A 57,671-nucleotide genomic window follows, 5' to 3' on the forward strand; every position below is an offset into this window, starting at 1 on the left:
AATAATGTGCAAATGTTCGGAAATAATCTGCAAAACCTGGAATAATTCGCAAAGATTTTGCACATTATTTCCGAATCCGTCCGAAATAATTTGAAAAAGGGATTCTGAAATAATGTGCTAATTTACACAGACATGCTCAATGTCATTGAGAGGTATAGGAGGCTACATGACATTAGCGGCATTGCGATCAGCTTGCTAGGTTATATAAATTCATACTGTCTATTCGGAACAAGCAGGGTCTATAGCAGCATTGGATCATCAAAACTTGAAGAAACGGCTCGAAAAAGGATTCAACTGAGTGGGGAGGTTGAAAATGATGGTAATTGTGCGGCATTAACAGATATCCAAAGAACGGAGAAAAAGCATTGATTTCCGATAAAGCGAGTACCTGATGCCGTAACAAAAATTAAGTCGGTTAAACGAAATCCGACGCCATACAAAAAGCAGAAAGGGGAAACTACATGAATTTTTTGAAAGTCTGTGATACAAAATGTGAATATAAAACCAATCCTCTAGGAATTGATGTTCTGCGCCCGCGCCTTAGCTGGGTGATCGAATCCGATCGGCGTGGAACTGTGCAACAAGCATATCAAATTCAAGTCTGGACGGAAGAACAGAGGAAAAAAATAATGGTCTGGGATACCGGACGAGTCGAATCAGATCAGTCAATTCATGTCGAATATGCTGGACCAAGACTTCGATCCCGAACACGATATTTCTATCAAGTGAAAGTGTGGGACAACTTTGGACGCGAGTCGGATTGGAGTGAACCTGCTTGGTGGGAAACAGCTTTTCTTGATTCAACAGAATGGAAAGCGAAGTGGATTACTCCCGATCCAAATGAAATTGATCCGCTCGCGGAGCCTGCTTTTTTGCTGCGGAAACGGTTTGAGCTGAAAAAACGAATCGCTGTAGGGCGCGTGTATGTGACAGGCATTGGGTTGTATGAACTGTATATCAATGGACAACGAGTCGGGGAAGATGTGCTCACGCCGGGTTGGACGAGTTACAATAAACGTCTCCAATATCAAACGTACGATGTCACGGATCAACTGCGTGAAGGAGCTAATGGTATTGGCGTTATGCTGGCCGATGGCTGGTATAAGGGAACGTTAGGATGGGAAGGAAAGCGCCACATTTATGGTGATCGCCGGGCCGCCCTCATACAACTTCATATTTCTTATGACGATGGAACCGAAGACATCATTGTCAGCGATACGACGTGGAAAGCGGCGACAGGACCGATTTTATACTCGGAAATTTACCATGGGGAAGTGTATGATGCCCGCCTTGAGCAGCCAGGGTGGAGTGAAGGGGATTTTGATGATGCAGACTGGAAACAAACTGTGACTTATAATTTGGCGCTAACCCATTTAGTGGCGCAAGAAAACTGGCCGACACGTGTTACGGAAACGATCCGACCTATCGCTTCATTTGTGACGCCAGCTGGGGACATGGTGCTCGATATGGGGCAAAATATGGTCGGTCGCATCCGGATGACGGTCAATGCGCCGCGAGGCACGACGATTACGCTCCAACACGCTGAAGTGTTGGATAAAGAGGGGAATTTTTATACAGGAAATTTGCGCAAGGCAAAGCAAATGGTTACCTACATTGCAAAAGGAGAAGGGAACGAAGTGTATGCCCCTCATTTTACATTCCAAGGATTTCGCTATGTCAAAGTCGAAGGATACCCGGGGCAAGAAAATGGGTTGCCGTTGGATCACTTTGTTGGTGAAGTCATTCACTCCGATATGGAACCGACTGGGCAATTTGAATGTTCTCATCCGCTTGTCAACAAGCTTCAACAAAACATTCGTTGGGGGCAGCGTGGCAACTTTGTCGATGTGCCGACTGATTGTCCTCAACGAGATGAACGGCTTGGATGGACGGGCGATGCTCAAGTATTCATTCGCACTGCTCTGTTTAACTATCAAGGGGCGCCGTTTTTTACAAAATGGTTGCGCGATTTAAAAGCAGACCAATTGCCGGACGGCGGTGTTCCATTTGTCATCCCGAATATACTGGGAGCAGAAGGGGCGTCATCTTCAGCCGCATGGGGAGATGCCGCAGTTATTTGTCCATGGACAGTGTATCTCGTTTATGGAGACAAACGATTGCTGGCCGAGCAATACGACAGCATGAAAGCATGGGTCGAATATATACGCCGCCAGGGAGAAAACGAGCATCTCTGGAATACTGGCTTTCATTTCGGTGATTGGCTGGCGCTTGATGCCAAGGAAAACAGCTATGTAGGTGCTACGCCTACCGATTTGATTGCGACAGCCTTTTATGCTTACTCGACCCGCCTTGTCCGCGATGCGGCTGTCGTATTAAACAAAGCAGAAGATGTCCGGGATTATACGGAGTTGCTCGACCGTATTATTACGGCGTTCCGCCAGGAATTCGTCACCCCATCGGGACGGCTTGCTTCTCCGACGCAGACGGCGCATGTATTGGCGCTCATGTTTGATTTGGTAGAAGGGGAAACGAAACAGCGAATCGCACGCGAATTGAATGAGATGGTGATTGAAAATGACTACCATCTAACAACCGGTTTTGTCGGTACCCCTTATTTATGTTTCGTTCTGTCTGAAAACGGCTATCATGACACCGCAGTAAGATTGCTGTTGCAAGACACGTACCCATCATGGTTGTACAGTGTGAAAAAAGGGGCCACAACGATTTGGGAGCATTGGGATAGCATCAAGCCGGACGGTTCATTTTGGAGCGATGATATGAATTCCTTCAACCATTACGCATACGGAGCCATTGGCGATTGGCTGTACCGCGTTGTCGCTGGACTGGATGTTGATAAGTCCGCCCCGGCTTATCGATGCATCCGCATTCATCCGCGCTGGAGCGGCTCGAGCTTAACACATGCGAAAGCGACGTACAAATCCATGTACGGATGGATTGAATCATCTTGGGTATTGCAGGAGAACCATATTCGAGTCTATGTGCGCATTCCAGCCAATACGACGGCGAAAATCATTTTGCCTGAAGCGAGCGCGAGCGAAGTGAGGGAACACGGGCAAACCCTAGATAAAATCGATGGCATCCATTCGATCACGGAGACGGAATACGGAGTGGAACTGATTGCTGGGTCTGGGGAATACAGTTTTATTTACCCAAACAAGCGGGGATTTACGCTCACATTTTCCGAACATGCAAGACTCGATGATCTTCTTTCCTATGAAGAAGTTGTAAAAGTGTTGGAAACATACGCTCCGGAAGTGATCAATGTATCAATGTTTGGGCATTTAAGAACGTTGACATTGCGGCAAATTGCGAATGTTGTGTCCTTGCCATCTAATCGATTGAAAACAGTGATTGAACAATTGAACCAACTTCATTTACAACAACTGACAACGATAGAATAATAACGAACAAGGAAGACATGGCTTGACATAAAGCCAAGATCGCACAACGATCTCTATTTGCCTCTAGGAGGCTGGTGATTTAATCGTGGATACGGCTTTACGATGTTATTTCTCAATTAGAAAAACCTTGTTGCATCGGTCCTGTTTTTCACTCATTCTCCCATTGATTAAGGGAATCAGCCGTTTTTCACCAGCCTTCTAGGGGATTTTCTGCCTGTCCACTTTTTATACGCTAAGGATACCAAAACTCGAGTAGGAGAAAATTCATCTTTCATTCAAAGCAGGCGTGCGTGTTTGCACCGCCTGCTTTTATTCTTAAGATTGTTTTTAAGATTGTTTGAGATTGTCGTCTGCTGAAGCAAAGCAGCACTCCTTCTTATCTTTCCGCCTTTCCTACATACCTGTTGGCCTCGACTAAAGTTGGTCGATGTTCCGCTCTGTTTGCGCGATCGTCAGCGCAATTTTTCGTTCCTGCAATTTATGCATCGATTCATGATCGATTTGATCGTCTGTAATGAGGTGATTGACACTGTCAAGATCGGTCATATGAACAAACGTACGCACCCCGAACTTGCTCGAATCAGCCATTAAGATAACTTGATCGGCGATCGACATCATTTTTTTCTTCAACAACGCCTGCCATTCGTTCGATTCACTTAACCCGCTTTCCAAATGAATCCCTTTGCATGACAAAAACGCTTTGTCGACATGATACGATTCCAAAGATCGCTCTGCCAACGGTCCTACATAGGAGAGTGAGCGCGATGATAACATACCGCCTGTTGAAATGACTTGAATTTTTTCTTTTTTGCTTAACTCAATAGCGACTTTAATCGAATTGGTCAAGACAGTCAAAGGGATATCAGGCAGTGCTTTAGCTAAATACCAGGCAGTCGTGCTGGCATCTAAAATGATGCGGTCGCCGCTGTTGATGAATTTGACTGCTTCTTGGGCGATCGCTTTTTTTTCTGTTGTGTTCGTGATCTCGCGTTCGGAAAAGTCGATTTCCGATTCATTGCGAATGCTGATGGCGCCCCCATGGCTTCGTTTTAATTTGTTTTCCTTTTCTAATTTTTCAAGGTCGCGCCGGATGGTTTCCTCAGTAACGGAAAACAGTTTGCTTAGTTCAGAAACGCGGACGCTTAACCGTTCATTGACGATCTCAACAATTTTTTGCTGCCGTTCTGCTGCTAACATGAGGAACTCCTTTCTCGATTGTTGTTTTTTGACTGTTTGTTTCCGTTTATATCTATATCATAACATATTTTTGATGTATGTCATGGACTGACTTTCCGTTGCAAATTAACAAATGAAGCGGAGACTAAGAAAGTATTACTCCCATTCAGCTGGTTGCAGGAATCATTTCCTTCCCCATTGCGCACCGTATCCAATAGGACCATCATAATGGAAAATTGCAGAGATAGGAGCGTGATGCCGATGGCCGCACAAAGCGAACAGCGATGGATCCTTTTCGCGCTTGGTGTCATCGCCCTTTATGTGTCCCCACTGTTTATCCTTGGCGAGAATGCGCACATTCGCGTCCACGATAATTTGGATTCCAACATCGCCTGGTATAAAGTGCTCGCCGAAAGCGGGCAAATCACCGGGCCGCTTGATGCGAACATTCCGCAAATCGCTAACGGCCAGCTGTCAAGAAACGCCCTTGGCTCGGAGTTGACCGGCATCGTCTGGCTGCACGCTCTGTTTCCCACGATGACCGCCTATGCGCTCAGCCAGACGATCATAAGAGTGGTGGCGTTTTTAGGCATGTATTTGTTGTTGAAAACTCATTTCCTGCCTGAGCGGCGGTGGATGGCTGTTCGCATCGGTGTGGCGCTCGCCTTTGCGCTGACGCTGTTTTGGCCATCAGGGATGTTAAGCACGTTAGGCATGCCGCTTGCGCTTTGGGCGTTTTTGAACATCCGGAAGGGAGAGCGGTCGTGGAAAAATGTCGCCGTGCTGACGCTTCTTCCGTTTTATTCGAGTTTTGTGCTCGGTTTCTTTTTCTTTCTTTCCGCTATGGGTGCGCTTTGGCTTTTGGATGTGCTGCGCGGAAAGGGATGGAACATCCGTTTTTTCCTTTCCATCGCGTATATGACGCTGCTTTATTTGCTGGTTGAGTACCGGCTTGTGTACTCGTTTTTATGGGAAGACGAGCCGACGAGCCGGGATGAGTACTTTCACGCGCGCCTGACGTTTTGGCATTGTGTCCGTTTAACGTGGAAAAACTTTCTTCTCGGCCATCATCATGTCATGACCGAGCATACGTTGTTTATTTTACCGGCCTGGTTCATCGCGTTGTTCCTCATTTTCGCTAACCAACGATGGAAAGAGGAACGAGTGTTTCTTTTCTTGTTTGGGCTGAATTTCGCGCTGTCGGCCTGGTACGCCTTTTGGTTTTATAAAGGGTGGCTGCCATTGACCGAGCGGTTTCATTTTTTAGATACGTTTAACTTCGCCCGCTTCCATTTTTTGCGTCCGCTCATCATATATGTGCAGTTTGCGCTGGCGTTGAAAATCATCTGGCAATCGAGCGAAAAGGGGAAAATGTGGGCGAAACGGTTGCTGGCAGCGCAAATCATCCTCGTGTTTTTGCTTAACGAGGAACTCGTCTTCCGTTATGAACCGACGGTGAAACAATTTTATGCGGAAAAACAGTTCCAAGAAATCAAACAATACATCGGGCTTCCCGTATCCGAGTACCGCGTCGTCAGCATCGGCCTTCATCCGGCCATCGCCCAATACAACGGGTTTTACACGCTTGATACGTACAACAACTTTTACCCATTGTCCTACAAATACGAGTTCCGCCAAATCATTGAACGTGAACTGGCGAAAAGCAAAACGATCCGCACGTATTTTGACGAATGGGGCGGGCGCTGCTACGTCTTTACGGCGGAACTTGGAAAACGGTACATGTTCACGAAACACGCGAAACAGCGGCTGAAGAATTTGCAGCTGAATACGGAACAGTTGAAAAACATGGGCGGCCGCTATATTTTTTCGGCCGTTCCGATCGACAACGCCGCTGAGAACGGGCTGGCGCTTGAGCGCGTATTCACCTCCGATGAATCGGCATGGACGATTTATTTGTATAAAGTGCAATAAAAAACAGCGGCTTCCTCATTGGCAGTGGAAGCCGCTAGATGACGAGCCTAGCTGCGGGACTGATCCAACCGCGCAAGCTGCCGGTCGTGCCACTTTGAGAGCAGCCATAGAGCCATCAGCGTCCCGCCCAATGTACATAGCATATCCCATTGCGTGTCCCAAATATCGCCTTGCGTGCCCAAAAAGTCTTTTGATGCCTTTCCTCCTTTGGAGATGAGGGAGACGAGCCATTCGATGATTTCATACAGGGAGGCGATGGCGAGCGACATGCTTGTGACGATCGTGAAAAGCCAAGGTCCGCGCGGCAGCGGGGTTTTCCGCAGCACGATCTCCCTTAGGACGATGGCGAACGTCCCTTTGAGGAAATGGCCAAACCGATCGTAATGGTTGCGTTCGAAATGGAACGCCTCTTTGATCCAGTTGAAAAAGGGAACTTTGGAGTAAATGTAATGGCCGCCGATCAACATGAGGATCGCCAGCATGGCGATGATGACATATGACATCGTTGTCAGCGGAAAACGCCGGTATAGAGCGATCACAATCGCAAGCCCAATCAGCGCTGGGGCGACCTCAAGGGCCCACACCGCATAGCTGGCCGGACGAATGGCCGACCAGACGAACACGGCGGCTACAATCAGCAATAACAATCCATGCACGCGGGTCTGCCTTGCCTGCTCCACTTGTTTTCCTCCTTGGAACAGCGAGATTCATCTATGGTCATTATTCGAAAAAACGCGGATTTTATACAAATCATTTTTCGAGAGTCGGTGATTGAAGGGAGAACACCGCTTCATAGCACTATTTCTCAAATAGAAAAACCTTGCAGCATCCGTTCTGTTTTTCACACGTTCGCTCATCGATCAAGGGAAACAGTTGGTTTTCACCGACCTTTTCGAGCGCCTGATGAAAACAGCGGAGTTTTAAGGGTTATCAGAACTAGAAAGAAGGGGAGAAGAGGCCAGCGAGGTAAGACAGGAGGTTCAGGTAGGGAAACATTCCTAATTTTCATTGAGGATGCGAATGTATATTCGCATTTTCCGGATTTGATGGTATAATGAAACATGCACAGCCAGATGCAGGGTGGGCAGTGGCCACTCCCTGAATGAAAGGGGGTGGTGCTGATGGTGACGATTGCCGATGCGCTGACGCTCATGATTGCGTTTGCGTCGCTCGTCGTTGCGGTGATCGCCGTCGCAAAAGACAAAAAGTAACCCACCCTGCTAGGCCGAGGCGAGGGTAGGTTACGATGCCCGAGGCTTGGGCCACTGCGCTTCTTGCAGCGGCTGTGCATGCAGGGCATTGGTGGCCGCCAGTGCCCTGCTTTATTGTACGTTTCCGTTTCTTTTATTATACGCGCACAACGAAGGCGATGACAAGAACTTTCCAAAAAGAGACGGCGAATATCGAAAAGAGGAAAAATGGTGTTGACTCTTTCGGTTTTTTATAGTAAATTTCATATTGTCGTTCTGATGCTCAAAGCATGAAAGGAAAAAATGAGCAACAAAAAAACTTGACAAATATTTTGATTGGTTTATAATAAATATCGTCGCTATTGCCTAGTGGTGATAGCGGAGGGGAAACACCCGTTCCCATCCCGAACACGGAAGTTAAGCCCTCCAGCGCCGATGGTAGTTGGGGCCAGCGCCCCTGCAAGAGTAGGTCGCTGCTAGGCAATGCCGTGGAGTATTAGCTCAGCGGGAGAGCACCACGTTGACAGCGTGGGGGTCACTGGTTCGATCCCAGTATACTCCACCATCATGGGGCGTTAGTTCAGGGGGAGAACGCTTCGCTGGCAGCGAAGAGGTCAGGGGTTCAAATCCCCTACGCTCCATTTCCATGCGGTCGTGGCGGAATGGCAGACGCGCTAGGTTGAGGGCCTAGTGGGGGCGACCCCGTGGAGGTTCAAGTCCTCTCGACCGCATCGCTCCAAACAGTTACGGAGGAGTACCCAAGTCTGGCTGAAGGGGTCGGTTTCGAAAACCGATAGGGGTGTCACAGCCCGCGGGGGTTCGAATCCCTCCTCCTCCGCCATATAAAGTCGGAGTTTGATATTATGCCGACTTCGCTCAATTGGTAGAGACGAGCATCCGCTTCATCGAGTCAACTGCGAGTTGCCTCGACGCACTCGTCTTCCATGAATAAGCGAGTAGAGGAAGAGGCACAAAGCTTAACAACGAGTCAGGTTTTTGATCCGTATTATGCCGACTTAGCTCAATTGGTAGAGACGAGCATCGGCTTCTTCGAATCAACTGCGAGTTGCCTCGACGCACTCGTCTTCCATGAATAAGCGAGTAGAGGAAGAGGCACAAAGCTTAACAACGAGTCAGGTTTTTGATCCGTATTATGCCGACTTAGCTCAATTGGTAGAGCAACTGAATCGTAATCAGTAGGTTGCGGGTTCAAGTCCTGCAGTCGGCATCGTCATTATGGAGGGGTAGCGAAGTGGCTAAACGCGGCGGACTGTAAATCCGCTCCCTTTGGGTTCGGCGGTTCGAATCCGTCCCCCTCCATTGTTTATTTCCCATAAACGGGCCTATAGCTCAGCTGGTCAGAGCGCACGCCTGATAAGCGTGAGGTCGGTGGTTCAAGTCCACTTAGGCCCATCCGATATGAAAGACGGCAAAGGTGTTCCTTGCCGTCTTTTTTCGTGAAAATCCCGCGTCCGTGAGTAGAGATTTTCATGCCTGGTTGGACGGGAAAGCGTTGCCCATGAATCTTTCTGTGAAAATGCGCCGCCTTGCATCGTCATGTTCATGCCAGGAGAGCCAGGCTTGCTCATGAACGGTTGCGGTGAGTCATGCGCGGCAGCGGGGGGTTCATGGCTCGAGGGAGAGGAATATCTCTCTGCGGCTGTTTTCTGTAAGCGATTTGACCGTCTGTTGGCGGGAGAAATAGGGAAAACCTCCCCGCTTCTTTTTTGTTTGAAGCGGGGAAGCGCTCTTGGCATAGCCGTGCGTTTCTAATGAACGTATTTTCCGTAATCGGGAACAGCGACGCGGTCGAAATCGCGGGCGAGTGTTGTCAGCCCCACACGCAATTCGTCCCCGGATACCGGGGCGCCGTGCCCGGTGACGGCGACCGATGGAAAGAGGGCGGCCAATTTGCGCACCGACTCGCGGGCGGCATTCCAGTCTACGGTGTAGTAGCGCGGCGGGCCGCTGATTTCGATTTGTTGGGTCAACACTTTATATAGTGAATCTTGGCGGACGGTGACGAACGCGTCGCCGGCGATTAAAGCGGCGTCGCGCGGCCGGAATAACGAAATGTGGCCCGGCGTGTGCCCCGGGGTGTGGATCCAGCGAAATTCCGGCAAGTGCGGAACGGTGCCGTCCTCTGGCAGCGGATGAACGCGATCGCCCAGTTGAATCGGCTCATTTGGGAAAAACGGTGATATTTTGGCGATGAAGCCGCCTTCGACGGAAGCGTCCGGTTCAGGATAGCTCGCCTCTCCGGTTAAATACGGAAGTTCAGCCCGATGGGCATACACCGGGACATTCCAATGCTTGACAAGCTCAACAATCGCCCCAACGTGGTCAAAATGGCCGTGGGTTAAAACAATGGCTTGCGGGCGGCTGCCGCTGCCGAAGCGGTCTTCCACGACCGAAACAATGTCATCGGCCGCCCCCGGCATGCCGGCGTCGACCAAGACGAACGAACGGTCGCCCGGGCGGCCGACAAGACAAATGTTCACGATTTGAATCGTATAACAGTACAGGTCAGGCAGCACGCTGACGCCGAGGCCGCTCGCTGCTGACGTCGCAGGTATGAAATGATCGTCTTCTCCGTAGTGCAGCTGTTCCTCTGCCATGGAAACTCCCTCCTTGCACGAATGGATAGCCCATCGATAGGATTCCTTATCGAGCAGCGGGATATGCAGCGCTAGGTTCGAACGGAAAACTCCTTCCGCTTTTTCCTCTTTAGCCGCTTGCTCGACATGACCCGCCAAATAATGGTACTATAAGGGAAAGGATGAAAGGAGGAAAACGGAATGAGCATTTTGAAAAAAGGTTTGGCGTTCGGGCTTGGGCTTGCGATCGCTAGCAAAGAACAAGCGGAAAAGATCATTGATGAGCTGGTCAAAAAAGGGGAGTTATCGCTTGACGAATCGAAGGAAGTGATCGATCAATGGAAACAGCAGACGGAGGCGCGGAAAACGGAAGTGCAGCGGCTTGTGCGCGAGCAAATCAAGCAGGTCATCGATAAACTTGACTTGGCGACAAAAGAAGACGTGCGGCAGCTCGAGGAGCGAATCCGCCGTCTTGAAGAAAAGGAACAAAGCGGGCAGTAAACCGATGCGGCCTGTCCGCTCGTTTTTTGCCGCCTTGGGAGAGATGGCCGGATGATCGGAAAACGGATGCGCCATATCGGAAGGTATCACGAAATCGCCGTCGCCTTGCTTCGGCACGGATTCGGGATGGTCGTCGATGAACTCGGCTTTTCGTCGTTTCTTTCGTTGCCGCCGCGATGGAGAGCGGAGCAAGGAAAAAAGGAAGGAAAAACGGTCGGGGAGCGGCTCCGTCTTGTGCTTGAGGAGCTCGGACCGACGTTCGTGAAACTCGGGCAAATTGCCAGCACACGGCCGGATTTGATTCCCGCTCCGATCATCAGCGAGCTCGAAAAGCTGCAAGACCAAGTTCCGCCATTTCCGTTTACCGATGTCCGCCGGATTGTCGAAGCGGAGTTTGGAAGTTCGCTGGAAACACTCTTTCGTTCATTTGAGGAAATGCCGCTCGCTGCCGCTTCGCTTGGACAAGTGCACCGGGCGGTTCTGCCTTCCGGACAGGCCGTGGTGGTGAAAGTGCAGCGCCCGCACATTGCCGCGCGGGTGGAGACGGATCTCGAAATTTTGCAAGATTTGGCCGTGCTGGCGGAACGCCGTCTCGATTGGGCGGCAACCTACCAATTGTCTGAGATCATCGATGAATTGGTGCGCTCATTGCGGCAGGAGCTGGATTATACAGTCGAGGCGCGCCATGCGGAACGGTTTGCACGGCAGTTTGCCGGCGATTCGTCGGTGTATGTCCCGAGGGTGTTTTGGGATTATACGACGAAAACAGTGCTCACAATGGAATATGTCGAAGGGATCAAACTCGGGGAGATCGAGCGGTTGAAAGCGAACGGCCACTCCTTAAAAACGATCGCCGAGCGTTTGGCTGAGGCAACCTTTCAACAAATGTTTGAGCATGGATTTTTTCATGGCGACCCTCATCCCGGCAACGTATTCGTTCTTCACGATGGAACGCTTTCCTTCATTGATTTTGGGTTGATGGGCCGCCTTCGCCCTCATGTCAAACATCATCTTTCTTCACTCATCATCGCCTTGATGCGGCAAAACACGGATGGGGTGTTGAACGCGATTTATGGGCTGGGGCTTGTTCCGGATGAGGTGGATGAAGGAACATTGCGCGATGATATCGATGAGCTGCGGGAAAAGTATTATCGCGTGCCGCTTAGTGACATCAGCCTCGGAGAAGCCGTCGAGGATTTGCTTTCCGTGGCGTTTCGCCATGGCATTCGCATTCCAAGCGACTTGACGCTGTTAGGGAAAGCGCTGTTGACGGTCGAAGGGGTCGTGGAGATGCTGGACCCGCAGTTTCGCATCATGGATGTGGCCGAACCGTTTGGGAGAAAGCTAATGAAAGAGCGGCTTCGGCCTGACCGTGTAGCGGAAACGGCGTGGAAACGGATTTTCGACTACGGTGAATGGCTGCTTCGCTTGCCGGACAGCGTAAAGGAATGGACGAAAATGATGCGGCACGGCAAGCTTCGGCTGGAAATCACGGCGCCTGATTTGGAAACGCTGTTGCGAAAGCTCGATCAGATGGCGAACCGACTGTCGTTTAGCATCGTTCTTCTTTCGCTGAGCATCGTCCTTGCCGGGCTGATGATCGCTTCCTCGCTCGGGCGGCCGTCGACGCTGCTGTGGAAGATTCCTGCTGTTGAAATCGGATTAGGCGTGGCCGCTTTTCTATTCGGTTGGCTGCTTTACTCGATTTTTCGTTCAGGAAAATTTTAGCGTTTGTTGCACAATGATTTCTTTGTTTGAAAATCATTGGAAGTTTGGTGCAGTCCGATCCATCGAGGGTGTCCCAAACGCAATGCAGTGACCCCTTTTTTCATCGAATTTTCGTGAAGTGGGAGTAGTTGACCGCCATACATGCACGAAGCACGTTTGTTAAGCCATGCTAGACAGTCTGATGGAGTGGAAAGCCGGTGAGGGCGCCGGAATAAATTCCACAATTTGGATTATACTAACAGTGCTGTCTGAGACAGCGTTTAGGGAGTGGGAAATGGGTTGGGGAGGATCGATGATGATGGTTTCTCTTCCTGTTGTTTGGACGGTGGAACTCTCAGCGGTCATGTTGAGTATAGCGGGAAGTTTTTGGCTCGCCAAACGGCATATACGGAGATATGCGGTTTTGTATGCATTCAGTGCGGTGACGGGCATCGTTCTTTGCCTTGCGTTTGTCTATGCAGGCTTTTACTCCTTCCCTGTTAAGCTCGTTCCTTATACACCGATTCCGCTCGTTGAAATGGCAACCGTCATTCCGTTTTTCGTTTTGTTTGGAGTCAAGTACAGTCCGGAAAGCTGGGCATGGAAGTTGCCGTTTTACTTTGCGATGGTGCAGTTGATTATGTTGTTCGAGTTGGTTGCCCTTGTATCGCCGCTCCCTCTGATTGATTATAAGGAACAGTGGGATGTGTGGGATTCATACACCGCCTGGTGGCTGTATTTGCTTTTCTTTGAGTGGATGGGCGGAAAAATCGTCCCCAGAAAAGCGCGCTCCCCGCTTGCGGCTTCCTCTTTCCGCTACGGCCGGTGGGGATGGATGATCGTCCATGCGATTGCCATGACTACCGTTTTTTTAGCTGGAGTGTACGCCGGGTGGAACATAAAATAACTGGCAGTAGGTCATCCATGTTCGGACAGCCAGCAAACAGAATGTCTGGATGCGGACGAGAAAGCGGATCGATGCGTAGGCGATGAATATGATGTTCAAGTTTGCGTCTGTTGTGGCCGGCCTAGGGTGTGTCGGCGCTGTGCAAAAAAGATCGATGATTTTTTCCTTTTTCTATTGGCTGGGCAGGATTTTGATCTGGCTGGAGCGAAACTAATACAGCAAAAAGGAGAATAAAGGAAGGAGAGAACCCGGATGTCCATTGTCAACCCGAGCCGGGAGGAAATCGGCGAGATTTTGCGCAAGGCGAAACGGATTGCTGTCGTTGGGTTGTCCAACAATCCGGAGCGCGAGTCGTATATGGTGGCGAAAGCGATGAAAGACGCTGGATACGAAATCATTCCGGTCAATCCGATGATCGATGAGTGGGAAGGCATTCCGGCGGTTGATCAACTAACCGATATCGAAGGCCATGTCGACATCGTCGATGTGTTCCGCCGCTCTGAACATTTGCCCGAGCTGGCCCGCGAGTTTGTGCAAATCGACGCGGACGTGTTTTGGGCGCAGCTTGGCGTCGTCAATGAGGAGGCGTATCGCTTTTTGAAAGAAAAAGGCTGCACGGTCATTATGGACCGCTGCATTAAAGTGGAACATGCGCTCACCAAACGTGCTTAATCCATGAAACGGCCATCTTGTTCAAGATGGTCCTTTCGTTTTTTTGTCGCATTTGTCCGAATTTGTCGGGGGATGTCAAAAGGCAATGGACAGTCGGGAAGTTTATGGTACAATAGAAACAGATGTTCTTGTTTTTGTAGGAAGGGGTGGACTTGTGGCAAAGCGAGCGACATACGAATATAACGAAGATGCCATTCAAGTGTTGGAAGGGCTCGAGGCAGTCAGGAAGCGGCCGGGGATGTACATCGGCAGCACCGACAGCCGCGGCTTGCATCATCTTGTCTATGAAATTGTTGACAATTCGGTCGATGAAGCGTTGGCCGGATACGGAAACTACATTTTTGTGCAAATACATAAAGACAACAGCATCACGGTTTTGGATGAGGGGCGCGGCATGCCCGTCGGAATGCATAAGCTTGGCAAGCCGACGCCGGAAGTGATTTTGACGGTGCTTCATGCCGGCGGCAAGTTTGGCCAAGGGGGGTATAAGACGAGCGGCGGCTTGCACGGAGTCGGGGCGTCGGTCGTCAACGCCTTGTCCGAATGGCTGGTGGTTACGATCCACCGCGATGGCTTCATCTATCAGCAGCGATTTGAAAACGGCGGCAAGCCCGTCACGACCTTGGAGAAGATCGGAACAACAGACAAAACCGGGACCATCATCCAGTTCAAGCCGGATCCAACGATTTTCAGCACGACGGTGTTTGACTATGAAACGTTGAGCGAACGGCTGCGCGAATCCGCCTTTTTGTTAAAGGGGCTGAAAATAGAGCTCGTTGACGAACGAACCGGCATGCGCGAAGTGTTTCATTACGAAAACGGGATTGAAGCGTTTGTCGCCTATTTGAATGAGGAGAAAGATGTGTTGCACCCGGTCGTTTATTTTGCTGGCGAGCAAAACGGCATTGAGGTGGAGTTTGCGTTCCAGTTTCATGACGGCTATTCGGAAAACGTGCTGTCATTTGTCAACAACGTGCGCACGAAAGACGGCGGGACGCACGAGGCGGGGGCGAAAACAGCGATGACGCGCGTCTTTAACGAATACGCCCGCCGTGTCGGTTTGCTTAAGGAAAAAGATAAAAATTTGGAAGGAACCGATATTCGCGAAGGATTATCAGCGATTGTTTCCGTGCGCATCCCCGAGCAGTTGCTGCAGTTTGAGGGGCAGACGAAAGGCAAGCTCGGAACGAGCGAAGCGCGCTCTGCTGTCGATGCGGTGGTGTCCGAGCAGCTCATGTACTTTTTGCAAGAAAACCCCGACGTAAGCGCGATGCTCGTGAAAAAAGCGATCCGGGCGTATCAGGCGCGTGAGGCGGCCCGCAAAGCGCGCGAGGAAGCGAGAAGCGGCAAAAAGCGGAAGGGGAAAGAGGCGCTTTTAAGCGGCAAGCTGACGCCGGCGCAAGGGCGCAATCCGCAGAAAAATGAGCTGTATTTAGTCGAAGGTGATTCGGCGGGCGGTTCGGCGAAACAAGGGCGCGACCGCCGCTTTCAGGCGGTGCTTCCGCTGCGCGGGAAAGTCATCAACACGGAAAAGGCGAAATTGGGCGATATTTTGAAAAACGAGGAAATCAATACGATCATCCACGCCATCGGCGGCGGCGTCGGGGCTGATTTTTCGCTTGAAGACGTCAACTACGACAAAGTGATCATTATGACTGATGCCGATACCGACGGCGCCCATATTCAAGTGCTGCTGCTCACGTTTTTTTACCGCTACATGCGTCCGCTCATTGAAGCGGGAAAGGTGTACATCGCCTTGCCGCCGCTTTACAAAATCAGCAAAAAAAGCGGCAAAAACGAAATCGTTGAATATGCCTGGACGGACGAGCAGCTGAAAGAGATCACACAAAAAATGGGCCGCGGCTATACGATTCAGCGCTATAAAGGGCTTGGCGAAATGAACGCTGATCAATTGTGGGAAACGACGATGAACCCGGAGACGCGCACGTTGATCCGCGTGCGCATTGAAGACGCAGCCCGCGCCGAACGGCGGGTGACGACGCTCATGGGCGACAAAGTTGAGCCGCGCCGCAAATGGATCGAAACGCACGTCGCCTTTGGGCTTGAGGAAGAGCCCGGGTGGATCGGCTGATGGCGGCGTGAAAAGGCGCCGCCTTTTTTGGTGTTCACGTCCTGTAAGAAAGGAGAGAGAGCATGGCAGAGCGATTGTTGGAATTGCCTTTAGAAGATGTGTTGGGCGATCGCTTTGGACGCTACAGCAAATACATTATCCAAGATCGGGCGCTCCCGGATGCGCGGGACGGGCTGAAGCCCGTGCAGCGCCGCATTTTGTATGCGATGTACATCGATGGCAACACGGCTGACAAGCCGTTTCGCAAGGCGGCGAAAACGGTCGGAAACGTGATCGGCAACTTTCATCCGCACGGCGATTCATCGGTGTATGAAGCGATGGTGCGGATGAGCCAAGAGTGGAAGCTGCGCAACGTACTTATTGAAATGCATGGCAACAACGGCAGCATCGACGGCGACCCGCCGGCGGCGATGCGCTACACGGAAGCGCGCCTGTCGGCGATTGCCGCTGAATTGCTTCGCGACATTGACAAACAAACGGTCGCGTTTGTCCCCAACTTTGACGACACAACCGACGAGCCGACCGTCCTGCCGGCGATGTTTCCGAATCTGCTCGTCAACGGCTCGACCGGGATTTCGGCGGGCTATGCGACCGACATTCCGCCGCATGCGCTTGGCGAGGTGATCGACGCTGTCCTGATGCGGATCGACCGACCGAATTGCACCGTTGATGAGCTGATGACCGTTCTTCCCGGCCCCGATTTTCCGACCGGCGGCATCATCCAAGGGAAAGACGGGATTCGCAAGGCGTATGAAACCGGCCGTGGGAAAATCATCATCCGCGCGAAAGCCGCCATCGAGCAGGCGAAAGGCGGGAAAAAGCACATTGTCATCACGGAACTGCCGTATGAAGTGAACAAAGCGAATGTAGTGAAAAAAATTGACGAGCTTCGCCTCGACAAAAAGCTTGACGGGATCGCCGATGTCCGCGATGAAACGGATCGGAACGGATTGTCGATCGTCATCGAATTGAAAAAAGACGCCGATGCGGAAGCGATTCTCAGCTACTTGTACAAAAACACGGATTTGCAAGTGCCGTACAGCTTCAACATGGTGGCGATCCATGAGCGCCGGCCGAAGCTGATGAGTTTGCCGGAGCTGTTGGATGCCTACATCGCCCATCGGAAAGAGGTCGTCACGAACCGCTCCCATTTTGAGATGAAAAAGGCGAAGGAGCGGAAGCACATCGTCGATGGTTTGATTCGGGCGCTTTCCATTTTGGATGAGGTGATTGCGACGATTCGGGCTTCAAGCGACAAGCGCGACGCCAAAGAACGGCTGATGGCTCTTTACGGATTCACCGAAGCGCAGGCCGAGGCGATCGTGACGCTCCAGCTGTACCGGTTGACAAACACGGACATTACGGCGCTGCGTCAAGAAGCGGAAGAATTGGATCAAGCGATTTCGGAACTTACGGCGATTCTCGCCGATGAAAAGAAGCTGCTTGGCGTCATCAAAAAAGAGCTGAAGGCGATGAAAAAGCAATATGCCGACGAGCGGCGGACGGTGATTGAAGAGGAGATTGAAGAGCTGAAAGTAAAGGTGGAGGCTCTCATTCCGGCGGAAGACGTGATCGTCACCGTGACAAAAGAAGGATATGTGAAGCGGACGAGCTATCGTTCATACAGCGCCTCAAACGGCCAAGACATGGGCATGAAGGAAACGGATCGGCTGCTCGCCCAGCTTGAGATGAATACGACCGATGTGCTCTTGCTTTTCACCCGCCGCGGCTACTATTTATACTGCCCGGTGCATACACTCCCTGACATTCGTTGGAAAGAGGTCGGCCAGCACATTTCCCATCTCATTCCGCTTGAACGCGACGATGAACTCGTCGCCGCTGTTCCAGTCTCTTCCTTTGACACGGGGGAGCAGCTCATCTTTGTGACGAAACAAGGGCTCGTAAAACGAACGGAGCTCGCTCAATACCAAGTGCAGCGCTACACCCGCCCGCTTGTGGCCGTTAATGTGAAAGAGGATGATGACGTCATCGCCGTCTACGCAACGGATGGATGCGGCCATCTTTGGCTGGCGACGCATGATGGACATGCGCTCTTGTTTGCCGAGGAGGAGATCAGCCTTGTTGGCGTGCGTGCTGCCGGAGTGAAAGGGATTCAATTGAAAGAAGGGGACTTTGTCGCCGCCGCGTGCCCCGTTCGCCTAGAAGAGGGGGGCTCGTTCGTCGTCGTCACGCAGCGCGGAGCGGTGAAAAAAGTGGCGATGAGCGAGTTTGAGCCGTCCTCACGGGCGAAGCGCGGCGTTGTGATTGTACGCGAAGTGAAGTCCAATCCGCACCGAGTTGTCGGCGCCGTCTTTGTCCGTGGTGACGAGGAAATGGTCGGATTGCGAACGGAAAAAGGGGTGGTCGAGACGATCGAAGCTGCATCCCTCCGTCTCTCCGACCGCTACAGCACGGGTTCGTTTGTCGTTGACACTGACGAAGCCGGGTTGGTGGTTGACGTCTGGAAAGAGCCGGCGAAGCTGCTTGGAAAAGGGGAAGAAGGATGAGATTCAAACGTCAAGAACCGTTCCGGTATCAGTTTGGCCGGCCACTCCCGGCCGACCTGCGCACAGCCGATGCTAAATACAGCGTTTTGATTCATGATATAAGTCCGCATGAATGAAGTTGGAAGGGGAAAGACGCCTCCCACTTTCCCATGATGGATCGTCATGGAAGGGTCATTGGCGCCGAACGGTCTTCCTTTAAGGTTCGCGGCCAGCTTGTATGGGAAAAGCCGTTTGGCGGCATCCCACTATTATGGCGCCCGCCTCCATGCCAGCAAACAAGAAGAAGCACGCTTGATCGAAGCCATCAAACGACATGCGGCGAACGCCGGCGAATATGACCAAAAAGGCCCCGCCAAAACGCGGGGTCCTTTTTGCTTTTTGAAGGAGGTATGGCGCATCAAAACGGGTGTCCTTGTCCAAAGATCATCTTCACCAAAACTTCCACCATTTGTTCCGAGTTCGAGCAGCGCTCGTGCTGACAGCGGTTTGCCGGAACGACAACACGAGCTCGCGAAACGCTTTTTCCCGCTCCAAAATGCGCAGTTCGAGCTGTTTTCGCTCCTCTTCCTGTCTTGCTTTTTCCTCCTGGCAGAACGCGACGACTGTTTCCAAATGTTCATGCAGCTGTTCCGTTTTTTGCTGCCATGCGTCTTCATAATCGCGGAGCGAACGGCGCACCGTTTCGGCAGCTGCCGTCGTTTGCTCCTGGATGTAGTCGAGGCGGCCTTTCACCTCATCCATCGCTTGCCGGACCGTGGCTGTCGTTTCCTGTTTCAAGGCGTCGACGATATCGTCTTTTAAGCGAGACGCCAACTGCTCGGCTATGTATGGCATCCCTTGATGCAGCAGGCGGGGCACATCGATGATTTCCCCTTCCATGACGGCTGTTTCCACTTGAGCGGCTGACTCGTTGGCTCGCTCTGCAGGTTGATCGTCCCTTTGCCTGATCATTTCAGCCACTTCGCGTGGATGGCGTCCGTCCTCAAGCCAAGTGCGGATATGGCGAAACCGGTCGATCAGCTCGTCGGTGTAGATGCGTGCTCCCTCGGTTGTGCGTGGGACGACGATTGATTCCGCAAACTGTTTTTCCCATTGTTTCAAATCACGGGCCGTCACCCCGATTTTTTTCGCTGCTTCGCGAAGTGTATAGGTTTTCATCGCATTCCCTCATCCTTTCTCGTCTTTTGGGCATTGATTTTATGTTTTATTTTCCTACTTGGTCATTGATTTTCCTGCCGCTTGACAAAACATAACAAAAGAAGTGGAAAATAGAAAAAAACAAACAAGAAATGTCGAAATATCACAGTTTTAGTCGAAAAATCATTGACAAACTTGTATATACAGGATAAAATGAAGTCGAGTTGTATATACAAGTTTTTTTGCAACCGGTTGCTGAAAGCGATTTAGTTTAAGAATAGCGATTGTGAGAAAAGGGAGGCGTTCATCCATGGGGGCATACCAACAAGCAGCTGCGCAAATTGTCGAAGCCATCGGCGGAAAGGACAACATCGTCGCCGCCACACATTGTGTGACCCGGCTTCGGTTTGCGCTCAAAGAGGAAGGAAAAGTCAATAAGGAAGCGCTCGAGCGCATCGATGTCGTCAAAGGGTCGTTTTCCGCAAACGGCCAGTTTCAAGTCGTCATCGGCCAAGGGCTTGTCGATAAAGTGTATGATGATCTGATTGAACTGACCGGCATCGGTCGGGCAACGAAGCAGGAGATCAAAGATGCGGCGGAAGCGAAGCTCAATCCGCTGCAGCGAGCCATTAAGACGCTGGCTGATATTTTCATTCCCATCTTGCCGGCGATCGTGACGGCTGGTTTGTTGATGGGGATTAACAACGTGTTGACAGGCCCAGGCATTTTTTACGAAGGGAAATCCTTTGTCGAGGTGCACAAAGAATGGGCCGATTTGGCAAACATGATCAACTTGATCGCCAATACGGCGTTTGTCTTCCTGCCTGGGTTGATCGGCTGGTCAGCGGTGACGAAATTTGGCGGCAGCCCGCTCTTGGGGATTGTCCTTGGTTTGATGCTCGTCCACCCCGATTTGCTCAACGCTTGGGGCTGGGGAGCGGCGAAAGAAAAAGGAGAGATTCCGGTTTGGAACTTGTTCGGCTTTGAAGTGCAAAAAGTCGGCTACCAAGGGCAAGTGCTGCCGGTGTTGGTGGCTTCCTACGTGCTGGCAAAGCTGGAGCTGTTTTTGCGCAAGCGCATTCCCGATGCGTTTCAGCTGTTGCTTGTCGCGCCGCTTGCGTTGCTCATTACGGGCTTTTTGGCGTTCATCGCCATCGGGCCAATCACGTTTGCGATCGGCAACGCCATTACCCACTTGTTTGTCACGATTTTTGACACGGTTCCGGCGCTTGGAGGATTGTTGTATGGAGCGCTGTATGCGCCGCTTGTCGTCACCGGGATGCACCATACGTTCTTGCCGGTTGACTTGCAGCTGATCGCCAATACCGGCGGCACGTTCCTTTGGCCGATTTTGGTCATGTCAAACATTGCCCAAGGCTCGGCGGCGTTGGCGATGATGTTTGTTGCGAAAGAGGAAAAGCTGCGCGGTTTGTCGTTCACTTCAGCTGTTTCCGCGTACTTGGGCATCACGGAACCAGCGATGTTCGGGGTCAATTTGCGCTTTCGCTTCCCGTTTATCGCGGCGATGACCGGAGCGGCGATCGCCGGCATGTTTATTACGCTCAATAAAGTCATCGCTCCGTCGATCGGGGTTGGCGGCCTGCCGGGTTTCTTGTCGATCGTGCCGCAAAAGTGGACGCCGTTCTTTATCGGCATGGCGATCGCGATTGTGGTGCCGTTTGCGCTGACATTTGTCTTTGGGAAAGTGCGCAAAGCCGCCCGCTAATGATTGCCGTGTGTGGAAGCCAGAGAGCGATGTGTGAAATCATCCATTTCCCGTCCATACCATTGGCCGCCGATGCCAATGGTATGTTTTTATCCTGATGAACGAGGTGAAGAGAGATGCCAACAATCCCTTGGTGGAAAAAAGCAGTCGTTTATCAAATTTATCCGAAAAGCTTCTGCGACACGAATGGAGACGGCATCGGCGATTTGCCGGGCGTGATCGAGAAGCTCGATTATTTACAAGAACTAGGCGTCGATGTCATTTGGCTGACGCCGATCTACGCGTCGCCGCAGCGCGACAACGGTTATGACATCAGCGATTATTTCCGCATTCATCCCGCATACGGAACGATGGACGATTTTGACCGTCTGCTTCACGAAGTGCACGCGCGCGGCATGAAGCTGGTGATGGACATGGTCGTCAACCATACCTCGACCGACCATGAATGGTTTCAGCAGGCGCGCTCTTCGAAAACGAACCCATACCGTTCGTTTTACATTTGGCGCGACCCGAAACCGGACGGCGGAGCGCCAAACAACTGGCAGTCGAAATTCGGCGGCTCGGCGTGGGAATACGACGAACAAACCGGCCAATATTACTTGCATTTGTTCGATGTGACACAAGCGGACTTGAACTGGGAAAACGAAGAGCTGCGCCGCCGCATTTATGACATGATGCATTTTTGGCTCAAAAAAGGAGTGGACGGCTTTCGACTCGATGTCATCAACTTGTTGTCGAAAGATCAGCGCTTCCCGGATGACGACGGTTCGGTGCCGCCGGGGGACGGGCGCCGCTTTTATACGGACGGACCGCGCATTCATGAGTTTTTGCAGGAAATGAATCGAGAGGTGTTTTCCAAATACGACATCATGACAGTGGGGGAAATGTCGTCGACGACGATCGATCATTGCGTCCGGTATACGAACCCGGAAAACCACGAGCTCAATATGACGTTTAACTTCCATCACTTGAAGGTCGATTACCCGAACGGGGAAAAATGGGCGGTCGCCCCGTTTGACTTTCTGGCTTTAAAACGCATTTTGTCCGAATGGCAAGTCCGGATGTATGAAGGCGGGGGGTGGAATGCGCTCTTTTGGTGCAACCACGATCAGCCCCGCATCGTGTCGCGCTATGGCGATGACGGGATGTATTGGAAAGAATCAGCCAAAATGTTGGCGACGACAATTCATTTGATGCAAGGGACCCCCTACATTTACCAAGGCGAAGAAATCGGCATGACCGACCCGAAATTCACGGATATTCGCGACTACCGCGACGTGGAGTCGCTCAACATGTACCGGATTTTGCGAGCGCAAGGCAAAAGTGAGCAAGAAGTGATGGACATTTTGCAGCGAAAATCGCGCGACAATTCCCGCACGCCGATGCAATGGGATGACAGCCCGCATGCCGGTTTCACGTCCGGGACGCCGTGGATTCGCGTCGCCGACAACTACCGGCGCATTAACGTGAAACAGGCGCTCGCCGACCATGACTCGATTTTTTACCACTATAAGCGGCTGATTGAGCTGCGCAAACAGTATGACATCATTACAACCGGCCGCTATGAGCTGCTGCTTGCGGATGATCCGCATCTTTTCGCCTATATGCGTCATGGCGATGGGGAAAAACTGCTTGTTGTCAACAATTTTTATCCAGTTGAAACGACGTTCACGCTGCCGAGAGAAGCAGGAGCCGATGGCTATACAGGAGAGCTGCTGCTTGCCAATTATTCGGACGCACCGACCGATTTCCGCCGCATGCGGCTGCGCCCATACGAATCGGTTGTTTATCTTTTGCGCCGGCCGTGATACAATACAAGCGGTGATTCTTATGCATGAAAACAAATATTTAACCATTTACCATGACCTCATTTCCCGCATCCGCCGCGGAGAATGGAAGGCGTACGACAAGCTGCCATCAGAACACGAGCTCGCCGCCCGATATGAGACGTCGCGCGAGACGATTCGCAAAGCGCTCAATTTATTGTCCGAGCACGGCTATATCCAAAAAATGAAAGGGAAAGGATCCATCGTCCTTGACGTCGGCAAATATGACTTTCCCGTATCCGGATTGGTCAGCTTTAAAGAACTAGCGCAGACGATGAAGCAGCCGGTGCGGACGACCGTGCATGAACTGGCGGTCATCAAACCGGATAATGAGCTCAAGCAGCAGCTGCGCGCCTCAAGCAAAGACGAAGTGTGGAAAGTCGTGCGCGTCCGGGAAATTGGCGGAGAGCGGATTATTTTGGATAAGGATTTCTTTTTGAAAAAGCATGTGCCGCTATTGACGAAAGAGATTTGCGAAGACTCGATCTATGAATACTTGGAAACGAAGCTGCATTTGCCCATCAGCTTTGCCAAAAAGGAAATGTCCATTGATGGGGTGACGGACGAGGATCGCCGCTATTTGGACTTAAACGGCGATGACCGCGTCGTGGTCGTAAAAAACTACGTGTACTTAAGCGATGCCACGCTGTTTCAATATACGGAATCGCGGCATCGGCTGGATAAGTTTCGTTTCATTGATTTTGCCCGTCGGAAATGACAACGTTGGGGAAGCTGGTTCGAGAGAGGCCACGCTGCAAACCGCAGCGCGGCTTTTTTGTTTGTCCCTCTTTCTGCGGCGAACAAACCATTTACATAAGTAAAACTATGTTCTAAATCATCAATGAAAATCATAAAAAAACTACATTATGGCTATCCTTCTTGGTAACAACAGTACGTGAAGGGGGGCGCCGACGTGGAAGGAACATGGTGGTCTCTGTTGCCTTTTTTGCTCATCATTCCATTGGCAATATGGTTGAAAGAAATTTTGCCCGGCCTTGTGGCGGGATTGCTTATTGGGGCGTTTTGCCTTGAGTGGTCGGCTGTTGGCGCGATTGAGCGCGCCGTTTCCACCATACTTCACGCTCTTACGGATTCGGAACATATGAAAGTGGCGGCGTTTTTATATTTGTTCGGCTCTCTTGTCGGCATGATGCAAATTACCGGCGGGATCAAAGGGTTTGTTGAAATGCTTTCCGGCCGCATCCGCTCGAAGCGGGGGCTTTTGTTGTTTGTTTGGCTGACAGTGCCGGTGACGTTTTTTATGCCGATGTTTCGCATTATGCTCCTTGGACCGGTGATGAAAGCGGTTCTTCGCCAATTTCGCATCGACCGCCGCCGTATGGCGTATATGATCGATGTCTCAACCGAACCCATCATCGTGCTTTTGCCAGCGGCAACGGCGTTTGTCGGCTTTATGACTTCTGTTGTCGCCGCGGCGCTGGCGCAAAATGACATTGCTGAATCGCCGTATGACGTGTTTGTGCGCAGCCTGCCGTACAACTTGTTTGCCATTGTCGCTCTGGCCGTCGGGTTGCTGACGACGATGTTGAACGTCCGGATCGGCAAATCGCGGGCGAAAAAAGGAGAAGGGGAAACGAATGAACTGCACGGGCTCGGGTTGCGCAAGGAGCTGGCGCTGATCAGCGGAGAGCCGCTTCATTTATTCGTTCCGTTGGCGCTCTTGCTCGGCTTGACGTTTGCCTTTTTTGTCTATGACGGTCGGCGGCGCGGAGCAAGCCGTTGGCTTGAGGCGTTTTCGGCAGCCGATGCGACATGGGCGATGCTGTTGGCGTTGTTTGTGACCATCCTTTTGTCGATGACATTTTATTTGTGGCGCCGACAATCACTTTCAGAGCTGACGTACCATTTTTTTGCCGGGGGTAACGAAATGATGGCGCCGATCGGCATGCTTGTTCTTGTCTGGGCGGTTTCATCCGTAGCAGGGGAGCTTGGATTTGCGGATTACGTCTCGTCGACGTTCGGCACATGGCTTCCAGGTGCACTCGTGCCAGCAGCTGTGTTTTTGGCCGGATCCTTTCTGTCGTATTTTATCGGTTCCTCATGGGGAACGTGGGGCATTTTCATGCCGCTTGGCGTCACGCTTGCGCATGCGACCGGAGCGCCGATTGAGGTGACGGTCGGCGCTGTATTTGCGAGCGGAACGTTTGGCGCCTTTGCTTCTCCGCTTGGTGATACGACGATTACAACCGCAGCCATTATGGATATGGACTTGATGAGCTATGCGAAATATAAACTGCGCATCTCTCTCCTTTGCGCCGGCGCGTCGCTCGTTGGATACGTTCTTTTGCCGCTTTGGATGCCATGAACCAGCGGAACGCGCCGCCGGCCAGTCTTTTTCAGGCTTCCCAATACGTGAACAGGTCGGGATTGCTCACTGTCCCTACTTTTTTAGAAGAATAAACAATGTTCTAAATAATCAATAAAACCAACCATTGAAAACACAAACAAATCAGAGTATCATAAAAACAACATACTGACTAGTTGGTAGCTACAAATCCAACTTGGTCACGCCCGATGCCCCCAAACGAATGTTTGTAGGCGAAAGAGGCAAAAAAGCAAGAAAGGAAGAGGGAGAAATGAAGACGCACATCATTACCGTCAACCCACGCTTTTGTGAAACTGATGCGCTCGGACATTTAAGTAACATCAGTTATTTTATTTATTTGGAAGAAGCGCGCACCCGCCTGTTTGATGAATTGCGTTACGGCGGACGAACGCACGACTGGCATTTTATTTTAGCATCCACCAAGTGTGATTTTGTCAACCAAGGATTTTTCGGACGACGATTGCGCGTAGAAACCAATGTCTCTCGGATCGGCAATAAAAGCTTTCAATGCATTCACCGCATCATGGAAGAGGAAACAGGAAGATTGATCGCCATCGGAGAAGCAGCCGTTGTCCATTTCAATTTCCAAACCCAAACGAGCGAACCGTTGCCTGATGACTTGCGGACCATGCTTGCTGAATACCTTGTGCCGTCCGTCGAGGAAACGATTTCACCGTCATCGTGCAAAAAAAGGGAGTGAATATCATCCGCCTGTACGTCGGATTTTTCATTTTCAACTTTCCCGCGTTTTTTTGGACCGAACCGCCGGAGGTGACATACTTTGTAAATAAAACGAAATGGCGGAAAGGGGGAACAAACATGACCATTCACGCTGCGATCGGCAATGCTGTGTATACATGCCGTGGAGAGCTCGAGACGTACTTTCAGCCGTTTCGCGAAGGAACGATCGGCCGCCTTCAACCGTTTTCCACCCCGTTTGGCGAACAACGGCTTATTTACGCCGACTGGACAGCCAGCGGACGGCTGTACCGACCGATTGAAGAGAAACTAACGCACGAGCTTGGCCCATTTGTCGGCAATACGCATACAGAATCCAATGTAACCGGGACAAAAACGACGCTTGCCTATCGCTATGCAAAAGAAATGATTAAACAGCACGTTCATGCCGGGAAAAACGATGTCTTGATCATGCAAGGCGCCGGGACCACAAGCGCCGTCAACAAGCTGCAGCGTCTGCTTGGCCTGCGCGTGCCGGAACGGTGGAAGCACCGCCTGTCACTTGCTGATGATGAACGACCGGTCGTGTTTGTCACTCATATGGAACATCATTCCAATTTATTGCCTTGGGTGGAAACGATCGCAGAGGTGATCACGATTCGACCGACGGCCCATGGCGATGTCGATCTCAACCATTTGCGCGAGTTGTTGGAGCGCTACAAAGACCGGCCGCAAAAGATCGGGGCGTTTACCGCTTGTTCGAACGTTACGGGATTAGAGACGCCATATCATCAAATGGCAAGACTGATGCATGAATACGGCGGTCTTTGCTTTGTCGATTTTGCTGCTTCTGCCCCATATGTCCACATCGATATGCATCCAGACGACCCAATGGAGCAGCTTGACGCCATTTATTTCTCGCCCCATAAGTTCCTCGGGGGGCCGGGAAGCGCCGGCGTGCTCATCTTTGACAGCCGGCTTTATCATCAGCACGCTCCGGATCACCCCGGCGGCGGGACGGTGTATTGGACCGACCCGTGGGGGAACTATGAATACATCCAAGCCATTGAAGAACGCGAAGATGGCGGAACGCCGCCGTTTTGGCAAACCATCAAGGCAGCGTTGGCCATCCAGCTGAAAGAGCAAATGAACGTAAAACAGATGCGCGCCCGCGAAAAAGAACTTGTTTCCCTTCTTTTGCCGTCGTTAAAAAGCACTCCCGGCGTTCGCGTGCTTGAAGGACATCGGGACGACCGTCTTGGCATCATCTCGTTTGTCATAGATGGATTGCATTACAACCTTGTTGTTAAACTGCTGAATGACCGCTTCGGCATTCAAGCGCGCGGGGGCTGTTCCTGCGCCGGACCGTACGGCCACTATTTGCTTGGCATCGACAAGGAACAATCCGCTGCGTTGCTTCAAGAAGTCAAAAACGGCAATCCTCTCGCCAAACCGGGGTGGGTGCGTCTATCGCTCCACCCCACGATGACGAACGAGGAAGTGTATGCCATCATCCACGCCATCCGCCAAATTGTCCGCTATGGCCGCCGCTGGCAAGAAGAATATGAATACGATGCGGCGAAAAACGAGTTCGTTCACCGCAACGATGATCGGTACATCCGGCACTTCTTTCTCTTTTAATCTCCCGTCTGTTCGCTTCATCAGCTGGTTGAGGGCGGAGACAGCCACGTTTCGGTGTATTTTTGTTTTCAGTCCTAGGCAAAACCCGGTACAATAGAGGCATATTGACAAAAAGAAGGGGAGAGCCGATGAATGAATTGTACCATTTGCTTGTACGGACCGATCGGGAACAACAATTGTACGACCAAGCGCGTCGCCTGGCGGAACGGTTTGCGGAAAGGGCGGCGCATGATGACGAACAGGCAACGTTTCCATTTGCCGATTTTGCCGATCTAAAAGAGGCCGGCTTTCTTTCCTTGACTATTCCGATCGAATACGGCGGCCAAGGGGCGACCCTCTATGAGCTTGTGCTCGTACAAGAGACGATCGCCCAAGGTTCTGGGGCAACGGCGTTGTCGTTTGGTTGGCACGCCAGCATTCTCATGCGTCTGTTTTTGCTTCGCCGCTGGCCGGAGCCCATTCTCGCCCGTTTGGCGAATGAAGTCGTTTGCCGCCGCGTGCTCATCAACAGCGCTCATTCCGAACGGGCGACAGGCAGCCCGGCGCGCGGGGGCAAACCAGAAACAACGGCCGTCTTTCGCGATGGCCGCTTTGTACTTCGCGGGCGAAAAGCCTTTGCGTCACTGGCTCCTGCGCTCGATTACGTCTTAATTTCCGCCACAATGGAAGATGGTCGGGTCGGTGAATTTCTCGTGCCGATGTCTGCTCCAGGCATTCGCATCGAGCCGACGTGGAACACGCTTGGCATGCGGGCGACGCGCAGCGATGATCTTGTTCTTGAAGACGTCGCTGTTGACGAAGAAGCGCTCGTCGAGACGCTCGGAGAAACGAACGAAGCCGCTCCAGCGCAAGGATGGCTGCTGCATGTGCCGGCTTGTTACTTGGGCATCGCCATTGCGGCGCGCAATGAGGCGCTTCGCTTTGCGCAGACGTACCGACCTAATACTCTGCCTCACCCCATCTCCTCGACGCCAGAAGTGCAGCGGAAAATCGCTGAAATGGAATGGCGCCTCACCCATGCGCGTCACTTTCTGTACGCGATCGCTGATTTCTGGGACCGTTATCCAGACAAACGGGTGAAGATGAAAGAGGAGTTGGCAACGGCCAAATTGGTCGCGACCAATACCGCGCTTGAAGTCGTCGATTGGGCGATGCGCATTGTCGGCGGACAAAGCTTGTTTGCTGACAATCCGCTTCAGCGGCATTACCGTGACGTCCGTGCTGGGCTGCACAACCCGCCTGCTGACGACTTGACGCTTCAATGGCTTGCCAAACGGGCTTTGTCTCACAACCCACCTGCTCTATAAAACAGAACGGATTCCAGCAACACGAAAAAAGCTGTCCCTGCTTTGTGGGGGACAGCTTTTTTGATGCCAAGCGGTTATTCCACCTCAAGCGCCGAACGCAAAAATGCCGGCAAAGCGAAACATTGGCGAAAGATCCCATCGTTCACATATTTCGTGTCATTTGGAATGGTCGTCTGCGCTGGAAAATGGAGCGGCCGTTTCGAGCCGATCGTAAAGCTCCACAACCCTCCTGGATACGTCGGCACCACGGCAGTGTACACAAGCACATGCGGGAACAGTTCGCGAATATTGCGGTACGTCCGCTTCAAAATATCCAGATGGAAAATCGGCGACTGGCTTTGGCAGACCATCAACCCATCCGCTTTCAACGCGCGATGGACGTCGGCGTAAAACTCCGGGGAAAACAAGGCTTCCGCCGGGCCGACTGGGTCGGACGAGTCGATCATAATGACGTCGTAGACGCTTTCCTTCCCTTGCACAAACTTGACGCCGTCATCATAAATAAACCGCACACGCGGATCCGATAGGTTGCCGGAGACGGCTGGCAAATGCTCTTTGCACGCCCGGACAACTTTTTCATCAATTTCCACCATGTCGATGGCTTCAAGATGAGCATATTTCGCCGTCTCACGGGCTGCGCCGCAGTCGCCGCCGCCGATGATGAGCACCCGTTTCGCCTGCGGATGAAACTGCAGCGGTACGTGCGAAATCATTTCGTTATAAATATGGCCGTCAATCGAGGTCGTTTGCACGACGCCATCGAGTACGAGCATGCGGCCGAAATCGTACGAATCCAAAATCATCACATGCTGGTACTCAGACGGCTCGGCAAAAATCACCTCTTTGATACGGTAGCTGATTTTTAAGTTGTCACGATCATCTTCGGTGAGCCAAAGCTCCCCATTGTCCATATGCAAGTAAGGTGGCAAAGCGTTTCCTTCGTGTTTCATTGTGACCTCCTTTAGTCATGCAGATGTTTTCACACCTTTCTAATCTTAATATATTCTGCGCCATGTAGCAAACAAAGGAGATGATCAGCCGGCGCCGGACGTATTCATCCCCGCCGTCCATGTTTGACGACCAGTTTTGTTGTTTCAACGGATGATCGTTCTTGCCGTCACATCCTGCACAAAGGCCGCCCATCGTTTCGCATCATCCTGCGCCTTTCTTCAGATCGATGCTTCGTTATTGCGTACCTGCCAAACAGTAAAATAAATCCCCCGACCGAATCAAATGTCGGAGAGCATTGATTGGTTACGTGACCTCCAAAGCAAAGAACGAAGCGACGCGCGGTCTTCAAGCAAATCGGCGAGCGTATACGCATCCAACACCCGCAAAAACGCTTCTAACGCCTCGTGAAGCGCGAAGCGGAGCCGGCATACCGGTGTCAAGATGCATTCATTGCCGTGAGCGGCAAAACACTCAACAAGTGACAAGTTGTCCTCTGTTTCGCGAACAACCGCACCGATGACGATCTCCTCCGGCCGTTTCGCGAGACGGATTCCGCCGTTGCGCCCACGGATCGTTTCAATATAGCCAAGCTTCCCAAGCTCATGGACGATTTTGCTTAAATGATGCTCTGAAATGGAAAAGGAAGCGGCAATGTCTTTGATGTTCGTTTTTTCTTCTTCATCAAGCGCGCCTAAAAACAAGAGGACGCGCAAGGCGTATTCCGTATAGTTCGTTAACTGCATCGCTATTCACACAACCTTTAAGTGACATTCTTGATTTTATTGTACCACACCTGATTCGAGCGGAGAATTGTGAACAATTTATTAAAGATGTATTTCAAATATTGCTTTTTCCAAGCGCCCATGATTGAATAAAAGATGTATTATAAATACATGTTTTAAAAGGGGATGAAATCATGACAACGACAACGAGATTGCATCCAAAAACGATTGAAATTGTGAAATCAACGGTGCCCATCCTGGAAACACATGGCGAACAAATAACGAAGCGGTTTTATGAGCTCATGTTTTCCAATCATCCTGAATTGCTGAATGTGTTTAACCACGCCAATCAAAAGCAAGGGCGGCAGCAACGCGCCTTGGCCGCAGCCGTGTATGCAGCAGCGCGCTATATCGATCAGCTTGATGCTATTTTGCCGGTTGTGCGGCAAATTGGCCATAAACACCGCAGCTTAGGAATCAAACCAGAACAATACCCGATCGTCGGAAAGCATTTGTTGCTGGCGATCAAAGACGTGCTTGGCGACGCCGCCACCGACGAAGTGATTGCAGCTTGGGCGGAAGCATACGAAGCCATTGCAGCCATTTTCATTCAAGTGGAAAAAGAGCTTTACGACGAGGCCGCAGCCAAATTCGGTGGCTGGCGTGACTTCCGCCGCTTTATCATCGCGAAAAAGGTGAAAGAAAGCGATGTCATCACCTCGTTCTATTTGAAGCCGGAAGACGGCAAGGCCATCAGCGATTATTTGCCGGGTCAATACGTGAGCGTCAAACTGTCGATTCCGGGCGAGACGTATACGCATATTCGTCAATACAGCTTATCGGATGCTCCAGGAAAAGGGTATTACCGCATCAGCGTCAAACGGGAAGCAGCCACAGCGGATAAACCAGCTGGCATCGTTTCCAACTATTTGCATGATCATGTCCAAGAGGGCGATGTGCTTGAATTAAGCGCTCCAGCTGGTGAGTTTACGCTTGATTTGTCCAAAACGACGCCGGTTGTGTTCATCAGCGGCGGCGTCGGCATCACACCGCTGTTAAGCATGGCGCACACGTTGGCCATCCAACAGCCGAACCGTCCGGCCACGTTCATCCATGCCGCCATCAACGGCCGCGTGCACGCGTTTGATGAGGAGCTTCGGATGTTGGCAGAACGCCCTTCATTTTGTTATCATATTTGTTATGAATCGCCGTCCGACGAGGACCGCCGCCATCCGCATTTTGGCAAAGAAGGGCGGATTGACCTTGCATGGATGCAATCGGTGATCCCGGTGAAAAACGCAGACTTTTACTTCTGCGGCCCGGTGCCGTTTATGAAAACCGTCTATCATGCCCTCCAACAATGGGGGGTGCCAGAAGAGCACATCCATTACGAATTTTTCGGTCCGGCCGGCGATTTGACGAAAGACTGAGAGAAGGGTTTCGCCTCTAGAAGGTCGGTGAAAAACCGCTGTTTGCCTTGATCGGCGATTGAACGCGTGAACATAGAGGCTGATGCAACAAGTTTTTTCTACTTGAGAAACAATTCCGAGAAACGGTTGCGCGAGTAAATCACCAGCCTCCTAGGCATCTTCCATACACAAGGGAGATGCCTGTTGTTATCTTCCCTGTTGGCAAGTTCACGAATTTTTTGTATGATGAATGGCAAGGAAAAGCAAGAAAAGGGAGAGACAATGTATGACGACATTTCGCCAACATCGCTGGCAATCATTTTTGCAAGGTTACGAGCAACGCGCTCGAATCCTTATTTCCTGCCCCGATCGCCCGGGCATCGTCGCGGCGGTGACGTCGTTTCTGTACGAACAAGGGGCCAATATCGTTGAATCGAGCCAATACTCGACTGACCCTGAGGGAGGGACGTTTTTTTTCCGCTTGGAGTTCGACTGTCCGAACATCGCCGAGCGAAAAGAAGAGATCGAGGCGGCGTTCGCCCCGATCGCTGCTGAATTTCAGATGCGTTGGCAGCTTCGGTTGCACAACGATATTCGGCGGATCGCGATTTTTGTCTCCAAAGCCGAGCATTGTCTGCTGGAGCTTCTTTGGCAATGGCAGGCGGGAGAGCTGATCGCCGACATCCCCCTTGTTATCAGCAACCATCCCGACTTGCGCGAGACGGTCGAGTCGTTTGGCATCCCGTATGTGCATATTCCGGTGACGAAAGAAACGAAAGCGGACGCCGAAGCTGAACAAATCCGTCTGCTTCGCGACTATCAGATCGATACGATCGTGCTCGCCCGCTACATGCAAATTTTGTCGCCGGCGTTTGTCGCTGAATTCCCGGGACGGATCATCAACATCCACCACTCGTTTTTACCCGCCTTTATTGGCGCGCGTCCGTATGAGCGGGCGTATGAGCGCGGCGTCAAATTGATCGGGGCGACATCGCATTACGTCACTGATGATTTGGATGAAGGACCGATTATTGAACAAGATGTCGCCCGTGTGGATCACCGCCATCATCCCGACGACTTAAAGCGCATCGGTCGACTGATTGAAAAAACGGTGCTCGCTCGAGCGCTTCGGTGGCATTTGGAAGACCGAGTCATCATCCACGAAAACAAAACGATCGTGTTTTATTGAGACCAAGCGGGAGGGGATTTTTCCTTTCCCGCATGGTATAATGAAGACAAACAGGATTTCGCCGCCCAAAGAGCGAATTTTCATCTGTAGGGAAGGAGGGAAAAAGTCTATGGGAGAAAAACGGACGCCAAGCGGTTTTCTGTTAAAACAACGTGCGTTTTTAAAATTGTATTTGATTACGCTCACCGAACAAGAGCGGCTCTACGGGCTGAAGCTGCTTGATGTATTGCGCCAAGAGTTCAAGCCGTTTGGCTACCGTCCGAACCACTCCGAAGTGTACAAGGCGCTGCACGATTTGATCGAAGACGGCATTTTAAAACAAGTCAAACAAAAAAAGGAAGGAATGAAATACCAAGAAGTCGTCTACTATCGGTTTGCTGAGGGCGGGCAGGAAAAGGCGAAGCTGTACAAACGCCAGCTGAAGGCGGAGCTTGATCGGTGCGCGGCGCTCATTCGCAAGGCAATTGAGGACAACTTCGGTTGAGAGCGCCTCGTTTTTTCTTTATTTATCGATTTACATAACATATTTATCGTTTTCTCTTTGCGCAGCAACAGGCGATTTAGTAGAATGAGAGGGGAAAATCACAGCAGAGAGGTACGACACAATGATGAAATCATGGCCGTGGGCTGTTAAGGAAGAAATGGAGAAACGGAAAGAACAGTTCCGCCGCGATCCGGATCGCTCATTGATCGGGACGGGCGGATATACCGCGGAAGACGAAGCGATCGTGCATGACGCCGCCGTTGCGCTTGCGCTCGGAAAAAACGTCCTCTTAAAAGGACCAACCGGATCGGGAAAGACGCGCCTTGCCGAAACATTATCCGCCCTATTCGGGCAACCGATGCACAGCATCAACTGCTCCATCGACCTCGATGCCGAGGCATTGCTTGGGTTTAAGACAATCGTGCATAAAAACGGCCAGGCGGTGATCGAGTACGTGCCCGGACCCGTCATCCAAGCGATGACAAAAGGACATTTGCTATACATTGACGAAATTAATATGGCGAAACCGGAAACGCTGCCGATTTTAAACAGTGTGCTTGACTACCGACGGCGGCTCACCAATCCGCTGACTGGCGATATCGTACAGGCGAAACCAACGTTTGGCGTCATCGCCGCGATCAATGAAGGCTATATTGGCACTGTACCGCTCAATGAGGCCTTGAAAAACCGGTTCGTCGTCATCAATGTGCCGTATGTGCAAGGGGAAACATTAAAATCGGTATTGTTGGCGCAAACTACATTAACGGATGAAACGTTGATCGATCGCTTTGTCGCGTTGTCGGCGGATCTGCTTGCCCAGGTGCGAAACGGACAAATCGCCGAGGAAGCGGCTTCGGTGCGCGCTTTGTTGGATGCGTGCGATTTGGCGGCATACATGCCGCCATTGCGGGCCATTGAACGAAGCATCATCGATAAGCTTGACGATGAACGGGAACGGACGGCGGTGCGCAACATCGCCGAAACGTGGTTTGACGAATAGGAGGCGGCGCATGGAACGATTTATGATGTTCAATGACCGGACGATCGATTCGTTTTTGGTCATGCAGCTTGCCGATCTTGCTCAAACACTCGCACGCAGCCGTCATTGGAAGGTGGAATTCGCCGCCCATTCCGGCGTGCATCCCAATCGGCGGATCCTTTACGTCAGCCAATTGTGGGATGGATATCCGCCGCCAAACAAAGAGGCGGCGATGAAAAGCGATGTCGTGTTGCGCCTGGTCGGCACGTATCGGCACACCGACCGATTGGCGGTCCGCTCCTTCCGCCAGACGGCTGACCCCCACCCGTTCTCAAAGCTTTCAAAGCAGTTGTTCACCTTTGCGGAAGATCTTCGCTTGGAAACCATCTGTGAACAAGAGCGGCCAGGGGTGAAGCGATGGTTCCGCATGCGCCGCCGTCTTTACCGCCACTATTTCCTTCAGCAATGGCACGCAAATCGGACGCGCGGCGCTTGGGCGGATCAGTTTTTGGCCGCCATGTATTTGCGGCTTACGGCCGATTCGCCGCTTGATGACGCGCCGCTGGCTCCAATGGCCGATGAGACGGTGCAAATGCGCCTCGAAACGCTATGGCCGCAATGTTTCGATGTTTCTTCAACAGCGGAGGTAGCCGATTGGACATGGGCGGTGATCGACTTGATGGAAGGCGTGCTGCCGCAGGACATGATCAACACCTACACGTCGCTGCCGATCGTGGAGGATGAGGGGAAGGAGGCCGCCACGACGCTACAAGATCTCAAGAGGACCGATCCATTGGAAAACAGCGACGTGCTTTCGGACGCAGACGGCGAAGCCAAGCGGCAAGTGTTGCCGACGTGGCATCGGGAAACGAGCCGAACAGGCGGGAGCTTCCTCCGTTTTGAGCTCGAACGAGGCAGCCGCACCAGCATGCTTGGCGACGGAGCGCGGCCCGGTGGCGACCATGACCAGGCGCTCGCCATCGTCCAAGGAATATCCCGCCCGACAGAAAAAAACGAGTACGGCTTGGAGGCGCAAACGGTTCTTAGCGAAACACCGCCATTTGGCAGCGGCGCGCCATATGGCGAAGCGAATCGCCAAGCGAAGCTCGTGCTTCTTCCCCCTTCACCGCCAAGTCCTGCACACCTTGTACAATATCACGCCAAACAGGCGGTGGTGGCGCCGTACCGAAAACGGCTTGTACGCATCATGGAACGATGGCTCGAGCGCGAGCGCTCCGCTTGGCGCACCAATTTGCCCGCTGGACGGCTCCGCAAACAGTTAGTGCCGTTTTTCACCGACGAGCGGCCGCGTCTGTTTTACAAAAAAGGCGAGCCAGCGCGGCGGTTTGATGCCGTCTTCGGCTTGCTTGTCGATTGCTCGGCTTCGATGTATGACAAAATGGAAGAGACGAAAACCGGGCTCGTTCTTTGCCATGAAGTGCTGAAAACGTTGCGCGTGCCGCACCAAATTGTCGGATTTTGGGAAGATGCGAACGAAGCGACCGCCTCTCGGCAGCCGAACTATTTGCAGCTGGCGGTCGCATTCCATCGCTCGCTCGAACGGTCAAGCGGCGCAGCGATCCTGCAGCTTGAACCGCATGAAGACAATCGCGATGGGTTGGCCATTCGCTGGATGACAGAACAGCTTCTCAAGCGCCCCGAAGCGCAAAAGGTGCTGCTCGTCTTTTCCGATGGCGAGCCAGCCGCCTACGGCTATGAACAAAACGGCATCATCGATACACACGAAGCAGTCGTTGAAGCGCGTCGCCGAGGCATTGAGGTCGTCAATCTCTTTTTAGGCCCTGGGGCCGACGATGAGCAGACGCGGCGGACAATTGAAAACATCTATGGCCGCTTCCGCGTCTTTGTGCCGCATGCAGGCGAGCTGCCGGATCGGCTGCTTCCGCTTTTAAAAATGTGGTTGCAAAAAAGTTTGTGAGAAAAAGGATGGGACGCGATGATCAAACTATTCACCGACAGCGATTTAGACGGCATCGGCTGTGGATTGCTCGCGAAGCTGGCGTTTGTCGAAGTGAACATTTCGTTTTGCTCCTACCGTAATTTGGATGAGCGGGTCACTCAGTTTTTGCAAAGTGATGAGGCCAATGGCGCCATGTTGTTCATCACCGACTTGGCCGTTGGCAAGGAAGTAGAACAGCAACTAGCCGAGCGGGCGGCGCGCGGCGGCCATGTGCAAGTGATCGACCACCACGTGACGGCGCTTCATTTCAATGACTACCCGTGGGGGCGGGTGGTGCCGGTGGGGGATGATGGCAAAAAAACGTGCGCCACCTCGCTCTTTTACGACTATCTCATCCGCGAGGGGAAACTCGCACCAAACGAAACGCTTGATGTGTTCGTCGAGCTCGTCCGCCAATACGACACGTGGGAATGGGAAGAGAAGGGGAATTTACAAGCGAAACGGCTGAATGATTTGTTGACGATTTTCGGGCTTGACGGCTTTTGGGAAACGATGAGCGAGCGGCTCGCTTCCGGTGAACCGTTCACCTTGACAGAGACGGAAGAGCTGCTTCTCGATATGGAAGAGAAGAAAATTCAGCGCTACATTCGGCAAAAACAAAAACAACTTGTTCAGCGCTGGCTTGGTGACTATTGCATCGGCGTCGTCTTTGCCGAGCGCCATATGTCGGAACTCGGCAATGTGTTATCGAAGCGATTTCCTCATCTCGATTTAATCGCGATGGTCAATATGGGGACAAAGCATATCGGCTTTCGCACGATTCATGATGACGTCAACGTCGCCGAGTTTGCCCAGCAATTCGGCGGCGGCGGCCACCCGAAGGCATCGGGCTGTTTAATCGATGACACGACGTTCCCGCTGTTTGTCGTCGAGACGTTCCCGCTTCTGCCGATATACGGCGATGCAGAGCAAAACCAATGGAACAAAAAAGACGAGGCCGAAGGGGTGTTTTGGACCAATCACCATGGCCAATGGTGGTTGAGCCGCCAAACGGACCAAGGATGGATGTTATACACCGATGGAGGAGAGGTGCATACATTTCCTGCAGAAGAGATCGGCGAACGTTGGCTGAAGCGGCAGTTTGCCGCTGGCCTTGCCCATGACGCGGCTGTGCTTGCCTTTTTAAGCGAGCGGCTGGGGCAGGATCAAGACGCCATTCAAGCCGACTATCGGGCAGCCGTCAAACAATACAAGCAACAAACCGGCATTGAATCATGATGCCGGTTTTCTTTTCCTAAGAAACTGAACTGTGCTAAGGTCCAACAGCCACATATGCGCAAAAAGAGAAAGGTATTCCGATATTGGGACACTTTTATTCGTTGCGGAAACACTGAAGAGAAAGTGTTAACATAATTGTAACAGTTTTTGTGTTTAGGAAAAACAGTCTTTGATTATAATAAGCATATAGGGAGGTGAAGACGGTGAAACAGTATGTCTTTTCTTTCTACACAGTTCAAGGGAAAACGATTGTGTGGGAAGAGGCCATTCCGGCATCAGGGATGATGGAAGCCTTCTCAAAAGCTCAACAGCTTCTGGTGAAGCATAAGCAAGAAAAAGGTGTGCCGGTTCGCGTTCGGTACAAAGGCGTCCGCTATCGTCAAACGGATATTGCCTAAACGAAACAAAGGAGAAAGGAATGAGATCATGCGGTCCCTGCAGCTGCCGACGCGCAGTGGGTAACGTGCAGCTTCTTGAGCGAAGATCAAGAGGCTGCACGTTTTTATTGTTTCTCTAGCCGAGGCGTGATATTTCGTTTATGAATTATGAACGATGGATGTTTTTGTTGCTGTCTCACTATTATAAGATTACTTGGAATTGAAACAATCATTTACTTAACTTCCTATAATTTATATTATGTTAACTTATTGGTTTTCCGAAATCTCAGGACCTCTTCCCTCAAGTGCCCATAACTTGTGAACCTAAGTTCCTCATCATTTTTTGTGTCTACGAATTTCAAACGAATTATCATCGTTTTTACCGAATTATTATCGCGATCCGTTTTTATTATCGGTTTTTATTATCGGGGTCGTTGATTATCAACTGGAGGTGTTTTTTTCATGTTAGCGATTTTATGATCGGAATTGATACTCCTGAAACGGATAAGTAAATTACCGACTTATATGTCCTTGTCTGAACTACGAAAGCTATTTCATTTTTTGGAGCAAGACAATAGCCGAATGGCGATAAGAAACCATCTTCTATTTAAGCTGTTAGCCACCACGAGGATGCGAGGATGTGAAATGGTTGAACTTACTTGGGAACAAATTGATTTATCGAACAAGTTCCTCTTTTGCGCGTATTTCCGCTAAAACATTGTTCACTCTTCCCTTTCAAATCATTTCATTTTACCAATTGTTTCCATAAAACTCTATTCCCCCACTATGAATAAAAAACAGAGGAAGAGATATCTTCCTCATTTAACATAGAAAGAGTTTGAATTACTCCGATATTACCTTGTTTTGACTACTCTGGGGGAATCACGAATTTGTACTCTCCATTTGGAACGTGGGACGATTGTTTCATTCACGCCCTTGGTGACTCCATCCCCCACATATTGGTCCGTATGTTTTATTAGTACACCTTATGCTCTTTAAAATTTGATTTCGTTATTTACAAGTTTTCTCTAATTCCCAATATAACATTCCATCTTTAGCAGAAGTTCTTTTCATTCCTACCTTTTCAAGAACCCTGATCGATGCAACGTTGTCTTCTAAACATTCGGCAATCACGTTCTCTACTTGTCCAGAAGAAAATGCCCAATCAATTAGTGCTTGAACTGCTTCTGTTGCAAAACCTTTATTTTGTGCAGCTGGAATGATACCATACCCTATCTCCACTGTCTTTCGGTCATTAGGCTTTCCTTTGAAGCCAATATCGCCGATAACTTGATTATTCTCCCTATGTATGACAAACCAAACACCCCAACCTTTAACGGAAGAATCCCTCTTTAACTGCTCCAAATACATTTCAATATGAGGTCCCATATCATATTGATGGGAAAATTGATAGTAATTCTCTAACGTACATGGAACAATGAATAAACGTTCGGTATTGACTTCCAAAACTCTCTCCCCCTCCAAAAGGTTTCTTATTTGATTTTATCACATTCATTTATTCAAACATTCTTCACCATGAATCACCTAATACCGCAACACGTATTCCTTCTTAAGCTAAACTGTCTTATAGCTTATGTTCAATTTTTCATACGATCTGTTGCGGAAGGAAGCGCAAGACGGCTTCCTTCCTCTCGATTAACCCACTTTGATCGCGTTTTTCTCTCCTTGTTGCAGTTGATACATTTGATAATATTTGCCTTTCTTGTTCATCAGTTCGTCATGAGTGCCGCGTTCGACGATCGTGCCGCGGTCTAGCACGAGAATTTGATCGGCATTTCGAATCGTCGATAAACGGTGAGCGATGATAAACGTGGTGCGCCCTTTTTTGAGCACATCGAGCGCTTGCTGAATGACCGCTTCCGTTTCCGTATCGATGTTGGCGGTTGCTTCATCGAGCACTAAAATGGCCGGATCGAATGCCAAGGCGCGGGCAAACGAAATGAGCTGGCGCTGCCCGGACGATAGCGTGCTTCCTTTTTCAATGACCGGTTCATCAAAACCGTTCGGCAAACTTTTGAGCCATTGCTCCGCCCCGATGTCGCGAAGCGCTTTTTCGATCGTGCTGCGGGTAATGCGCGGATCTTGCAAACTCACATTGGACGCGATCGTGCCGGTGAACAAAAACGGATCTTGCAGAACGATCCCCATATGCTTGCGCAACATTTGTTTAGGCATCGTTTGAATATCGATTCCATCGATGAGGATGCGCCCTTTTTGAATGTCATAAAAACGGAACAATAGATTCATGATCGAACTTTTCCCGGAGCCGGTATGCCCGACAAGCGCCACCGTCTCTCCTTGCTTGGCCGTGAAAGAGATGTTTTTTAACACATATTCGCCGTCCTTATACCCGAAATACACGTTCTCAAACACGACGTTTCCTTTGTAGCGCGGCATGTCTCCTTCGTACACCTCATCGCCGGGCTCATCGAGAAGCGCAAAGACGCGCTGGGCGGCAACAAGCGACTGTTCTAAGTTCGCCAACTGGTTCACCATCCCGGTCACCGGCTGGAACAAGCGGTTGAGATAATCTACAAACGCGTACAGCACGCCCATAGAAATGGCCTGACCGCTTAAAGAACCGCCCCCGAAATGCCAAATAAGCGCCACAAATGCCACGTTGCGGAGCACGCCGACTAAGTTATGCGACGTGAGCGCATTTAGGCTTAAAAGCTTATTTTGATAGGTGAAATAGTCTTGGTTCAGCTCGTCAAACTCGCGCTCCGTTTCCTTTTGTCTGCGAAATGCTTGGATGATGGTCATTCCTTGAATCGACTCGTTAATCATCGCATGAATATCGCTTAAGCGCGACCGAATGATTTGATTGTATTTCGACGCGTATTTCCGGTACACCTTCATCCATACGGCTAAAATCGGCAAGAGGAGGAGGCAGACGGCCGCCAAACGAACATCTAAAAGAAACAGCGCGATAAAAATGCCGGTAATATAGATGCAACTTGTAAAAAACGTCGCCAATACCGTAACGTAGAGCTCGCGAATCGCTTCCGTATCGTTCGTCGCCCGCGCGACGATTTTCCCGGCCGGCAAACGATCAAAATAGCGAATGGGCAGGCGTTGGATGTGCGCAAAGACGTCTTTGCGCATTTTTTGAATAATGCGATTCGCCGCCATCTGCAAGTAGTAGCGCTGTCCGTATTGAAACGCGGTCGCCGCGACGAGCAGGGCCATGTAAAGGCCTAATAAGGACACGATACGGTCAATGTCCGGCTCGTAAAAACGCATGAGCTCTCGAACGGACAACTTTTTGGCTGGATATGAGACCGACTCGTCCCCGCGGCGAATCGTGAGGACGCCGTCTTGGACGGAGCGGTTGCCGTCCAAGGCGACAGCGCGGTCGACAAAATAGTAATGCCGCCCGACTTGCAAAATGCGCACTTCTTTCCCTTTTTCTTCTCCTTGTGCAAAATCGCGCTCCCGCTTATACCATTTTCCTTGATAAAACACGGCATGGTTTCCTTTCGAAGCTTCGTGCCACGGAGACTCGATCCCTAAAATATGCTGATCAATCACTTTTTTGGCGATCAACGGCCCCGTCAGTTCGGCAGCCACCGAAACCGCCAGCATGCACAAGGCGAACACCATCATGTTTTTATAGTGAAGGGCGTAAGCGAATAGCCGTTTTCCGACGTTCATAAACCCACCCCGCTTTCTTCTGTCGTCGCTACGGCTTGTTGGCGGATCCATTGCTCGTAATACCACCCGTTTTGGGCGATGAGTTGTTCATGCGTGCCTTGTTCGATCACTTTTCCGTCATCTAGCACGAGAATCCAATCGGCATGCTCGATCGCCGATAAACGATGCGTCGTGATGATCGTCGTTTTTCCGCGGCGCTCGCGGCGAATGTTTTCAATAATCGCCGCTTCCGTTTTCGCATCGATAGCGGACAAGGCATCGTCTAAAATTAAAATTTCCGGATTCATAAGCAGCGCGCGGGCGATCGAAAGCCGCTGTTTTTGCCCTCCTGATAGCGCAACCCCTTTTTCCCCGACTAACGTATCGAGCCCTTCAGGAAGCATTTCGATATCGTTGCAGAATGCGGCTAAATCAATCGCTTTCTGGAATTCTTCGTCGGCCGCCTCTTTGCGTCCGAATACAATATTTTCTTTCACCGTTTTCGAAAATAGCACATGGTCTTGCGGCACGTAGCCAATCCATCCTCGCACCTGTTCCATTGGAATTCGCTCGAGCGGAACGCCTGAGACGGTAATGCGCCCTGTTCCTAGCGGATACTCCCGCAGCAATTGCTTCACAAGCGTCGTTTTCCCGCTCCCTGTTCGCCCTACGATGCCGAGCGTTTGCCCGCGCCGAAGCGTGAACGAGATGTTCGCTAAATTAGGGACGCTTGATGACGGATAGCGAAACCCGACTTGATCAAACACAATCGATTCGGGGATCTCAACCGATTGCGGCTCGGGATGATTCTGCACATCCGGAACGTAGGCGAGCGTTTCGTTCACGCGATCGAGAGAAGCGTTGCCGCGCTGCATCACGTTCATGAGCTCGCCGATGGCAAACATCGGCCAAATCATCATGCCTAAATAAACGTTGAACGAAACGAGTTCGCCGAGCGTTATTTCTTGATGGAACACTAAGTATGCCCCGTACCCTAATCCGATTAAATAGCTCAGGCCCACTAGCAGTTTAATCGTTGGATCAAAGAGCGAATCGATTTGCGCGACTTTCATATTTTTTTGATACACGTCTTCCGTCAGCGCTTGAAATCTCGCTTCATCCGCTTTTTCCTGCACATAAGCGCGAATGACGCGCACGCCCGAAATCGATTCGAGCACATAATCGTTCATGTCGCCAAATGCATCTTGCGCTTTTGTAAAGCGTTCGTGAATTTGTTTTCCGTACAGATTCATCGCTGCCGCCATCACAGGCAGCGGCAACAGCGCCGCAAACGTCAGCTTCCAACTGATCGACAGGCCCATCGTGAATAAAATGACGAGCATGAACGCGCTTGAATCCACAAGCGTTAAAATACCAAGTCCGGCCGTATTAGCGATCGCTTTTAAGTCGTTCGTCGCCCGCGCCATTAAATCGCCGGTGCGATTGTTTTCATAAAACGTCGGCGTCATGTTGAGTAAATGTTTCATCAAGCGGGAACGCATGCTTCGCTCTAATAAAAACGCGCCCCCGAACAGCTGATACATCCATATATAGTTCACGCCGTAAATGAATACCGTCAGCCCCGTAAGCCATCCGGCATATGCGATCAGCTTCTCCTTGGTGAAGCCGTCCGAATGTATATCGTCAATCGCGATTCCCAGCAATTTGGGCGGAATCGTTTCGAACAGGCCCCCTAACATTAAAAGGACAATGGCGATGACATATCGCTTCCAATGTTGCTTGAAAAACGAACGAAGCTTCCATAATACCGAAAACATATGGACTCAACTCCTTTATCGTTCAATGATCATCTAGCCGCTCTCCATCTCTCCGGCTGGCAATGTGAACGGTGTCCATCTTATTTTCATTTTGCATTCCTCCCTTAAAATTGTAGATTGCAAGCTTAAAACAATCGGTAAACGGAGCATTTTCGGTCTGTCATTTCTTCTTCCACTTGTCGGATGAGCTGCTCCTGTTTGATTTCCTCCATCGTCCATGTCCGTCGCTCGATGGTAATGGTCACAAACAATAAATGGATCGTCATCGTCCCTCACCCCCTTTCATAAATAAAAGCCGCGGGTTTCCTGGAGTTCCCGCGGCGCAACCGCAGAAAAAAGCCGCAGGAAAGCGACTCCTGCGGCGCAAAAACGCAAAAAAGCCGCAGGAAAAAACGATCTCCTTCCCGCGGCATTCGCTGTGCTGTTTAAGATAAAATGGCCGTAACAGACTCGGAAGGTCGAATCGCTTTTCGTTGTTCAATTGTGCGTGTTGCTCGTTTCATCATTGCTTTCATGTTGTTCATCCTCCTTCCGAAATCATGTTACGAAGTCAATTGTATCCAAAAACGGTGAAGTTGTAAATGATTTTTCATGATTTTTATGAAACTTTGTGACATACTCCCACCATTTACACTGACGCTTCGCGTTGTTTATGATAACCGCTGAAACACATCATGGAGGCAAACCTTTAAATCTGGATACAGAAAAGAAACGAGTACATCTTGTTCTCCAAATACTTCCCTTTTTTCATATGCTCCGTTATGCCATCCGTACACCTCCACGGTTCGATGCAGCGGATCAACCATCCAGTACTCTTTTACTTCAAACCGTTGATACAATTTGTATTTTTCATTTCGGTCTTTTAACGCCGTACCCGGAGACAACACTTCTACGATTAAATCAGGGGCTCCCACGCATCCCTTTTCTGTTATTTTCTCTCGGTTACAAATAACAGAAATATCGGGCTGCACCACATTTTTCGCGGATTTGTCATCCGAGCTTGAAGCGAATATGACATCAAATGGGGCCATGACCACTACACATCGTTGTTGTTGAAAATAATCCCGCAATGCCGCATACAACTCACCAACCATATACTGATGAGCAAACGAAGGAGAAGGAGCCATGCTATATGGCACGCCATCGATCAATTCCCATTGTCCGTCCCATTTGAGATAATCTTCATATGTATAGTTGTGATTTGAAAACTCCGGAGTCGTCATCGCGCCTTCACTCCATTTCGTTTTTTATAATTATATACCGTAAATGAGCCAATTTCGCTAACTATAACGCGATGGAGTCAGCCAAGAAAGTCCTTGGTCTTTCCAGCTGCGACGGGATTTCACCCGGTACGCGAACCGGCTCATCACGCTCTCGGCGTGGCCCATCGGACGCATGCCGGCCGTCTCCACCCCTTGCGCCGACAGCCACTCCCGATCGTCCCGGATGCATCCTGGCATCGACTCGATCCGGCGGATCATTTCGGCCAACTGCTGTTCTTTGAAAAGCGGGGGATGTTCATGCTCATTGTAATCGTTCGATAGGTGAATCCTAGTTTTTCGTATAGTTTTATCGCTTGATTTCCTGCATATACACTTAAGCGAACCTCTGAATACCCCTCTCGTTTAAGATGTTCGATGCCAGCCTCTAACAACCGTTTGGAAATGCCATTTCCCCTGAACTCCTCTAACACAAACAATTCATAAATAAATCCATATATCCTTTCCGTCAGTTGGTCTTCCTTTGTTCCGATCAGAATCCAACCCATGAGATGATCGCCTTCCGTGGCGATGAAATACTCACTTCCTTTCTGCAATAATGCTTCAATCTGTTGTTTGATTTTTTCGTCCGACAGTTTTGCTTCGCCTAATGTACCTTCAAATAATGCTTGCGGTGAAAGTGATAAAATCTTTTTATATTCCGCATCGTTCGGTTTTCTAATTTCCATGCATTGAGTCCTCCTCGGGGGCAACACCGAAAACCATAGGTATTCCCTTTCAAGTGACATCATCAATTTTGTTTAATGGTAGATGAATGGTTTTCATGAAAAGAGAATGTCCTCCCAACCTTCTCTTACTCTCCCATAACGCGTTTGTGGCAATGGCGTTTCTGCGGGCAGAGTGTTAATCATGCAATCCTTTGCCGTCAAGAATGCGCTGGATATACTTTTCAATTCTCGCTTCGCGCGTTTTCGATTGTTTCGCTCCGGAAAAATAAAGGATGTACGCTCTTTGTCGTCCCGGTGTCAGCGATTCAAATGCTGTTTGTAAGGCCGGCATTTCGGCGAATTTTTTTTGAAGCTCTTCAGGAATTGGCTCTGGACTCTTTTTGAACTCCACTTTTAAGCCCGCTTTTTCAATTTCCATGGCTTCGTTAATATATGCTTTCAACACAGGTTCAAGCTCGATGATTTGTTGGACATTTGTAAACCGAATGCGTCGTGCAGCTTGCGTATTCTCCCCAGGCTTTTCTAGAATGTGATGGTCATCTTTTAACAAGGCGCCTTTGAAAAAACTAAGTGCACAATATTCATTGAAAGCACTGATTGTTACGACATTCCTCTTTTGGAAGGTGTAACAGGGAATTCCCCATTTCACTTCTTCTGTCAATCCACATTCAAGAACAATTGTTCGCAATGCTCTTAATTCTGTCGGCCATTTGTTTACTTTACAATCGGGAGTACCCACTAGCGGACAGCGTCCACAGCCTCCGGCTAAATATTGATCAACGTTGGGATTCATTTGACTGTTTTTCATCATCATTCTCCCCCCGTAGAATAGTAAGACGATTCTCCAAAGATTCGATTGCGAGTTTTAGCGCAGTTAAACGACGCTCATTTAATGTTTTTTGAGAACTGCCTTCTTTTGCCTTTGCTATCTGTTTTTCGATAGATGGAATGATGCCTTGTAGAGTTTCTTTAGAAGTCATTATGATTTCCTCGCCATAGCAAAAGTCTTCCCCATGCCAAGCACCTTTTAGGCTTTCTAAACCAATTTTTACTGCGTTTAGTCTCTTTTTGACAAGAGTTGTGTTTGAACCTTTTTCTGCCATGTTCTTATAAGCGTTTGAAAGTTTATGAACAGTTGACTCCAAGGATTGAATGGACAAATCTTGGATTTCTTGGCTAACCGTCTTCATATCCGAACCTCACTTTTGTTTTGAATCATCCACATTATTCATTCGTTTGCCTCTCTAACCGCTCAATTATTTTGTCCAATTTCTCTTCAATCCGCTCCATGCTTTTATGCGAATCGCCTTTGGCCGCTAAAGATTTCACGAAGAAAAAACAGCGCTAACAAAGGCCGCAAGCAACGCGAGCGAACGAGCGACCCCCAATCCATTTTTTCTGAAGCATTCTTTACCTCCATTCCGCTAACGAAAACACGCCGTTTTTTTCAAAATCGTATACAATCGCCGGGGGCAGCAGTTGACGCGCTTCATCCTTTGTCGCCCAGCAATAGTGGATATGTTCTTTCGAAAGGATGACCTCGTGCTGCTCGCTTGTGCATAAATACGTCAAGATGACGACTTGCCGCGTCGGATGGGTTTGGAACGTCGCAGCGTATAAAACTTTCTCCACCGTCACCGTCAACCCAACTTCTTCTTCAATTTCGCGAATGAGCGCAGCTTCTAACTCCTCACCAAAGCGCATCCCCCTCCGACCAGCTCCCATGTTCCGCCGCCCACTTCATCATGAGGCGCGCGCTGGACGATTAGCACGGTCCCTTTATGTAAGATCAACCCTTTCAAAACGACAACGATGTTCTTTCGATGTTCCATCCGCAGCCCCTTTCTTCTAGATTTTGACCTCTACACAATACTCTATATGGTTGAATTGAACAGATCAAGAAAAAACAGAAAGTGATGAATCGAACGCGAAGCATTCGTTATATGCAGTTTATGGCGGCGTCTCTGTTGGCTCTGTTTGTTCTTTATCTAGCGATGCGAAAACATGTTCATGCTTTAGAACATACGTCTGTTTTATTGTCGCTTACCATCGTTTTTCCACTGTATTTAGCCGTTGTTTATCAAATGACGATCGGTCGGATCAAGCGTTCATGGAAAGAGATGGAACAGCACGATTTTGGACGAAACCACCGCACCCTTTAGTGGATTCATTGCTCACGCAGATGGAGGTGATCATTTTTCAATATTTACATTCTTCTTTTTTATTTTATAATTATAACCAAAAACGGAAAATCGAGCTTTGTATAGCTCCACGCAGAGACAGGCTACCAAAGACCTTTTCGTTTATTCAGTTGAAAGGATTAGGTAAAGATGATTTTCGTGCAAAACGTCAACAAAATCTATCCGCCTCACCGCCACGTGTTGCGCGATCTCTCTCTCGAGCTGAATGACGGAGATCGGCTCATTCTTTTAGGGCCAAATGGGGCTGGGAAGACGACCTTAATAAAGTGCATCATCGGGCTTACTGCACCGGACAGCGGCCGTATTTATGTAAATGGGGTGGATGTTGTCCGCAATCCGAATGGTGCGCGCGAGTCGATTGCGGTCGTGTTTGAAGAAGCCGACAACTCCTATTCATATTTAAATGTCTTTGAAAATCTCTTGTATTTTGGTTTGTTAAACAAGTGGAGCCGTTACGAAGCGAAGCGAAGGGCCGAACAAATCATGGCCATGTTGAATCTGACCCCCTACGCGGATCGTCTGGCCCAAGCCCTTTCGCGAGGGATGAAACAAAAATTGGCGTTTGCGATCGCCTTAATGAAAGGAGCGCCGTTTTTGTTCCTTGATGAGCCGACTCTTGGCCTTGATGTTGAGTCGCAGCATCATATTCGAGCGCTGTTGACGGAAAAACACAACTGGTGGAACGCCGTCCTCATTACGACCCATGACATTCCGTTTGCCCACGCCGTCGGAAATCAATTTGTATTTATCAAAGATGGAACCATCATTTGGCGGGGAACAAAGGAACATTTTTCAACTCCAGCTGACTTGGAAACTCATTTTTTAGCGGCGATTCGTTCCTATCAATTCTCCCAAGAGGTTGGTGATTGAATAATGGAGGCCGCTTTGCAGTATTGTTTTTCAGATACTGTCGATGCGCAAATTCACGAACATCCATTGGCAACCAAACAAAAATAGACAAACCTTATTAAATCAAGTCTTCTTTGATTCGGCAAATCCGCCATGTCGTCTAGGGAGGTGGGGTGATTGCTCCGGCAAATTTTTCGTGTTGTATCGGCGTCGTTTTTGAAAAAAAGAGCAGAGTATCGCCGATATTGGTTCGATTTTACTGTTGGGCTGATTATTAAATTTGTCTTTTTTTTCGGTACGCTGTACGCAAGCCCCATCCAGACGGGAAAAGAGGCGGCGGTCAAGCTAGCCGGTTTCAGCCTTTGGTACTTAAGCGCTCATTTGATCGCAAAGCTTGGCAACAGCGCAATCGAAGAAGCGTATCTCGGCACCGCAGAGCAAGTGCTTTCAACGAAGACTCCTCCATGGCAAATTTTGATCGGCGTAGTGGTCGCGGAAGTCGCGTTGTCGTTCGCGTGGGTGGCGCTTTTTTTCCTTTGTGCCGCCTTGATCATTGGATTTTCCGAAATTGTTTCGGGAGCATTGTCCATCGTAACGGAAATCGTCGTATTTGGTGGAGTGAGTCTAATCGTCATGACGGGGATCGGCGTGTTCATTTTAGGACTGTCACTCCGCTTAAAGCAAGTCGGGGCCGTTACTGAGGTGCTTCTTTACTATTTATTAATCTTCTCAGGGTTTTTTCTATCTTCGAATCGATTACCAGCCGCCTTTCATATTCTCAACTCCCTTTCTCCTCTTTCTTGGGCTGTACAAGGAATGGGCGCAGGATGGCGCGCGTTCTTTCCCGCGTTCGGCGTCTCGCTATTGTGGCTCGCCATCGGCTCATTCGTCTTAAGACAACAATGGAACTGGGCGAGGAAGAATGGAAAAATAGGAAGCTACGTATAACGAAAAGACAGGTTGAAGCGGCCCCCACAGCTGATCGGTTTTTATATGTAATTCAATATCTCACGCGGCGCAAAATCATTGATGCTCTGCAATTCTTCCTTGCTCCACCATTTTACCTGTTGCCATGCATCCTTTTCGTCTTTCGTCATATTTTCGAACGATAATCTCGTATCCGATGGAATCGTGATTTTGTAATAAATCTCTCGACTAACAAAAGGACCTTGTTTCCCATCGATCCATACATCGAGTTGAAATAGGGGTTCGCCGACAAGGTCGACAACAATGCCTAGTTCTTCGTATAACTCTCTTTTTAACGCTTCCGCCGGGGTCTCATTTTCTTCAATCCCTCCCCCTGGAGTCACCCATAACACCTTGTTTCCTACCACATCGCGAAATTCAAATCGCTGAAGAAGAATTTCATTCCGTTCATTGATGATCACGGCTCTAGAACATTGGCGTATCTTCATAAAAGGTTGCCCCCCTATATCGATGATCGTTTTGATCGACTCATTCGTATTATTTTATCATATTTCACCATATTTCCTCTATCCCTTCCCCTATCGGTTTTTTCCGGTGGGGAGCGGCGCTGCCGATCGAGCGGTTTTGTATGCCGCAAAAACAAAGCAGAGGGAATCCTCTCCCTCTGCCTTGTTGTTTCATTATCGAGCGGCGACCGATTCTCTTGCTTTTTTCACCAGATCGAAGCGGTCGGCGTTCATGACTTTCACCCACGCGTTGATGAAATCGCGGACAAATTTTTCTTGGTTGTCGTCTTGGGCGTAAAATTCGGCGTAAGAGCGGAGGATGGAGTTCGATCCGAAAATGAGATCGACCCGGGTCGCTGTCCACCGCACTTGGCCGGTTTTCCGGTCGCGGATTTCGTAAATGCCGCCGTCGGTCGGCACCCATTCATAGTCCATATCCAACAGGTTGACGAAGAAGTCGTTGGTCAGCACCCCGATGCGATCGGTAAACACGCCGTGGGGCAAATCGCGATAGTTCGCGCCCAACACGCGCAAGCCGCCAATTAAGACCGTCATTTCTGGACCCGTCAGCCCAAGGAGCTGGGCTTTGTCGATGAGCAGTTCTTCCGGCGGGACGCTGTATTCTTGTTTTTGATAGTTGCGGAAGCCGTCCGCAAACGGTTCTAATACGGCAAAGCTTTCGACGTCCGTTTGTTCTTGCGTCGCATCGCCGCGGCCAGGGAAAAATGGCACTTTGACGTCAAAACCAGCGTCGCGGGCCGCTTTTTCGACCGCAGCGCTGCCGCCGAGGACGATCAAGTCGGCGATGCTTACTTTTTTCGGCAGTTCGCGTTGGATGTCCTCGTAGATGGACAGCACGTTGGCGAGCCGCTCCGGTTCGTTCACTTCCCAGTCTTTTTGCGGGGCGAGACGGATGCGGGCGCCGTTGGCTCCGCCGCGTTTGTCGGAATGGCGGAACGTGCTGGCTGAGGCCCAAGCCGTTTTGACCAACTCGCTGACGGTCAGCCCGGAGTTCAAAATTTTCGCTTTGATTTCTTCGATCTCCGCTTCCGTCAGTTCGTAATCGACTTCTGGAATCGGGTCTTGCCAAATGAAATCTTCCTCCGGAACTTCCGGACCGAGATATCTCGTTTTCGGCCCCATATCTCTATGGGTGAGCTTAAACCACGCCCGGGCGAACGCCTCGGCGAATTCTTCCGGGTTTTGGTGGAACCGGCGGGCGATTTTTTCGTATTCCGGGTCAAACCGCAGCGCCAAATCGGTCGTCATCATCATCGTCGGCACTTTTTTCGACGGGTTCTCGGCATCCGGCGCCAAGTCGTTTTCATCCGGGTCGACCGCCATCCATTGCCATGCTCCGGCCGGGCTCTTCGTCAGCCACCAGTCATAGCCAAACAGCATGTCAAAGTACGAGGTATCCCACTGGGTTGGCGTCGGCGTCCAGGCGCCTTCAATGCCGCTTGTGATCGTATCGCTCCCTTTCCCTTTTCCGTAAGAGCTGATCCATCCCAGCCCTTGCGCTTCAATCGGGGCGGCTTCCGGCTCAGGACCGACGTGCGTGGCGGGGCCGGCGCCGTGCGCTTTTCCGAACGTATGACCGCCGGCGATCAAGGCGACCGTTTCTTCATCGTTCATCCCCATGCGGCGGAACGTCTCGCGGATATCGCGCGCCGCTGCTTTTGGATCCGGCTTGCCGTCCGGCCCTTCTGGGTTGACGTAGATTAACCCCATTTGCACCGCGGCGAGCGGGTTTTCGAGCTCGCGATCGCCGGAATAGCGTTCAGAGGCGAGCCACTCTTTTTCCGATCCCCAATACACGTCTTCTTCCGGATGCCAGACGTCAACGCGGCCGCCGCCAAACCCGATCGTTTTTCCGCCCATCGATTCAATGGCGACATTGCCTGCCAAAATGAACAAATCGGCCCAAGAGATTTTGTTCCCATATTTCTTTTTGATCGGCCATAACAGCCGACGCGCTTTATCCAAGTTGGCGTTGTCCGGCCAGCTGTTTAACGGCGCAAAGCGCTGCGTGCCTGTCGACGCGCCGCCGCGGCCGTCGCCGATGCGATACGTCCCCGCCGAATGCCAAGCCATGCGGATCATTAACGGCCCGTAATGGCCATAGTCGGCCGGCCACCAGTCTTGGCTTTCGGTCATCAGTTTCCGCAAATCTTCTTTTAACGCCCAGTAGTCCAGCTTTGCAAATTCTTGCGCGTAATCAAAATCTTCATCATGAGGGTTCGTCTTCCGGTCGTGCTGGTGAAGAATGCTTACATTCAGCTGATTCGGCCACCAGTCTTTGTTCGTTGTCCGATTGGATGATTGATTGGTGATGCTCCCGTGGTATGGGCATTTCGAAGCTTGTTGTGGGTGTTGATGTTCCATTTTCTCTTCCCCTTCCTATTCAAATTTCATCATGCCTTCCTCGCGGCTGTCTTGGCAACGAATATTGATAATTACTAGCACATTAAAATTATAATAAATTAATATTTAATAGTAAAGTATAAAAATTGTTTTTTAGTATAAAATCTTTCTATATTTGACCACAACATCCCATTCCATGAAGATGGACCATTCTCAATAAAGGAAATTTAAGTCTTGACAAATTTCTCCTGATCAAAGATAATACAAGAACAGGAACATATATTCGGTGTTGTAGTTTGTATTGATGCTGAATGAATGACAGAAGCTTAGGATGAAGCAGCATGAGATGAGAGCGTTTCACAGGAAGGGGGAATATAAACTGCCATGGCAGCAACTAGTCCATCCATGGTTTCGCTTTTGCGGAACCGGTTTATTCAAACCATTATGACAGCCGGGCTATTTATTCAAATCGGCATTTGGATTCGCAATTTTGCCGTTTTATTGTTTGTGACCGAGAAAACAAATGGTGATGCGCTGGCTGTCTCGCTCATTTCAGTGGCTGAGTTCGCCCCTATTTTTATCTTTTCTTTTATCGGCGGAACGTTTGCCGACCGATGGCGTCCGAAGCGGACGATGATTTGGTGCGATCTTTTCAGCGCACTCTCCATTTTTGCGATCCTGCTCGCACTTTTGTTTGGCACATGGAAGATGGTGTTTCTTGCGACCTTCGTTTCAGCGGTTTTATCCCAATTTTCACAGCCTTCAGGGATGAAACTATTTAAGGTGCATGTTCCAAGCGAACAAATGCAAGGGGGCATGTCGCTGTTTCAGACAATGATGGCCATTTTCGTCGTCATCGGTCCCATTATGGGGACATTCATCTTCCAACAATTCGGCATCTACGTTTCCATGGCGATGGTCGGATTTTGCTTTTTGGCATCCGCTCTGATCTTGACGCTGTTGCCGCCGGACCGGACTGAAGAGCGCGCTGGGAACACGACCTCTTTATGGGAGGAGATGAAGCAGGGCTTTCGCTATGTATGGTCGCGCAAAATCCTCCTCACACTCGGTGGCGGGTTTATGGCCGCGGGATTCGCGATGGGCTTGATTCAACCATTGGCCGTATTTCTTGTCACGGAGCGGCTCGGGATGGAAGAAAGCGATTTGCAATGGCTGTTTGCCGCCCACGGGGCAGCGATGATGATCGGCGGCGGCATGGCGATGGCCCTCTCCCATCGAATCGGACCTCACGTTTTGCTGATGCTCGGAATGGGGAGCCTTGCCGTCGGCATTTTTGTCATGGGGTGGTCAACGCTGTTTTGGCTTACCTTATTGGCCGAGTTTATCGCTGGCTTTTTCATGCCGGCGCTGCATATCGGCATTAACACGATTGTGATGAGCCATACGGAAGCAGCGTTTATTGGCCGGGTCAACGGCATTTTGACCCCGCTGTTCATGGGGGCAATGGTCACAACGATGAGCTTGGCGGGGATGCTAAAAGAATGGCTTTCTCTCGTTGTGATCTATCAAATCTCGGCCGCCTTGTTTGTGGTTGGCATCGTCGTCATGCTGCCGATGTTTCGGATGCTGCAGCCAGCGAAGACAAAATCATGGTAAGACAGAAGCATCAGCTGCTCGGTCATTGGCGTTCGGGCAGCTGATGTTGTTGACACCAAGGTTTCCAACCGTCATCGGTAAATGGCTTCTCTACCTTCATGACCGCTCTTTCTTCTTCATATGTTCGATCGTTCGTTGAATTCCTTCTTCATACGGGGTTCTGGGCACGGGCCCGATTTCCCGCTCGTATTTTTCCCCGCTCAGCACCACGGGTTCTTCATTTAGATACATCATCTCCACCATTTCTCTCATTCCTTTATGAAAAAGCCCTAAAAAGGCGATCATGCCTTTGCCCACTGTAGCGACTTTCTTGGAATATCCGGTGGCTCTTCTTGCGATTTCAACGATTTCGTGCCCGGAAATGACATCACAAGCGGGAATATTCCAATGACTTCCATATGCGGAGCCGCGAAGAGAGAGTTCGACTGCCGCTTTGGCTCCATCCGGGGTATAGATAAATTCCCGCTTCACATCCATACGACCGACATATTGCGCGTTTCGCCCGGAAAGCATGCCTTGCAAGGTGAAGTGCATCAAGGTATTTTCGGCGTTAGGTCCATAAAAATCAGGAAAATGGCAAATAAGAGTCGGCACTCCTCTCTGATGCGCTTCTACAAGCATCTTATTCAGTTGCAAGCGAATTTTTCCTTTCCTAGTATGGGGGTTTTTCGGGGTATCTTCTGTTACCTTCCTCCCTGGGCTGCGCCCATAAGCATAAATGTTGTCGATGAAAACAATCTTCGCCCCGCTTCCTTCCGCTGCCTTCAGCACATTTTTCATGATGATCGGATGACCTTTAGGCCATTCCGGATAGGGGATGTTAATCGCATGAAAGATCACATCGACATCTTTGCATGCCTTGTTCAGGTCATCCTCGCGAAACACATCTCCTAAACAAATTTCCACGTCCTTCATTGTTCCAAACCTCTGCTGCATCTTATCCTGTGAACGGGCAAAGGCCCTGACAGGGATTCCTCTTGATGCGAGCTCCTGAACGAGGGCATAGCCCATTCCGCCTGATGCGCCAAGCACGACCGCTTTTCTCACACGTTTGCGCCCCTTTCACCCTGGGCCACTGTTTCATGATCTCCACACGAGACCATCAATGTCTCATGCCATCGTTTGGCCCATGCCTCTTTCTCTAAAAAACTCTTTTGATCGCCTATTCCCCCATTGTGTGTTATATTCGCCATCTTCCTTCCTTATTCCTTTCACGGCCCAGTCGATATTTTATTGGAACATATAAAAAAGTGCGTATGGCTCGCGGTCTGGATGATGATCGTCACAATCCTTGTCACTTCACATAAAAGCTCGCTCCATCCATCCACTCTATTTCGTCATAGCGCTTGAGGTCGCGCACAAGCTGAAACAACGCCTCATCTTTTTGTTTCGCTTCGATCATGCAGTCAAGCTGCCGAACGGTGCCTTTGACTTCCTGCAAAAAGCGGATGAACATCTCAGCATCGATAAAATCGTGATGGGCGCGGAACTGTCTGTCGCTTTTTGGGCTTGAGAGATGCATTTTCATCGGCAACGGCGAGTGGCGCCATGTCGCCACGATCCGTTCCCAGTCTGGCCGCCAGTCTTCTTCGTTGTGATTGGCGAGATGGTGGTGCAAATCAAAAACGAGCGGCACGCCGAGTTTTTCGCATGCATAGAGAGCATCGCGCAGCGTAAACACCGTATCATCATTTTCAAACATGATCATCCGCTGCAACGAGATGGGGATGTACGCCCAATTATGGATCAGCTGCTCCAACGCCTTTTCTTTGTCGCCATACCCGCCGCCAAGATGGAGCACGCAGCGGTGTTCTACGTCAATCCCCATTCCGCGCAACAGTTCTCGATGCAGATGCAGCGTGCGCAATGAAGTGCGAAACACATCGGCATCAGGGGAATTCAGCACAACAAAATGCTCCGGGTGGAAATCAAGCCGCATCGGATACTCACGCAAAAACAGCGCGATCGATCGCAACGCTTCACGGATCGGAGCGAGATAATCCCACCCGTCTAGCTCTGGATGATTGGCAAGCGGAATAAGCCGCGAACTGAGACGGAAAAAATGGATGTCATGCGCCTTGTTATGTTTGAGCAAGCGAAGGCAGTTTTCGACATTGGAGATGGCGATCCGCTCAAGCTTGCGAATCGCCGCCTCGCGATCGCGAATGGCGCGAAACTGCGCCGCGGTCATCGTTTGAGAGGGAGAGCAATGAGGGACATGCACGCTCATAGCGGCATAGCCGAGCCGGACAACGGTCATAACAATGTTCCTCCGTTCTATCCATCGATTGCCGCTGGTTAGTATACCCGACCTGACCGCTGTCTATGAACGACCCCCCTTTTTCAAGAGCCGACACAATGACACATGGGCAAGGGCAATCGTACAAGCTATTCTAAACACAATTCAATAAGATAAATCAAACCATACAGAAAGGGATGAGAGCGAATTGAATATTGAAGGAAAGCACATCATCATTGATGCCTTTGAGTGCGATCCTGCTCGGCTCAATCATATTGTCCACTTGGAACAATTGCTTGCCAAAGCGGCACAAGAAGCGGGCATGACCGTGTTGTATTCGTATTTTCATCCATTCCAACCACAAGGAATCACCGGCATGCTCGTCTTATCCACTTCCCATCTTTCCGTGCACACATGGCCGGAGGAACGGTATGCGTCATTCGATTTCTACACATGCGGGGAACACGACCCAACGGACCAAGTGGAGTGTCTGTTAAAAGGAATCGGAGCAAAAAGAGCCGTCATTTACGCTGTCCCACGGGGAAGAGCAACACCCCAACTGATTTGCGGCAAGGAAGTGAACTCTTTTGATCCCAGGCCTGCCCTGCATACACAACATGGCAGTGCCATTGCCCGCGGGGACAAGTGGGACCAAATTGGGCTGAAAGAACTGCTGCGTCACCCACATACAAGCTTGTTCCAAGAAAAAAGCGCCTTTCAACACATCCACCTAATTGAAGCAACGGATGTCAGAATGTACTTAGACGAGCAGCTGCAGTTCAGCTCTCTCGATGAACGGATTTACCATGAGGCGCTTGTTCATCCTATCTTCACTTTCGCTCCGAATCGCGAACGGGTGCTCATTTTAGGTGGCGGCGACGGTTTGGCGCTCAGAGAGGTGCTCAAATACGACGATGTCAAACATGTTGACCTTGTTGATTTAGACCCTTTT

48 protein-coding genes, 7 tRNA genes, 1 rRNA gene and 1 pseudogene (1 of these 57 running past the window's edge) are annotated in these 57,671 nt (G+C 50.4%); 37 read left to right on the forward strand and 20 right to left on the reverse strand.

Annotated elements, in window-relative coordinates:
* Positions 1 to 461 precede the first annotated feature (461 nt).
* Positions 462 to 3,383: an alpha-L-rhamnosidase gene (locus ETC05_RS11720; RefSeq protein ID WP_171661051.1), complete on the forward strand. Its 2,922-nt coding sequence runs from the start codon at positions 462 to 464 to the stop codon at positions 3,381 to 3,383.
* A gap of 414 nt (positions 3,384 to 3,797) precedes the next feature.
* Here the strand turns inward: ETC05_RS11720 and ETC05_RS11725 are convergent, their stop codons facing one another.
* The gene (locus tag ETC05_RS11725; RefSeq protein ID WP_171661052.1) at positions 3,798 to 4,580 is read right to left on the reverse strand and encodes a DeoR/GlpR family DNA-binding transcription regulator; all 783 of its coding nucleotides are present in this window, start codon (positions 4,578 to 4,580) and stop codon (positions 3,798 to 3,800) included.
* A 234-nt stretch (positions 4,581 to 4,814) separates the two neighbouring features.
* Between ETC05_RS11725 and ETC05_RS11730 the strand changes: the two genes are divergently transcribed.
* Positions 4,815 to 6,491: a DUF6044 family protein gene (locus tag ETC05_RS11730; protein ID WP_483299798.1), complete on the forward strand. Its 1,677-nt coding sequence runs from the start codon at positions 4,815 to 4,817 to the stop codon at positions 6,489 to 6,491.
* 47 nt (positions 6,492 to 6,538) lie between these two features.
* On the opposite strand, the gene ETC05_RS11735 is transcribed toward ETC05_RS11730, so the two are convergent.
* A complete protein-coding gene (locus ETC05_RS11735) occupies positions 6,539 to 7,171 on the reverse strand; it encodes a DUF2238 domain-containing protein (protein WP_031409459.1) in 633 nt (210 codons plus the stop codon).
* A 441-nt stretch (positions 7,172 to 7,612) separates the two neighbouring features.
* On the opposite strand from ETC05_RS11735, the gene ETC05_RS17885 reads away from it, so the two are divergent.
* From ETC05_RS17885 to ETC05_RS11775, 9 genes are all read left to right on the forward strand, one after another.
* Positions 7,613 to 7,702 carry a putative holin-like toxin gene (locus ETC05_RS17885; RefSeq protein WP_223812045.1) on the forward strand — a complete coding sequence of 30 codons (90 nt, stop codon included), beginning with the start codon at positions 7,613 to 7,615 and terminating at the stop codon, positions 7,700 to 7,702.
* A gap of 344 nt (positions 7,703 to 8,046) precedes the next feature.
* Positions 8,047 to 8,163, forward strand: a 5S ribosomal RNA gene (gene rrf, locus ETC05_RS11740).
* An 8-nt stretch (positions 8,164 to 8,171) separates the two neighbouring features.
* Positions 8,172 to 8,246 (forward strand) — tRNA-Val (locus ETC05_RS11745).
* Positions 8,247 to 8,250: 4 nt separating this feature from the next.
* A tRNA-Ala gene (locus ETC05_RS11750) sits at positions 8,251 to 8,322 on the forward strand.
* A gap of 7 nt (positions 8,323 to 8,329) precedes the next feature.
* A tRNA-Leu gene (locus tag ETC05_RS11755) sits at positions 8,330 to 8,412 on the forward strand.
* 17 nt (positions 8,413 to 8,429) lie between these two features.
* Positions 8,430 to 8,522: transfer RNA gene (locus ETC05_RS11760), tRNA-Ser, on the forward strand.
* A gap of 314 nt (positions 8,523 to 8,836) precedes the next feature.
* A tRNA-Thr gene (locus ETC05_RS11765) sits at positions 8,837 to 8,909 on the forward strand.
* A gap of 10 nt (positions 8,910 to 8,919) precedes the next feature.
* A tRNA-Tyr gene (locus ETC05_RS11770) sits at positions 8,920 to 9,001 on the forward strand.
* 19 nt (positions 9,002 to 9,020) lie between these two features.
* Positions 9,021 to 9,094: transfer RNA gene (locus ETC05_RS11775), tRNA-Ile, on the forward strand.
* A 356-nt stretch (positions 9,095 to 9,450) separates the two neighbouring features.
* On the opposite strand, the gene ETC05_RS11780 is transcribed toward ETC05_RS11775, so the two are convergent.
* A complete protein-coding gene (locus ETC05_RS11780; protein ID WP_031409463.1) occupies positions 9,451 to 10,299 on the reverse strand; it encodes an MBL fold metallo-hydrolase in 849 nt (282 codons plus the stop codon).
* Between the two features lie 180 nt (positions 10,300 to 10,479).
* On the opposite strand from ETC05_RS11780, the gene ETC05_RS11785 reads away from it, so the two are divergent.
* From ETC05_RS11785 to parC, 6 genes are all read left to right on the forward strand, one after another.
* Positions 10,480 to 10,779, forward strand: coding sequence for a phasin family protein (locus ETC05_RS11785; RefSeq protein ID WP_031409465.1), 300 nt, complete (start codon positions 10,480 to 10,482; stop codon positions 10,777 to 10,779).
* Positions 10,780 to 10,830: 51 nt separating this feature from the next.
* Positions 10,831 to 12,507: an ABC1 kinase family protein gene (locus ETC05_RS11790; protein ID WP_171661054.1), complete on the forward strand. Its 1,677-nt coding sequence runs from the start codon at positions 10,831 to 10,833 to the stop codon at positions 12,505 to 12,507.
* 295 nt (positions 12,508 to 12,802) lie between these two features.
* Positions 12,803 to 13,393, forward strand: a complete 591-nt coding sequence (locus ETC05_RS11795; protein WP_171661055.1) for a CBO0543 family protein — start codon at positions 12,803 to 12,805, stop codon at positions 13,391 to 13,393.
* A 252-nt stretch (positions 13,394 to 13,645) separates the two neighbouring features.
* Entirely contained in the window at positions 13,646 to 14,065 is a 420-nt protein-coding gene (locus ETC05_RS11800) for a CoA-binding protein (RefSeq protein WP_171661056.1), read from the forward strand.
* Between the two features lie 154 nt (positions 14,066 to 14,219).
* A complete protein-coding gene (parE, locus tag ETC05_RS11805; protein WP_031409473.1) occupies positions 14,220 to 16,157 on the forward strand; it encodes a DNA topoisomerase IV subunit B in 1,938 nt (645 codons plus the stop codon).
* A gap of 62 nt (positions 16,158 to 16,219) precedes the next feature.
* Positions 16,220 to 18,664 (forward strand): DNA topoisomerase IV subunit A, encoded by a 2,445-nt coding sequence (parC, locus tag ETC05_RS11810; RefSeq protein WP_171661057.1) that lies wholly within the window; start codon positions 16,220 to 16,222, stop codon positions 18,662 to 18,664.
* A gap of 429 nt (positions 18,665 to 19,093) precedes the next feature.
* On the opposite strand, the gene ETC05_RS11815 is transcribed toward parC, so the two are convergent.
* On the reverse strand, positions 19,094 to 19,822 hold the full coding sequence (locus ETC05_RS11815; RefSeq protein WP_031409477.1) for a MerR family transcriptional regulator: 729 nt from the start codon (positions 19,820 to 19,822) through the stop codon (positions 19,094 to 19,096).
* A gap of 289 nt (positions 19,823 to 20,111) precedes the next feature.
* Here ETC05_RS11815 and treP point away from each other — a divergent pair, with 289 nt between their 5' ends.
* The 7 genes from treP to ETC05_RS11850 all read left to right on the forward strand — a co-directional run bounded on the left by treP (position 20,112) and on the right by ETC05_RS11850 (position 29,326).
* Positions 20,112 to 21,527 carry a PTS system trehalose-specific EIIBC component gene (gene treP / locus ETC05_RS11820; RefSeq protein WP_031409479.1) on the forward strand — a complete coding sequence of 472 codons (1,416 nt, stop codon included), beginning with the start codon at positions 20,112 to 20,114 and terminating at the stop codon, positions 21,525 to 21,527.
* 116 nt (positions 21,528 to 21,643) lie between these two features.
* On the forward strand, positions 21,644 to 23,335 hold the full coding sequence (gene treC / locus ETC05_RS11825) for an alpha,alpha-phosphotrehalase (RefSeq protein WP_171661058.1): 1,692 nt from the start codon (positions 21,644 to 21,646) through the stop codon (positions 23,333 to 23,335).
* 22 nt (positions 23,336 to 23,357) lie between these two features.
* Positions 23,358 to 24,071, forward strand: coding sequence for a trehalose operon repressor (treR, locus tag ETC05_RS11830; protein ID WP_171661104.1), 714 nt, complete (start codon positions 23,358 to 23,360; stop codon positions 24,069 to 24,071).
* Between the two features lie 195 nt (positions 24,072 to 24,266).
* Positions 24,267 to 25,679: a Na+/H+ antiporter NhaC family protein gene (locus ETC05_RS11835; protein ID WP_171661059.1), complete on the forward strand. Its 1,413-nt coding sequence runs from the start codon at positions 24,267 to 24,269 to the stop codon at positions 25,677 to 25,679.
* 271 nt (positions 25,680 to 25,950) lie between these two features.
* On the forward strand, positions 25,951 to 26,400 hold the full coding sequence (locus ETC05_RS11840; RefSeq protein WP_031409488.1) for an acyl-CoA thioesterase: 450 nt from the start codon (positions 25,951 to 25,953) through the stop codon (positions 26,398 to 26,400).
* Positions 26,401 to 26,519: 119 nt separating this feature from the next.
* Positions 26,520 to 28,019, forward strand: coding sequence for an aminotransferase class V-fold PLP-dependent enzyme (locus ETC05_RS11845; RefSeq protein WP_171661060.1), 1,500 nt, complete (start codon positions 26,520 to 26,522; stop codon positions 28,017 to 28,019).
* A gap of 128 nt (positions 28,020 to 28,147) precedes the next feature.
* Positions 28,148 to 29,326 carry an acyl-CoA dehydrogenase family protein gene (locus ETC05_RS11850; protein ID WP_171661061.1) on the forward strand — a complete coding sequence of 393 codons (1,179 nt, stop codon included), beginning with the start codon at positions 28,148 to 28,150 and terminating at the stop codon, positions 29,324 to 29,326.
* Positions 29,327 to 29,400: 74 nt separating this feature from the next.
* Here the strand turns inward: ETC05_RS11850 and speE are convergent, their stop codons facing one another.
* Positions 29,401 to 30,276 carry a polyamine aminopropyltransferase gene (speE, locus tag ETC05_RS11855; RefSeq protein ID WP_031409494.1) on the reverse strand — a complete coding sequence of 292 codons (876 nt, stop codon included), beginning with the start codon at positions 30,274 to 30,276 and terminating at the stop codon, positions 29,401 to 29,403.
* A gap of 279 nt (positions 30,277 to 30,555) precedes the next feature.
* Entirely contained in the window at positions 30,556 to 31,020 is a 465-nt protein-coding gene (gene nsrR, locus ETC05_RS11860; protein WP_171661062.1) for a nitric oxide-sensing transcriptional repressor NsrR, read from the reverse strand.
* 173 nt (positions 31,021 to 31,193) lie between these two features.
* On the opposite strand from nsrR, the gene hmpA reads away from it, so the two are divergent.
* The 8 genes from hmpA to ETC05_RS17890 all read left to right on the forward strand — a co-directional run bounded on the left by hmpA (position 31,194) and on the right by ETC05_RS17890 (position 39,350).
* Complete coding sequence (gene hmpA, locus ETC05_RS11865; RefSeq protein ID WP_171661063.1) at positions 31,194 to 32,429, forward strand: NO-inducible flavohemoprotein; 1,236 nt, start codon at positions 31,194 to 31,196, stop codon at positions 32,427 to 32,429.
* 265 nt (positions 32,430 to 32,694) lie between these two features.
* Positions 32,695 to 33,597 carry a formyltetrahydrofolate deformylase gene (purU, locus tag ETC05_RS11870; protein ID WP_171661064.1) on the forward strand — a complete coding sequence of 301 codons (903 nt, stop codon included), beginning with the start codon at positions 32,695 to 32,697 and terminating at the stop codon, positions 33,595 to 33,597.
* Positions 33,598 to 33,706: 109 nt separating this feature from the next.
* Positions 33,707 to 34,081: a replication termination protein gene (locus ETC05_RS11875; RefSeq protein ID WP_011231227.1), complete on the forward strand. Its 375-nt coding sequence runs from the start codon at positions 33,707 to 33,709 to the stop codon at positions 34,079 to 34,081.
* A gap of 124 nt (positions 34,082 to 34,205) precedes the next feature.
* Positions 34,206 to 35,081: an ATP-binding protein gene (locus ETC05_RS11880; protein WP_031409502.1), complete on the forward strand. Its 876-nt coding sequence runs from the start codon at positions 34,206 to 34,208 to the stop codon at positions 35,079 to 35,081.
* A gap of 10 nt (positions 35,082 to 35,091) precedes the next feature.
* Complete coding sequence (locus ETC05_RS11885; RefSeq protein ID WP_171661065.1) at positions 35,092 to 36,999, forward strand: vWA domain-containing protein; 1,908 nt, start codon at positions 35,092 to 35,094, stop codon at positions 36,997 to 36,999.
* 18 nt (positions 37,000 to 37,017) lie between these two features.
* A complete protein-coding gene (locus ETC05_RS11890; protein WP_171661066.1) occupies positions 37,018 to 38,259 on the forward strand; it encodes a DHH family phosphoesterase in 1,242 nt (413 codons plus the stop codon).
* Between the two features lie 203 nt (positions 38,260 to 38,462).
* Positions 38,463 to 38,657 carry a hypothetical protein gene (locus tag ETC05_RS11895; RefSeq protein ID WP_031409508.1) on the forward strand — a complete coding sequence of 65 codons (195 nt, stop codon included), beginning with the start codon at positions 38,463 to 38,465 and terminating at the stop codon, positions 38,655 to 38,657.
* Between the two features lie 561 nt (positions 38,658 to 39,218).
* Positions 39,219 to 39,350: a site-specific integrase gene (locus ETC05_RS17890; RefSeq protein WP_253264006.1), complete on the forward strand. Its 132-nt coding sequence runs from the start codon at positions 39,219 to 39,221 to the stop codon at positions 39,348 to 39,350.
* A 297-nt stretch (positions 39,351 to 39,647) separates the two neighbouring features.
* Here the strand turns inward: ETC05_RS17890 and ETC05_RS11905 are convergent, their stop codons facing one another.
* From ETC05_RS11905 to ETC05_RS11950, 10 genes and pseudogenes are all read right to left on the reverse strand, one after another.
* A complete protein-coding gene (locus ETC05_RS11905; protein ID WP_171661067.1) occupies positions 39,648 to 40,103 on the reverse strand; it encodes a GNAT family N-acetyltransferase in 456 nt (151 codons plus the stop codon).
* 189 nt (positions 40,104 to 40,292) lie between these two features.
* The gene (locus tag ETC05_RS11910; protein WP_171661068.1) at positions 40,293 to 42,311 is read right to left on the reverse strand and encodes an ABC transporter ATP-binding protein; all 2,019 of its coding nucleotides are present in this window, start codon (positions 42,309 to 42,311) and stop codon (positions 40,293 to 40,295) included.
* Positions 42,308 to 44,068, reverse strand: coding sequence for an ABC transporter ATP-binding protein (locus tag ETC05_RS11915; protein WP_171661069.1), 1,761 nt, complete (start codon positions 44,066 to 44,068; stop codon positions 42,308 to 42,310). Before ETC05_RS11915 ends, ETC05_RS11910 begins: the two co-directional genes overlap by 4 nt.
* A gap of 125 nt (positions 44,069 to 44,193) precedes the next feature.
* On the reverse strand, positions 44,194 to 44,334 hold the full coding sequence (locus ETC05_RS11920) for a YrzI family small protein (RefSeq protein WP_171661070.1): 141 nt from the start codon (positions 44,332 to 44,334) through the stop codon (positions 44,194 to 44,196).
* 384 nt (positions 44,335 to 44,718) lie between these two features.
* On the reverse strand, positions 44,719 to 45,291 hold the full coding sequence (locus tag ETC05_RS11925; protein ID WP_171661071.1) for a Uma2 family endonuclease: 573 nt from the start codon (positions 45,289 to 45,291) through the stop codon (positions 44,719 to 44,721).
* Positions 45,292 to 45,378: 87 nt separating this feature from the next.
* A pseudogene (locus tag ETC05_RS11930) lies at positions 45,379 to 45,570 on the reverse strand (UPF0236 family transposase-like protein); the annotation flags it as partial.
* Positions 45,546 to 46,016 carry a GNAT family N-acetyltransferase gene (locus ETC05_RS11935; protein WP_031409525.1) on the reverse strand — a complete coding sequence of 157 codons (471 nt, stop codon included), beginning with the start codon at positions 46,014 to 46,016 and terminating at the stop codon, positions 45,546 to 45,548. The pseudogene ETC05_RS11930 and the gene ETC05_RS11935, both read right to left, overlap by 25 nt.
* A gap of 175 nt (positions 46,017 to 46,191) precedes the next feature.
* The gene (locus tag ETC05_RS11940) at positions 46,192 to 46,824 is read right to left on the reverse strand and encodes a YdeI/OmpD-associated family protein (protein ID WP_171661105.1); all 633 of its coding nucleotides are present in this window, start codon (positions 46,822 to 46,824) and stop codon (positions 46,192 to 46,194) included.
* The gene (locus ETC05_RS11945) at positions 46,793 to 47,206 is read right to left on the reverse strand and encodes a hypothetical protein (protein WP_033842352.1); all 414 of its coding nucleotides are present in this window, start codon (positions 47,204 to 47,206) and stop codon (positions 46,793 to 46,795) included. Before ETC05_RS11945 ends, ETC05_RS11940 begins: the two co-directional genes overlap by 32 nt.
* A gap of 220 nt (positions 47,207 to 47,426) precedes the next feature.
* The gene (locus ETC05_RS11950) at positions 47,427 to 47,741 is read right to left on the reverse strand and encodes an NUDIX domain-containing protein (RefSeq protein WP_483299797.1); all 315 of its coding nucleotides are present in this window, start codon (positions 47,739 to 47,741) and stop codon (positions 47,427 to 47,429) included.
* Positions 47,742 to 47,929: 188 nt separating this feature from the next.
* Here ETC05_RS11950 and ETC05_RS11955 point away from each other — a divergent pair, with 188 nt between their 5' ends.
* The 3 genes from ETC05_RS11955 (at position 47,930) to ETC05_RS11965 (ending at position 50,014) form a co-directional block, all read left to right on the forward strand.
* A complete protein-coding gene (locus ETC05_RS11955; protein WP_171661072.1) occupies positions 47,930 to 48,178 on the forward strand; it encodes a hypothetical protein in 249 nt (82 codons plus the stop codon).
* Between the two features lie 168 nt (positions 48,179 to 48,346).
* A complete protein-coding gene (locus tag ETC05_RS11960; protein ID WP_171661073.1) occupies positions 48,347 to 49,087 on the forward strand; it encodes an ABC transporter ATP-binding protein in 741 nt (246 codons plus the stop codon).
* 156 nt (positions 49,088 to 49,243) lie between these two features.
* The gene (locus tag ETC05_RS11965) at positions 49,244 to 50,014 is read left to right on the forward strand and encodes an ABC transporter permease (RefSeq protein ID WP_171661074.1); all 771 of its coding nucleotides are present in this window, start codon (positions 49,244 to 49,246) and stop codon (positions 50,012 to 50,014) included.
* Between the two features lie 41 nt (positions 50,015 to 50,055).
* On the opposite strand, the gene ETC05_RS11970 is transcribed toward ETC05_RS11965, so the two are convergent.
* Complete coding sequence (locus tag ETC05_RS11970; protein ID WP_171661075.1) at positions 50,056 to 50,481, reverse strand: NUDIX hydrolase; 426 nt, start codon at positions 50,479 to 50,481, stop codon at positions 50,056 to 50,058.
* 192 nt (positions 50,482 to 50,673) lie between these two features.
* Positions 50,674 to 52,884 (reverse strand): catalase/peroxidase HPI, encoded by a 2,211-nt coding sequence (katG, locus tag ETC05_RS11975; protein WP_171661076.1) that lies wholly within the window; start codon positions 52,882 to 52,884, stop codon positions 50,674 to 50,676.
* Between the two features lie 363 nt (positions 52,885 to 53,247).
* On the opposite strand from katG, the gene ETC05_RS11980 reads away from it, so the two are divergent.
* Positions 53,248 to 54,480, forward strand: coding sequence for an MFS transporter (locus ETC05_RS11980; RefSeq protein ID WP_031409542.1), 1,233 nt, complete (start codon positions 53,248 to 53,250; stop codon positions 54,478 to 54,480).
* A 96-nt stretch (positions 54,481 to 54,576) separates the two neighbouring features.
* Here the strand turns inward: ETC05_RS11980 and ETC05_RS11985 are convergent, their stop codons facing one another.
* Together ETC05_RS11985 and uvsE are read right to left on the reverse strand one after the other, a co-directional pair.
* The gene (locus ETC05_RS11985) at positions 54,577 to 55,527 is read right to left on the reverse strand and encodes an SDR family NAD(P)-dependent oxidoreductase (RefSeq protein WP_031409544.1); all 951 of its coding nucleotides are present in this window, start codon (positions 55,525 to 55,527) and stop codon (positions 54,577 to 54,579) included.
* Between the two features lie 247 nt (positions 55,528 to 55,774).
* Positions 55,775 to 56,740: a UV DNA damage repair endonuclease UvsE gene (uvsE, locus tag ETC05_RS11990; RefSeq protein ID WP_171661077.1), complete on the reverse strand. Its 966-nt coding sequence runs from the start codon at positions 56,738 to 56,740 to the stop codon at positions 55,775 to 55,777.
* 187 nt (positions 56,741 to 56,927) lie between these two features.
* On the opposite strand from uvsE, the gene speD reads away from it, so the two are divergent.
* A protein-coding gene (speD, locus tag ETC05_RS11995) for an adenosylmethionine decarboxylase (RefSeq protein ID WP_171661078.1) crosses the window boundary here: on the forward strand, positions 56,928 to 57,671 show its 5' portion. It continues 555 nt past the right edge of the window; the window shows 744 of its 1,299 coding nt (coding positions 1–744); the start codon lies at positions 56,928 to 56,930; its stop codon lies off the right edge, out of view.

This window comes from Geobacillus sp. BMUD (genome assembly GCF_013096845.1).
GTDB classification, from domain to species: Bacteria; Bacillota; Bacilli; order Bacillales; family Anoxybacillaceae; genus Geobacillus; species Geobacillus vulcani.

Excerpts from the sequence above, each read along its gene's own strand:
- ETC05_RS11845 (WP_171661060.1), top strand. The coding sequence starts at position 26,520 with ATGACCATTCACGCTGCGATCGGCAATGCTGTGTATACATGCCGTGGA.
- treP (WP_031409479.1), top strand. The coding sequence starts at position 20,112 with ATGGGGGCATACCAACAAGCAGCTGCGCAAATTGTCGAAGCCATCGGC.
- ETC05_RS11970 (WP_171661075.1), bottom strand. The coding sequence starts at position 50,481 with ATGAAGATACGCCAATGTTCTAGAGCCGTGATCATCAATGAACGGAAT.
- ETC05_RS17885 (WP_223812045.1), top strand. The coding sequence starts at position 7,613 with ATGGTGACGATTGCCGATGCGCTGACGCTCATGATTGCGTTTGCGTCG.
- ETC05_RS11885 (WP_171661065.1), top strand. The coding sequence starts at position 35,092 with ATGGAACGATTTATGATGTTCAATGACCGGACGATCGATTCGTTTTTG.
- ETC05_RS11875 (WP_011231227.1), top strand. The coding sequence starts at position 33,707 with ATGGGAGAAAAACGGACGCCAAGCGGTTTTCTGTTAAAACAACGTGCG.
- ETC05_RS11960 (WP_171661073.1), top strand. The coding sequence starts at position 48,347 with ATGATTTTCGTGCAAAACGTCAACAAAATCTATCCGCCTCACCGCCAC.
- ETC05_RS11980 (WP_031409542.1), top strand. The coding sequence starts at position 53,248 with ATGGCAGCAACTAGTCCATCCATGGTTTCGCTTTTGCGGAACCGGTTT.
- ETC05_RS11785 (WP_031409465.1), top strand. The coding sequence starts at position 10,480 with ATGAGCATTTTGAAAAAAGGTTTGGCGTTCGGGCTTGGGCTTGCGATC.
- ETC05_RS11890 (WP_171661066.1), top strand. The coding sequence starts at position 37,018 with ATGATCAAACTATTCACCGACAGCGATTTAGACGGCATCGGCTGTGGA.
- parC (WP_171661057.1), top strand. The coding sequence starts at position 16,220 with ATGGCAGAGCGATTGTTGGAATTGCCTTTAGAAGATGTGTTGGGCGAT.
- ETC05_RS11925 (WP_171661071.1), bottom strand. The coding sequence starts at position 45,291 with ATGACGACTCCGGAGTTTTCAAATCACAACTATACATATGAAGATTAT.
- ETC05_RS11815 (WP_031409477.1), bottom strand. The coding sequence starts at position 19,822 with ATGAAAACCTATACACTTCGCGAAGCAGCGAAAAAAATCGGGGTGACG.
- uvsE (WP_171661077.1), bottom strand. The coding sequence starts at position 56,740 with ATGACCGTTGTCCGGCTCGGCTATGCCGCTATGAGCGTGCATGTCCCT.
- hmpA (WP_171661063.1), top strand. The coding sequence starts at position 31,194 with ATGACAACGACAACGAGATTGCATCCAAAAACGATTGAAATTGTGAAA.
- ETC05_RS11800 (WP_171661056.1), top strand. The coding sequence starts at position 13,646 with ATGTCCATTGTCAACCCGAGCCGGGAGGAAATCGGCGAGATTTTGCGC.
- ETC05_RS11720 (WP_171661051.1), top strand. The coding sequence starts at position 462 with ATGAATTTTTTGAAAGTCTGTGATACAAAATGTGAATATAAAACCAAT.
- ETC05_RS11790 (WP_171661054.1), top strand. The coding sequence starts at position 10,831 with ATGATCGGAAAACGGATGCGCCATATCGGAAGGTATCACGAAATCGCC.
- ETC05_RS11935 (WP_031409525.1), bottom strand. The coding sequence starts at position 46,016 with ATGGAAATTAGAAAACCGAACGATGCGGAATATAAAAAGATTTTATCA.
- ETC05_RS11725 (WP_171661052.1), bottom strand. The coding sequence starts at position 4,580 with ATGTTAGCAGCAGAACGGCAGCAAAAAATTGTTGAGATCGTCAATGAA.
- ETC05_RS11950 (WP_483299797.1), bottom strand. The coding sequence starts at position 47,741 with ATGGGAGCTGGTCGGAGGGGGATGCGCTTTGGTGAGGAGTTAGAAGCT.
- treC (WP_171661058.1), top strand. The coding sequence starts at position 21,644 with ATGCCAACAATCCCTTGGTGGAAAAAAGCAGTCGTTTATCAAATTTAT.
- purU (WP_171661064.1), top strand. The coding sequence starts at position 32,695 with ATGACGACATTTCGCCAACATCGCTGGCAATCATTTTTGCAAGGTTAC.
- ETC05_RS11915 (WP_171661069.1), bottom strand. The coding sequence starts at position 44,068 with ATGTTTTCGGTATTATGGAAGCTTCGTTCGTTTTTCAAGCAACATTGG.
- ETC05_RS11795 (WP_171661055.1), top strand. The coding sequence starts at position 12,803 with ATGATGGTTTCTCTTCCTGTTGTTTGGACGGTGGAACTCTCAGCGGTC.
- katG (WP_171661076.1), bottom strand. The coding sequence starts at position 52,884 with ATGGAACATCAACACCCACAACAAGCTTCGAAATGCCCATACCACGGG.
- ETC05_RS11850 (WP_171661061.1), top strand. The coding sequence starts at position 28,148 with ATGAATGAATTGTACCATTTGCTTGTACGGACCGATCGGGAACAACAA.
- ETC05_RS11920 (WP_171661070.1), bottom strand. The coding sequence starts at position 44,334 with ATGACGATCCATTTATTGTTTGTGACCATTACCATCGAGCGACGGACA.
- ETC05_RS17890 (WP_253264006.1), top strand. The coding sequence starts at position 39,219 with ATGGCGATAAGAAACCATCTTCTATTTAAGCTGTTAGCCACCACGAGG.
- ETC05_RS11945 (WP_033842352.1), bottom strand. The coding sequence starts at position 47,206 with ATGAAGACGGTTAGCCAAGAAATCCAAGATTTGTCCATTCAATCCTTG.
- ETC05_RS11910 (WP_171661068.1), bottom strand. The coding sequence starts at position 42,311 with ATGAACGTCGGAAAACGGCTATTCGCTTACGCCCTTCACTATAAAAAC.
- ETC05_RS11880 (WP_031409502.1), top strand. The coding sequence starts at position 34,206 with ATGAAATCATGGCCGTGGGCTGTTAAGGAAGAAATGGAGAAACGGAAA.
- nsrR (WP_171661062.1), bottom strand. The coding sequence starts at position 31,020 with ATGCAGTTAACGAACTATACGGAATACGCCTTGCGCGTCCTCTTGTTT.
- ETC05_RS11730 (WP_483299798.1), top strand. The coding sequence starts at position 4,815 with ATGCCGATGGCCGCACAAAGCGAACAGCGATGGATCCTTTTCGCGCTT.
- treR (WP_171661104.1), top strand. The coding sequence starts at position 23,358 with ATGCATGAAAACAAATATTTAACCATTTACCATGACCTCATTTCCCGC.
- ETC05_RS11780 (WP_031409463.1), bottom strand. The coding sequence starts at position 10,299 with ATGGCAGAGGAACAGCTGCACTACGGAGAAGACGATCATTTCATACCT.
- speE (WP_031409494.1), bottom strand. The coding sequence starts at position 30,276 with ATGAAACACGAAGGAAACGCTTTGCCACCTTACTTGCATATGGACAAT.
- ETC05_RS11840 (WP_031409488.1), top strand. The coding sequence starts at position 25,951 with ATGAAGACGCACATCATTACCGTCAACCCACGCTTTTGTGAAACTGAT.
- ETC05_RS11940 (WP_171661105.1), bottom strand. The coding sequence starts at position 46,824 with ATGAAAAACAGTCAAATGAATCCCAACGTTGATCAATATTTAGCCGGA.